Here is a 56,058-nt window from a genome sequence, read left to right as displayed (position 1 = left end):
CGGCACGAACAGCAGGTTGGTCAGCACGTACTCGAACGAGAACGAAATGGCGGTAAGGAACTCGAACGGGCCTGCCGTGCGTGCATCCTCGAAGAACGACTTGGGCACCGACAGGAACCACACCCGGTCGTGCATGTGGGCAAAGTCATGCAGGCCGTTGAAGTGCTTGTTGTAGTGGCTCATGGCGTGCACCTGGGTCTGCACGTGGCGCAGTTCGTCGATGGCCTGCATCTGGCAGGCCACCCGGGCGCCGGCGCCGCCAAAGTGCCGACCGACCCGGGCAAAGCCTTGGTAAGCCTGGTACTCCAACGGCGTGACACCGCTCAGGAACAGCTTCAGGGCATTGACGTAGCGGGCATCGGAGATGTTCTGGTGGCCGTTGTTCTGGGCAAAGGCGTCGAAGATGGCGTACAGCTTCTTTTCTTTCTCGGCCTGGTATTTCCAGTAGGCGTCCATCGTCAGGCGGAACGGGTCTTCCCACTTGTCCCAGTCGGTGATCTTGATACCTTCGAACCGCTCGTAGGGATAGATGTCGTCCTTGAGCTGGTAGCTCGGCTCCCAGCCCAGGTCGCGGGTCAGGCAGCGGTACTTGTCTTTCTGGTTCAGGCGCTTGGCGGCCATGGTGGTCTCCCTTGTTCTTGTCGTTGTGCGGATCAGTTCCAGTGCAGGGCAAAGCAGTCTTCGTCTTCCTCGACGTTGCCGCCGAGGGTGATCACGTCGATCAGCATTTCCTGCACGTCCCATTCACGGCCGATTTTTTCTTCCACCGTGGCGCGGTGGATTTCCAGGCGCCCTTCGGCCTGCACGCGGATCATCGCCGGCTGGTGCTGCACCAGGGCATGCGGGTTGTCCTGGGTGATGGCCTCGACGATGTAGCGGGCGCTGTCGTTGTCCTGGAAGGCGATGTAAACGAGGGAAGTCATGCGGCAGCTCCACTGAGGCCCAGCTTTTTCAGGCGCGCGCCAAAGGCGCTGTCACAGGCATCCAGCGCTTCGCGGCCAGGGCCGGCCTCGGCCAGCGGCAGCAGCGCTTGCACGGCGCGGCCGCGCCACTGGCTTACCCAACCCTCGACCAACTGGCGGTTATGCGGGCTTTCGGCAACGACGGTCTTGACCAGGGCATCGACCCAGCGCTGGCTCTCGGCAAACCACAGGCGCATGAACTCGGTGAGCATGCCCAACTGCCCTGCCCCTTCAGCCACCAACTGCGCATCGAAGTGTTCGAACAGCAGCGGGTACAACAGGCCGTCGCTGACCAGGTTCTGCGCCAGGCTCAACTCGAACCAGTCGCGCACCACCAGGCTGTCCTCGACATAGCGGCGCATGCCTTGCCAGGCAGGCTCGTCCAGCCAGCGCTGCTTGGCCTCGGCCAGCAACGCCAGGCCGTCGTCTTCCAGCAGCAGGCCGATGCGCGACAGGTACTGGGCAATGGCCAGGCGGTCCATGGCGTGGAACATGTGCATCTGGGTGACGCTGGTGCCAAAGGCATCAGCGGCAATGCCGCTGTTGTTCATGTTGGCGCCCAGTTCGGCGTGGCGCAGCGGCAGCAGCAAGCGCGCAACCAGGGCCCGGGTTGGCGCCGGCAGGCTGGCCAGCAGCTCGCGCTTTTCGCAGAAGGCAAAGCTGTGCTCGGCGTTTTCCTGCATGCGTGCCCGGGCCTGTACGTAGGTGCCGTAGTAGTACTGGCGCGGGTCGCTGACGGTGTACCAGTCAGCCATCTGTACGCGGGTGCGGCTGGGGTCGTTGAGCAGCTTGTCGGGCTGCCACAGCGGGCGGTAGTGGAAGTTGCTGGCGGCCTCGATGTCGAAGCTGGCTTCCTGGTAGCGGCTGGCCGGCTTGTCGCCGAAACGCCGGCGGGTGTGGCTGAAGGTCTGGCGGATCGGCTCGACCGTGGCCGTCTTGATCTCGATACTCATGCAAGGCGTCCTGTACTTGTTGTTGTGGGGGTGCAATGCGCCGGCAAGCGGCGCCTCAATCGTCCGCGTCGCGGCTTTCGCCGTAGCGCCACTTCTGCATGTCGGCGTCGACAGCCGCCGCCATTGCGGCATCCATGTGGCGCACCCGGTTGCTGGCGCAGAAGCTGGCGAAGGCCGTTTGCGGCAGGACCAGTTCGACGAACAGGTCGGGGTAGCCGATGGCGAAGTCGAACTCGACAAAGGCCGCGTCCGGCTCACTGCGTACACGGACGTAGCGCGGCATCTGCTCGAAGGAAAGGTTGGCTGGGCTCATCGCTGGGGCTCCGGTTGGACGTGCCAAGGGCTGAGCAACGGCTGTGCCAGGCGCTTTCAATGTGCTGAAAATAGCTATCAAGCCTTTGTTTTTAATTGGTTTTTATTTTTTTCGGGTTACCCAAGGGCAGTGCCAGTGGCGCGTCACAGCCTGCCGGTTTGATCATTTGCTCAATCGCCCAATGGCCTTTCGAGCAAATGGCAAACGTGGCCAGTGATTGACTTTTGCATGGCTTTCAGGCGGTTTAGAAAAAGAACGACCCGGGCCTTGCCTGCACACCGCGGTCGTTTCGGCGTGTCCCATAACCCCGTCTTGCCTGAGCGGATGCGCGCCGATTCCCCATACAACTACAAGCAAGGGGCGCAACGAATGATTACCCAGTACAGGGCGCCGGAACCTGCACCGGCACTGAAGGACCTGACCGAACGGGTCCGCTTCGAAGGCACCGAAGGCAAGATCTGGCTGGACGAGCAGCGCATGCTGCTGGTCCAGGCCGCGACCATGGCCAGCATGCGCCGCGAGCTGATCGAAATGCTCGGCGTGGAACGGGCCAAGGGCTTTTTTCTGCGCCTGGGCTACCAGTCGGGCCTGAAGGACGCAGAGCTGGCGCGCAAGCTGCGGCCCAACGGCAACCCGGTGGAGATGTTCTTCATCGGCCCGCAATTGCACTCGCTCAAGGGCATGGTCAAGGTGCGCCCGCAGCAGCTGGAAATCGACCTGGACAACGGCCATTTTTACGCCGATATCGAATGGCAAGACTCCTTCGAAGTGGAAAACTGCCAGTCCGAAGGCCTGCATTCCGAGCAGCCGGTGTGCTGGATGCTGCTCGGTTACGCGATCAGCTACAGCTCGTTCTTCCTGGGGCGCCAGGTGCTGTACAAGGAGGTCAGTTGCCGCGGCTGCGGCGCCAGCGAATGTCGCATCATCGGCAAGCCGGTGGAGCAATGGGACGACGCCGAGACCTTCCTGCGCTACTTCCAGAGCGACCCGGTGATCGACGAGCTGCAATCGCTGCAGGTGCAGGTAGCCAACCTGCGCCAGCGCCTGCAGTACGAGTCGGGGCAGTTCTACGGCATCGGCCAGTCAGCGGTGTACCGGCGCTGTTGCGCACTCACCGACAAGGTCGCCGCGGGCAAAGCCTCGGTATTGCTGCTGGGGGAAACCGGGGTGGGCAAGGAGGTGATCGCCCGCAGCCTGCACCTGCGCAGCGAGCGAGCCGGGGCAGCGTTCGTGGCGCTGAACTGCGCGACCATCCCGCCGGACCTAATCGAGGCCGAACTGTTCGGCGTCGAGAAAGGTGCCTACACCGGCGCCCAGCAGGCGCGCATGGGCCGTTTCGAACGGGCCAACGGCGGCACACTGTTCCTCGACGAAATCGTCGAGCTGACCCCGCGTGCCCAGGCCAGCCTGCTGCGCGTGCTGCAGGAAGGCGAGCTGGAGCGGGTGGGTGACAGCCGCACGCGGCCGGTGGATGTGCGGGTGATTGCTGCCACCCACGAAAACCTTGAACAGGCCGTCAAGGATGGGCGTTTCCGTGCCGACCTGTTCTACCGGCTGAACGTGTTCCCGGTGCACATCCCGGCGCTGCGCGAACGCCGCGAAGACATCCCGCTGCTGATCGAGCATTTCCTCGGCCGCCTGCACCAGAGCTACGGCAAGAAAACCCGCGGTCTCAGCGACCGGGCCCTGCAGGTGTGCCTGCAGTACGACTGGCCGGGCAATATCCGCGAGCTGGAAAACCTCATGGAACGTGGCGTGATCATCACCGACGAGAACCAGAGCATCGGCCTTGACGCCCTGTTCCCGCATGCCCCGCCGGCCACCGGCAGCATCGGCCTGGGCAGCGATGGACGGCTGGTGGCGGCCAGCGACCAGGCGGCGCCCGGCTGGGTGGCGCAGATCCTCGACAGCGGCACCGGCCTGGATAGCGTCGAAGAAGCGCTGATGCAGGAGGCCATGCAGCGCTGTGGGCAGAACGTTTCAGAAGCTGCGCGCCTGCTCGGCATGACCCGCCCTGCCCTTGCCTACCGGCTGAAGAAGGCACCCGACAAGCCTTGAGCATTTGCGCAATGGCGCTGGCGCGGGTTGATCAAATGATCGAGTGCGCGCCAGCTGCCGATTGCCAAAAAGCAGCAGAACCCTTGCATATCAAGCCGTTGCCAACCTGGCACCGCATTTGCTGAAGGCCTTGCACCGATAACAACAACGACCGGTGAGGCAACCATGACTGTAGCGATATCCCATTCCCCCGAGGTTCAGGCCTTTTTCGCCAAGGCGGCAGGCATTGGCAACGACCAGGGCAATCCACGCCTGAAACAGATTGTGCTGCGCATTCTGCAGGATAGCGCCAGGCTGATCGAAGACCTGGCCATCAGCGACGACGAATTCTGGCAGGCAGTCGACTACCTCAACGGCCTCGGTAGCCGCCACGAAGCCGGCCTGCTGATGGCCGGCCTGGGCCTGGAACACTTCCTCGACCTGCTCAGCGATGCCCGCGACAGCCTGGCCGGGCACGGCGGCGGCACCCCGCGGACCATCGAAGGCCCACTGTACGTAGCCGGCGCGCCGCTGTGTGAAGGCGAGGCAAAACTGGACGATGGCCGCGACCCGGGGCAGCCGATGCAGCTCGAAGGCCAGGTACGGGGCCTGGATGGCCAGCCGCTGGCCGGGGCCATCGTCGACGTGTGGCACGCCAACACCCAGGGGCTGTATTCCTACTTCGACACCAGCCAGTCGGCGTACAACCTGCGCCGACGGATTCGTACCGATGCTCAAGGGCGATATCGCGCCCGCAGCATCGTGCCCAGCGGCTACGGCTGCCCGGCCGACGGCCCGACCCAGGCCTGCCTTGACCAACTGGGCCGGCATGGCCAGCGGCCTGCGCATATCCACTTCTTCATCAGCGCACCGGGGCACCGACACCTGACCACGCAGATCAACCTGGCGGGGGATGAGTACTTGTGGGATGACTTCGCCCATGCCACCCGCGACGGGCTGGTGGGTGAGGTTGAGCAGCTTGACGACGGGGTGGCACGGGTGAGTTTCGATTTTTGCCTGCAACCGGCGGTGCATGCCGATGATGAGCAGCGCAGCCAGCGGCCGCGGGCATTGCAAGCCGGGTAAGCATGTCGGGGGCTGCCTTGCAGCCTATCGCGACACAAGGCCGCTCCTACAGGGGCCAGTGCTGGCCACGAGGGACATGCAAGACAGTTGCTCCCACAGGGATCGCATCCGGGCTGGCAGGTGTTGGCCACAGGCGCTGAAAATGCCCTGGCGAGCACCTGGCAACCCTGATGCCATTGCCAGAAACCATAGAATCTCCCACAGGGCTCCCGGAGTGGCTGCGAACCCGGCTACGCACCACCCGGCTATCGCAAGGCGTTAGCCATCATTGGCGTCATCGCCCTCTCTGCACTAGCGTTGTGCTACCAGCCAGCCCCAACGTTCATGCGGAGCCTTCACCCATCATGCCGGACCTGCGCCCGAACCCGACGCTGTGCCTGGAATACCATGCCGAGCAGCCGATTCATCAGGCCTTTCTGCAACAGGCCCAGCGCTGTCCAGATGCCACTGCAGTCATTACCCCGCACGCCACGTGCAGTTACACCCAACTGGCACTGATCAGCCAGGGTATTGCTGCCCATCTGCTGGAACATACCGGCAGCAGCACTGATCGTGTATTGATCGTCGCCGAGCGCTGCGCCGCGCTGGTCTACGCCATGCTCGGCTGCCTGCGTGCCGGGCGTGCGTTCAGCGTGGCCGACGCCGCCTACCCCGCCGCGCGTATCCAGCAATTGGTCAGCACCCTGGCACCTGCCGTGATCCTGCGCTGTGGCCAGGCAACCGTCGAGGCCGGGCAGACCCGGGTCGTGAGCGTGCCGGAGGCACCCGCCGAGGCACTGCAGGCCTTCCCCTGGCAAGCTGCGACGCTGCCGGCCGTGAGCCCCGAACAACCGGCCTACATCACCTTTACCTCGGGCAGCACCGGCGAGCCCAAGGGCATCGTCACTCACCACGCGCCGCTGGTGCACTTCGTCGACTGGCATGTGAGCCAGCACGGTTTCAGCCAGGCCGACACCTTCTCGTTGCTATCCGGCCTGGGCCATGACCCGGTGTACCGCGATGTGTTCACGCCACTGTCACTGGGTGCGACCATCGCCTGCCCGGCCCAGTCGACCCTGACCGACCCGGCACGGCTGGCCCACTGGATACACCAGCATGACGTGAATGTGATCCACCTGACCCCGCCGCTGGGCAAGCTGATAGAAACCGGTGCGCAGATGACTGGCCAGCGGTTCGAGCAACTGCGCTACCTGTTCTGGGGCGGCGATGCACTCAGCCCGGCGTTGTTCCAGCAGATCCGCGCCATTGCACCAAACGCCGTCAACGTGAACTTCTACGGCACCACCGAAACCCCGCAAGCCATGGCCTTCCACAGGCTCGACCCAGACGCGGACAACACCCGAGTGCCGCTGGGCAAAGGCATCGCTGAAGCGCAGTTGCTGGTGGTCAACCCGGCCAACCAACTGGTCAGCGTGGGTGAAACCGGCGAAATCCTGATCCGCAGCCCCTACCTGTCGCGAGGCTACTGGGGCGACCCGGCGCTGACCGAGGCCAAATTCATCGCCAACCCGTTCACTGCGGACGCAACCGACCGTTGCTACCGTACCGGCGACCTGGGCACCTACCTGGCCGATGGCAGCGCCAGCTTCCTCGGCCGCGCTGACGGCCAGGTGAAGATTCGCGGCCATCGCATCGAACTGGCAGAAATCGAGAACACCATCAGCCGCCACCCGCACATCGGGCAGTGCGTAGTGCTGGCCAACCACGACAGCGCGACGCCCCGGCTGATAGCCTACTGCGTCGCGCGCCAGGCCACCCGCGCGAGTGAATTGCGCCAGGCAATCGCCGGCCAGTTGCCGGACTACATGGTGCCGGCACTGTTCGTGTTCCTTGACGCCATACCGCTCACGCCCAACGGCAAAATCGACAAGCGCGCACTGCCTGCACCGTTTGACGACACCGCAGGCCAACCCTTGTCACCGCTGGCTGAAAAACTGAGTACAGCCTGGGCGCGCATCCTCCAGGTACCGCGCCTGGATGCCAGGTTGAGCTTTGTCGAGCTGGGCGGTGATTCGCTGTCGTTCGTACAGGCCTCACGGGTGCTGGAGGAACTGATCGGTCACTTGCCGGAACGCTGGGAAACCCTGCCGGTGTGTCAGCTGGCCGAATTGAGTGCACCGTCCAACAACGCATGGCGGGTCATGGAGATGCCGGTGTTCGTGCGCATGCTCGCCATCATCCTGATCGTCGTCGGCCACCTGAGCGAGCTCGACCACTGGCTGATCGTCGGTGAAACCTCGGTGCTATTCCTGGTCTCTGGCATCAGCCTGGCACGCTTCCAGCTCAAGGCTATCGAAGCACGGGGTGATGCACGCACGCTGCTGCCGTCACTGGCCGCCATTGCGGTGCCGACCCTGTTGTACACCGCACTGCTGCAACTGGTATTCGACCGGCTGCATTGGCAATCGCTGCTGCTGATGTCCAACTGGTTCCCGGCCAACGAGGTCAGCCTGTTCAATTACTGGTACATCGAAGTGCTGGTGCAGATGATCGTGATCATTGGCCTGGTGCTGTCGATCAGGCGCGTGCGCCAGGCCGTCAACGCCGACCCGTTCCGCTGGCTGATCCTGGCTACCTGCACGCTGGTAGCGCTGGATGTGCTGCTCAACCGCTTCGTGTTTGACGCCAGCCCCCTGCTCCACCGGGTGCCGCAACACTTCCTGGCAGTGATGGTGCTGGGCATGGCCGTTCACCACGCCGATACCACCGCGCGCAAATGGGTCGCCAGTGCAGTGGCCGTGCTGGTGGTTGGCGAACTGGACCTGATGGCGGTTGCCGGCATTGGCTGGGAGGCATTCACGCGCTATGTCGACATTGCCATGCCGGCGATGCTGGCACTTATCTGGTTCCGCTCGGTACCCGTGCCTGCGCTGGTAGCACGGGCCGGTGCGGTGATCGCCTCGTCGACCTTGTATATCTACCTGACGCATTTCCAGTTCCAGTCAGTGGCAGACCATATTTTCCATCACCCGCTGTTCGAAGTGGCCCTGGCCCTGGCCGGTGGGGTGGCGGTGAGCTACTGCTGGAATACCGTGCTGCGTCTGTTGTTTTCCCGCTGGCGCAAGCGCAATCAGGCACCCGATACGGATGCTGACGCGCGCGCCAGCTCCGTTTAAGCCAATTTCCCCAACAGGAGCAGTGATTGCAAACCCTGAAACACTTTGCATAAAATGCGAACCATTAACATTTGCAAGTATTTTCAGGCGGCATGGATGAGCACCCCGGACGCAGCTTTCACCTCACAAGTCGGCCAGCTATACCGGGCGCAGGGCAAATGGCTGCATAACTGGCTGAAACCGCGGGTGAACTGCAGCCACCTGGCGGCCGACCTGGTCCAGGATGTATTCGTGCGCGTGATGTCTGCTGCCGACGCAGCCGTAAAACTCGAAGCCGTGCGCGAACCCAAGGGCTACCTGGCAACCATCGCACGCCGGTTGATGATCGACCACCTGCGCCGTGTGCACCTGGAACGGGCCTGGCTGCAGGTGCTCGCCGAGCAACCCGAAGCGCTGGATATCTCGCCCGAGCAACGCCTGGCCCTGCTGCAAACCCTGTTTGAACTGGACGCCATGCTGGCCTCGCTCGGGCCCAAGGTGCGCGAGGCATTCCTGCTGTCACAGATCGATGGCATGCCGTACAAACACATCGCCAGCCAATTGGGTATTTCCGAAGTCAGCGTGCGCCGCTACGTGGCCAAAGCGGCTGAGCACTGCATGATCTACAGCCTTGAACATGGCTTGTGAGCATGAGCCTGAATGCCGAGCAACTGGCTGCATTGCGCCAGGCCGCACACTGGTTCAGCCAGCTCAACAGCGGTGAACAGCTGGCCAGTGACCATGGCGCCTGGCAGCTGTGGCTGAACGCAACCCCGGTCAATGCCTGGGCCTGGCAACAGGCCGAGCGCCTGCAAACACGGATGGCCGCAAGCGAAAGCCCGGCTTCGGCACGCGTACTGGCGTTGGCAGCGCAGGGTCGGCACGCCAGCCGTCGGCGGGTGGTCAAGGCGGGTTTGCTGCTGCTGGGTGGCAGCGCCGTGGGCCTGGGCGGCTACCGGGAAGTCCGGCAATCGCCGTGGCTGGCAGATGTGCGTACCCGCGTGGGTGAACAGCGCTCGCTGTCGCTGAACAACGGCACAGCGCTGGTACTCAATACAGCATCCGCAGCCGACGTGGGCGACCTGCCAGGCGCACCGTGGCTACGCCTGCGCCAAGGTGAACTGATGGTCACCGTACCGCCACGCCAGAGTTGCAGGGTGGTTACCCGTGACGGTGCCATCGAGGCAGGCGAAAGCCGCTTTGCCGTGCGCTTGTTCGACGACAGCAGCAGCCTTGAGGTGTTCGGCCAGCAGGCACAGGTGACGCTGGCTTCGGGCCAGACGCTGCGGGTAAGCCAAGGCCAGCGCTGCCAGTTCAATGCGCAAGGCTTCGCCCCGCTGGAAACCGTCGCACTGGCCGCCGACGCCTGGAGCCAGGGCCTGCTGATTGCCAATGACCAGCGCCTTGATGCATTCGTCAGCAACCTCTCCCGCTACCGGCCAGGCTGGCTGCGTTGCGCACCTGGCGTGGCCGGGCTGCGCATCAGCGGCACCTTCAGGCTCGCTGATACCGAGCAGATACTGCGGGCCCTGACCACGTCACTGCCGGTTCAGGTACACAGCCGTACCCGCTACTGGGTAACGATCAGCGCTGCGTAAACCGCTGTGTAAATAAATGAGCGACACCTGATCACTTTGGCGCGGCTTATCCGACTCATAGGTAACCCGACACTTACCTACAAGAGAAACCGCAAACATGACCCGCCGCCTCAACCCCAGGCCTTTCACCGCGCCAGGCCTGCGCACCTGCCTGATGCTGGCTGCCTTGCTCGGTGGGCCTGGCGCTGCCTGCGCCAGCCAGGCCCATGATTACCACCTGCCACAGGGCGACCTGGGCGAAGTGCTGACCCGGTTCGCTGCAGAGTCTGGCATCGTGGTGTCCTTCGACACCCAGCTCACGCGCGGTAAACGCTCGCCGGCACTCGACGGCCGCTACGAGGTGGAGCAAGCGTTGCAGCTACTGCTGGGCGGTACCGGGTTGCAGGCCGTACGGGAGCATGACGGGCGCTATTCGTTGCTGCAGACCACCCGCGAGGGCAACGCACTGGAGTTGGCCCCCAGCCGCATCGACGCATTGGGGCCGGGCAATGTCACCGAGGGCAGCGGCGCCTACACCACCGGCGGTTCGACCAGCGCAACCAAGTTGCCACTGACCCTGCGCGAGACCCCGCAGTCGGTCAGCATCATTACCCGCCAGGTAATCGACGACCACGGTTCACAAGACATCGGCGACGTGTTGCGCAACACGCCCGGGGTTTCGGTACAGGCCTACGACAGCGAGCGCATGGAGTACTCCGCACGCGGTTTTGCCATCACCAACTATCAGTACGACGGCATCAACACCATCTATGACGGGGTTTACGATGAGGGCGTGACCCACGTCGACATGGCCGCTTACGACCGCATCGAAGTCATCAAGGGCGCCACCGGCCTGATGACCGGCTCTGGCGACCCTTCGGCCACGGTCAACCTGGTGCGCAAGAAGCCCACCCACGACTTCAAGGCTTCGATCACCGCCAGCGCCGGGTCGTGGGACAACTACCGCACCGAAGGTGACCTGTCGGGTTCGCTCAACGACAGCGGCAGCGTGCGTGGCCGGGTGGTGGCGGCCTACCAGGACCGCAAGTCTTACCTGGACCACTACAAGCAGAAAAAGGACGTTTACTACGGCATTGTCGAAGCCGACCTGACGCCCGAGACCCTGCTGACCTTCGGCATCGACAACCAGGCCACCACCCCGCGCGGTTCGTCCTGGACCGGTAACCCGACGTACTTCTCCGACGGCAGCCGCACCGATTTCTCGCGCTCGCACAACCCGGCGGCAGACTGGAGCCGTCGCGACTTCCAGTCCACCACCTACTTCACCTCGCTGGAGCAAGCCCTGGCCAATAGCTGGAAGGTCAAGCTCAGCCTCAACCACATGATCAGCGACCACGACACGCGCCTGGCCTCTGCCAGCGGCGGCAACCCGGACCCGGTCACTGGCGAGGGCATGTTCCTGTACTGGGGGCGCTGGGAAGGCCACCGCGTGCAAAACACTGCAGACCTGAATGTCTCCGGCCCGTTCACCCTGCTTGGCCGCGAGCATGACCTGGTGGCCGGCTTCATGACCGCGCACTCACGACAAACTGGCGATACCTACGACGGCAGCGCGTTCGCCATGGTGCCCGGCTCCATCTTCGACTGGAACGGCAAGCTCCCGGAGCAGGACTTCCCGAAGAACGGCCACTACACCACCACGCAAAGCCAGAACGGCGCCTACCTGGCCACCCGCCTGCGGCCGACCGACAAGCTGTCGGTGATCCTCGGCACCCGGGTCAGCACCTTCAAGTACAACGATGATGAAGACTACTACCCAACGTCGTCACTGAGCGACACGCATGCCAGCTACAAGGAACATGGCGTGGTAACCCCCTATGCGGGTGTGGTCTACGACCTGGACGATACCTACTCGGTGTACGCCAGCTACACCTCGATCTACCAGCCGCAAGTGTACAAGGACATCAACGGCGCAACCCTTGCACCGGTTGAAGGTGACGGCTATGAAGCGGGCTTCAAGGCGGCCTGGTTCGATGGCCGGCTGAACGGCACCCTGGCGTTCTTCCGCATCGAGCAAGACAACGTCGCCTCCAACATCGGCACCAACCCGGTGACCAACGAAGGCATTTACAAAGCCATCGACGGCGCGACGACCAAAGGCGTCGAGCTGGAGCTGGCCGGCGAACTGTCGCCCGGCTGGAACGTCACGGCCGGCTACACCTACGCCCGTACCCGCGACGCCGACGACCAGCGGATTTTCGGTTTCCCGCTGGCAACCACCAAGCCTGAACACGTGGTGCGGCTATTCAATACCTATCGCCTGCATGGCGCACTCGACCCGGTGACCGTGGGCGGCGGGCTGCGCTGGCAAAGCGGCTTCTACGGCAACATCTACAGCCCGATCGCCAATGACTACACGCGCATCAAGCAAGGCGGCTACACCCTGGTCGACCTCATGGCCCGCTACCAGTACAGCGAGCACTTGAGCTTTACGGCCAATGCCAACAACGTGTTCGACAAGGTCTACCTGACCGGGCTGGGCAACTTCGACACCACCTACTACGGCGAACCACGCAACCTGATGGTCACTACCCGCTGGGACTTCTGACGGGGCAGTGAGTCAGCGCCCGGCCTGCCGTGCAGCTACCAGTCCTGCCTCAGCGGCTGCGGCCCCGGCAGGCTGGGGAACAGTGGCAGCACGTCTTCGGCCAGTTCCTGAATGATGTCTGCCGCAGGCCGCTGCGCCTTGTGAATGCCCAGCGCGGCATGGTTGACCCCGGCTGCCTGCCACTCGCCGAGCAGGTCGATCAGCCCGTTGCGCCCGGTCCTGAGCACATAGCCGCCCTGCATTGGAGTGCGCGGGAAGTGCGGGTCATCGACCAGGTCGATCCACTCGTTGGTCATGTGCGGGCGAAAACCACCGCCCGGGATGGCGGCACGCCAGGCGCGGATCTTCTCGGCCAGGCGCACGCGCCCCAAGGCATCGTGGGTGGCGTCCGGGTAGCTCAGCCAGCCGTCGGCGTGTTCCCCCAACCATTCCAGGCTCTGTTGCGAACGGCCGGTGACCACCAACGGAATACGCCCACTCGACGGCCTGGGCAACAACTGGGCATCGCGCACCTGCCCCAGCGGCGAATCGATCGAGGTATGCCCCGCCAGCAACCGGCGCACGTAATCCACTGCCAGGGCAAAACGCTCGCCGCGCGCTGCGTGGGCCAAGCCGTAGGCCGGGAACTCCACGGCGCGATCACCCGAGGCGATACCCAGCAGCAGCCGCCCGCCCGACAGGCAGTCCAGGGTTGCCGCGGCCTTGGCCAGGTCGATCGGGTGGCGCAGGGTAAAAATCGCACTGCCGGTGGCCAGTGCCACGTGCCGGGTCTGGGCCGCCAGGTAGGCCAGGTAGGCGAACGGGTCGAACACCTGGCCGGCATCGCCGAACGCGGGGTCGAACAATGGCACGTCGCGCACCCACACGGCAGCGAAGCCCTGCCGGTCAATGGCGCGCACCAGTTCGGCCTGGCCCTGTAACACGCGCATGTCGCCCTGGTAGAAGCGTAGCGGCAGGAACACCCCCAACGTCAGCCGCTGGGGGGCGAACATACGGCAGTAGCCGGGGTGGTGGGCAAAGGCGCTGGCGTCGGCGCCGCGAGTAACAGCAGACAGCGTCGGATCGAAAACGGACATGCAATGGCTCCTTCAGAAAATCTAATGTTTGGTAGCTGATCCGAGCGTTATGCTAGTCACCACGGGCGGAATTCAGAAACGATACGTTCTGCCCTTTGACTTTAGATTTTCTAAACACAGGAGCAGCCCATGGGAGCCGTCTTGCCTTTGCTTGCCTTGCGCGCGTTCAGCGAAACGGCACGCCTGGGTACCTTGAAAGCCGCCGCCGAGCACATGGGCGTGACACCGGGGGCGATCAGCCAGCAGATTCGCCTGCTCGAAGAGCGCCTGGGCGTTACCCTGCTGGTACGCGGGCGCTATGGCGTGCAACTGACCGACGCCGGCACGCGGCTATACCCGGGCTTGTCGCGCGGCTTCGGGCAGATCGAAAGCGCCCTGGCCGAGTTGCAGACGGCGGCCCGCACACCCAGCCTGACGGTGAGCACCGTGCCCGCCTTTGCCGCGACCTGGCTGGTGCCGCGCCTGGGGGATTTTGCTGCACGCCACCCGGACATCGAGGTGCGGGTGGAGGCATCGGCAAAGCTGGTGGATTTGCAACGCGACCGCGTTGACGTGGCGCTGCGCCATGGCCTGGGGCATTACCCGGGGTTGCACAGCATCGCGCTGATGGCGCCGGTGCTGTTGCCAGTAGCGAGCCCTGCGCTGCTGGCCGACGGGCCGGCCATTGCCGAGCCGGCAGGCTGCCTGCACTACCCGCTGCTGCATGATGGCGAGCGGGCTGACTGGCCGTTATGGTTGCAGGCCCACGGCTGCGCAGTGGACGGCCGTTGCAGCCGAGGGCCGAGCTTCGATGAAGACCTGCTGCTGTTGCGCGCGGCGGTGGCTGGGCAAGGCATTGCGCTGGTGCAGGATTACCATGCACAAGAAGACCTGCGCAGCGGCAGGCTGGTGGTCGCGGTGGACCGGCCATGGCCGGCGCGGTTCGCCTATTACGCCGTGGCCCATGAGGACGCGTTGAAACGCCCGCAGGTGCGGGCGTTCGTCGACTGGGTCACAGAGCAGGCGTTGAACAACTGATGCTGTGCACGATCCCTGTGGGAGCGGGCAAGCCCGCGAAGCAGGCGACGCGGTGGGTGGCACGGGCTGCGCCCGTGTTCGCGGGCAAGCCCGCTCCCACAGGGATCGCGCCAGCTTTTAGAAATTGAGCAAGACATTTGCTCCCACAGTGTTGCTGCTAATTCAATGAAATATGTGCAGATCTATGGGAGCGGGCAGTCTGCGATCAACCCGCCTGCACAATAATCTGGCTTTGCAGGTCGCGGATCATTGCCTCCAGCGCCGGCTTCATGGCACTGAAGTCGTCAGGCGAGCACACCGCGCCCGCCGGGCTGAACTTGAAGTGCCGCTCGACTACCACGGCATTGCCGTCCTGGGTATAACGCGCACTGTAGTCGACATCACCGTCATGCAAGTTCACGGGCTTGGGGATGGCCAGCACGTTGACCTGGGCAGGGAACTCGAAGCGCGAGGTTTCCACCGTATCGTTGCCAATGCACACGAAACTCTGGCTGCGTTGCTTCTCCAGGGTGAAGCTGTACACGTTCTGCGAGATACCACCGGCGAGGCTGGTAAGCGTCGCCACGCCAACCGGCCCGGGCAGGTTGACCAGGTTTTCCGTGCGCCCATCCACAGTGCTGACAAAGTCGCCATTGGCAGCCGGCGGCGCAATCTTGAACGAACCGCTGCCACGCTGACCGTAAGCAGCCAGCACTTTTTCCACCAGCATGTCGCGGTCTGCCGGCTTCATCAGTTTCAGGCTGAAACGGCTGATCTCGCTGGCCCAGCCTTTCACTGTGGAAACATTGGTGAAGTCAGCGCCACCATCGGCCTTCACCTTGAACAGCAAGTCACTGGACACCTGGTTCAACTGCATGGCCGGGGTCTTGCCGAACTCGCCAGTGGCGGTCAGCAGTACCCGCTTGTTCAGAACGGTCAACGGCAGGTACCCCGCGGCAATCGACGGGTCAGTCGAGTCCAGGTACAAGTCCAGGCTCGGCACGTAAGTGATCACATGGTTCAGCACACCCAGGGCCGGCACCTTGGGGAACACATAGGCATTGCCCTGGTTGACCATCGCCGGCGTGCTCTTGATGCCTGCCGCATCCAGCAGTGCCTCCAGCAACGCAACGTGGTCCTTGCAGTCGCCGTAACGGTTGTCCAGCACGGTTTGCGCGGCATGCGGCACTACCCCGCCAGCGCCGACATACACCGCCACATAGCGGATGTTCTGGCGTACCCAGTCGCTCAGGGTCAGGGCCTTCTCCCGCGCCGTGGGCAAACCGGCCGTCAGGCGCTGTGCCAGCTCGCGAATCTGCGGGGTGACCTCGACCGTGGCCCTGGCCTGGTAGGCCTGGGCGAAGTCCTTGAAGCCTGAGAACGTCGACACCGCCAGGTAGTGGCCATAATCCAGGTACGACACCGCCCCGGTCTCGATCCGCGCCCGCGCCGCGGGTCGGTAGTCCCAGCGATACACCGTACGGCCATCAACCGTGGCAGGCGGCGAAGCCTTGAAGCTGCGGGCATCGGCCTGCAGCGGCATGCCCTGCGGCAGGTCGTAGGTCAGCGAGAACTGCCCGACCGGGTGAAACCTCGGTACGGTGATGTCTTCGAACTGCCCGGGGAACAATGGCGTGAAGCGGTTGCGCTGGTAACGCAGCACCAACCGGTCGCCCACCGCCACCTCGGGGAAGATGACCACCTTGTTCAGCGAGTCCTGGAACATCGGCGCCTGGGCCGACGCGTGCTCCTGCTGCTCTTTGATGTGCGCGGCATCGACCGGCACCTTGCGGCCATCGGGCTTCTGCGTGTACGCCTCGAGCACGTCCAGCGTTTCCAGCGAACGGTTGTAGCCAAGCGGCTGCTCGGCATTGGCCTTGATGGCGCGTTCTTCGTTGATCAGCAGCACGCTGTCGACGTCGACGCGATAGCTGCCATCTTTCTGCACCACAAAAGCCTGTTCGATCTTTTCCAGGGTGACGGAACGGTCGGTGCCGTCGGTGAAGGCGTGGGCAAGGCCACACCAGGTGATTGTGACCGGCAGCAGAACAGCTGCCAGGCGAGGCATTTTCAGCATGGAGATCCTTCTCGATCAGCGGACTACAATCGACAATGATACGCATTGGCGCCGCTTGATGGCAAAGTGATTACATGCGCTATCGATTCTCGGCCAGTTCCGCCAGCACCTCGGCCGAGGTAGTGACCTGGCGGAAGTGGTGCTGCCACAGCTGGATGCCCAGCTTGCCCGAGCGGTCCAGCGAGGAGCCAACCGTCATGTCGGTGACCAGGGTCGGCGTCAGCCCGGCATCGAACAGGGCAAAGCCGGCAGCCAGCACGCAGGTTTCGGTCTGCAGCCCACACACCAGCACCCGCTCCACGCCCAGCTGGCGGATGTATGCGATTGCCTCGGCGCTCTGCCCGTAGCCATGCTTGACGAATACCTGGTCGGCCTCGACCAGGCTCTCGTCTTCGGCCGCCGGGTGCCAGCCCAGCTGGCGCTCGAAGGGCGTGACCTGTTCGTCATGCAACTCGACCGAGGCAACGGTGGGGATGTTCGCCGACAACCGGCGCAGGCCATCGACCAGCCACTCGGGTGGGCTGAAGGTGGACTGGACATCGACGATGAGCAAAGCCTGGCGCATGAGCGGATTCCGGCATGGGCAAAAGGCGCGGAGTATAACGCGGGTCCGGGCCGTGGTCGCCCGGCACGCTACGGTACGATACTTCTGGCCAGCCCCACAGCCCATGCAGCGGCCATTTTCGCGCCCACTTCATCAAACGCTGGATGGCTGCGTCGGTAGTCCGACATTTCTGCCATTGCCAGCGTCATGCCAGCCTGCACCCTGTCCAGCAACTCATTACAGCGGGCTTCAGTCAGGTTGCAGGCAGTACGCCCGAATTGCACCAGCAGCTTACGCTTGGGCCAGGCTTTCGAGCCCCCAAGCAGCAGCCCCATGATGTCGTGGCTGCTGTACACCGTGGTGGTCACCAGGTCATAGGCAGGTGCGAGCCAGATGTCTGCGTCTTCGGCGCAATGCTCATAGAGCAGGCCGAAGTTCTTCAAATGCGCATCACCGTTCTGGATGCCCGCGCACAACGCTACCAGAGTGAAAAAGTCTTCCAGTGCCCGTGGTACTCGGCTGGGCGTGACATACAGCTTGATCAATTGCGCACAGCCTTGGTAGCTACCGTCGTACTTCTTGCCTGTGCCCCACCCCGACAACACGCACATGTCCTCAAACCCGAGGTAGGCGTTATCGCCGACGTCAAAGCGCTGAACCACCAGAAACCTGCCCTGCTGGCTGAGCTGGAATTCGGGCACTTCAAGGCCACAATGCAACGCCGCCCGCATGCAGAAAAATTCGTTGGCCGCCAACTGCGGGAAGTCTGCTTCGTTGAATGCCTTCACCAGGTGTGTGGCGCCACGGTGGGTAAGCCGGTCGACAGCATGGGCCCTAGCGTCGACATCCCGCACCAGCACTTTGGGCTGAACGCCCGACACGCCGGAGTATGCCGCATAGGTGCCCAACAACTCGGCGAACAGGCCTTCGGCACCGTCGTGAACCAACAAGTTTGACAGCGTTATCCCCGGCATCGGGTCGTCGCCGGCCTGCTGGGCGATGCTGATCCGACCCAGTTGGTGGGGGCCGACAATGCCCAGCAGCGCGAAATCGTCAAACCCGCGCACCGACTTGCTGAAGCGCCGCATGAGTTCTTGTTTCAGGTGCCCTTCAGGCAGGTTCATCTCGAACACGGGGTGTATCCCATACTCCCACTTGTAGCTCGCCAGTCGCGTTGGCATGGTCAACGAGACGGCTTGCGCCTCGTCAGCTGCAGGGTCGTAGGTAAAGACTGTGTCACGCGGGTTCTCTTCACTGCGCCCCAACGTGCCGACCGTGCTGCCGCCTGCACCGATGTACAGGCGGTCATTCTTCCTGGTCATGGATACCCCCGGCCTTCAGTTCATCCAGTGTCCTGCGACGGCGCCTGGGCGTAGCGGTCAGTTCATAGCCCAGGCCCTCCAGGATCGCGGCAACCTTGCGAATGCCGACTTCGGCGATCGAATTGTTTTCGATCCCCGAAATGGTTGCTCGGCTCATGCCGTGACGCTGCGCGAGCTGGGCCTGAGAAAGCCCGGCGTCTTTACGCAGTTTTTTGATCAAAGCGCCCAGATCGTTCATACAACATGCACCATATACAATGCATTTATTGGAAAAATACATTTATGCATCGTATTTGATTCAAAAAAAGCTGTACAGGTGTTTCTCGTTGGGTTGCGCAATGACAATAAGATGCCTCAGACGACTACCAGTCGTACGTCATCTCCACCGCCGCCACCCGCTCCTGCCCGTAGTAGCAGCCAAACGCGTAGTTACAGTCCGACACATACTCGCGGTCAAAGATGTTCTGCACGTTCAGGCTGGCCTGCAGGCCGCGCAGGCCGGGGTCGAGCTTGCCGAGGTCGTAGCTGACGGTGGCGTCGTACACGGCGTAGGCCGGTACATCGAAGGTATTGGCCGAGTTGCCCGGTTTGCGGCCGGTGTAGCGGGCGCCGGCGCCAAAGGTCAGGCCATTGAGCGCGGCCTGGGTGAAGTGATAATCCACCCACAGCGAGGCGGATACAGGTGCCTGCGATTCGTTGCGGTTGCCCTGGTCGCCGTAGGTGCTCTTGGTGTAGAACGAATCGATGTAGGTGGCTGCGGCCAGCACATCGACATTGTCGACGCTGGATTTCAGTTCCAGCTCAACCCCGCGTGAGCGCACCTCGCCGTTTTGCGACTGGTATTGCGGGTACTCGGTATCGCCGGTCAGCACATTCTTCTGCTTGACCTGAAACACCGAAGCGGTGAACAAGGTGCCCTCGACCGGCTGGTACTTCAGCCCCACTTCATACTGCTCGCCCTCGGTAGGCTCGAATGCCTTGCCGCCACGCTCTGGCGCGGCCGTGCCCAGCGTCGGCAGGAACGACTGGGAATAGCTGACATACGGCGCCAGGCCAAACTCGGTGACATAGGTAAGGCCGATGCGCCCGGTGAACTTGTTGTCACGCTGGGAGGCAATGCTGTGCGCCAGCAGGTCCTTGTTGTCGATTTCCGCCCAGTCCTGGCGCCCGCCCACGGTGAGGATCCAGTTGTCCAGCTTGATCTGGTCCTGCAGGTACACCCCGGTCTGGCGCACGGTGTTGTCCCAGCGGGTGTCCAGTACCGGCTTCACGCTGCTGGTGTCGTAGTTGTTCTTGCCGTACAGGTCGACCGGCAACACGTTGTAGGCATTGTAGCCATCGTACTTGCGGCTGAAATGACGGTAATCGGCGCCGGCCAGCAGGGTGTGCCGCAGGGCACCGGTATCGAAGGTGTACTCCAGGTTGTTATCGACGGTGTAGGCGATGTTGTGCTGACGCCAGTCCAGCTTGACCCGGTTGGCGCGGGTGTAGTCGACCACGTCCCCATCGGTGACGAAGCTGCGCAGGTAGAAGCCTTTGTAACGGTCGCGCACATCGGTGTAGCGCGCGGTTGAACGCCAGGCCAAGTCATCGTTGAAGCGGTGGCTGAAGTCGTAGCCCAGTATGAACTGGTCACGCTTGTAGTCGTTGTAGCGTGAGTCGCCCGAGAGGAAGTCGCGGTCAATCTTCTGGCCGGTCGGGCCACGCTTGAGCGAGCCGACCATTGGCAGCGACTGATAGTCGGCCAGGCCATCGTCGCGCTGTACTTGCGCGAGCAACGTCAGGGATGTGTCCTCGTTCGGCGCCCAGGTCAGGCTGGGCGCCAGCAACAAACGCTCGCTGTGGGTGTGCGCGACCATCTCGTTGCCTTTGTCGGCAACGCCGACCAGGCGATAGGTGAACACCTTCTGCTCGTCCAGCGGGCCGCTGGTATCGAAGGCGCCGTTGACCCGGTTGTAGCTGCCGGCCCCCAGCTTCACCTGGCTTTGCTGCTCGCGGGTCGGGCGCTTGGAGACCATGTTGATCAGCCCACCCGGCTGGTTCTGCCCGTACAGTACCGACGAAGGGCCTTTGAGCACCTCGATGCGCTCCAGCGTGTAGGGGTCGATCTGCGGTGCGCCCCCCAGGCTACCGGCATACGGGATGTAGGCGCCATCCAGGTACAACGGGGTCGGGGCAAAGCCGCGGCTGGTGATTTCGTCGGCAATGCTGTTGCGGTCGGTAAAGCCACCCGTGGCCAGGCCCGGGGTGTAGCGCAGCGCCTGGGTCAGGTTGCGCGCGCCCTGGGCTTGCACCTGGTCGGCGGTGACCACGTTGATGGCCTGGGGGATTTCCAGCAGCGGCGTGTCGGTCTTGGTCCCGGTAGCGCTGCGGCTGGCGACGTAACCCTTTACCGGCCCATAGGCGGACTCTGTGGCGGTGCCGGTGATGCTGGTGGTATCAAGCTGCAGGGTCGAAGCATCGCCCACCATGGGCAACAACGAATAGCTGCCATTGGCCTGCTTCAACACCTGCAACCTGCTGCCCGCCAGCAATTGGCGCAGGCCGGCATCGGTACTGAAACGGCCGTGTAGCCCGGGCGATCTCAGTGCCTGCACCGAGGACGGTTCGAACGACACCGTTACCCCGGCCGCCGAGGCAAATTGCGTAAGTGCGGTGCCCAGTGCGCCAGCGGGGATATCGAAGGTCGCTTCAGCCTGGTTCTGAGCCATGGTGGGCTGGGCAATTACCGCTGCGGCCAGCGGCGTGGACAGCGCCACACTGAACAGCGCGCAGTGCACTGCCCGCGCCAGCCTGGCTGAGGGGGTGTTAAGAGGGAGGGTGCGGTTGCAATCGTTGACAGCGAGCATGCGGTTTCCTTTCGCCCTGCGGCAGTTTTTTCATTGCGCTTGTTGCGCGTCTACCTACAAGTCGAACGAGACCGGCAATCGATAACCCCTCGGTAAAAAAATGTTCGCCGATTTTCAGGCAGCTTCCACGCGCGTCCAGTAGCGGCTGAAACGGCGGATGCGCACAGGCAAGGTGGTGGTGAGGTTTTCCAGGACAATGTCGATATCGGCCAGATGAAACGCACCGGACAAGCGCAATTCGCCCACGGCATCGTCGCAGCCCAGGTAGCCAGGGCGGTATCGCTGCAATTCACCGACAACCTCGGCGAGGCGCCAGTTATCCACGATCAGCATCTGCCGGCTCCAGGCATCTGCCATCGTCGCCGCCGGCATCACGGCGCCAGGCCGGTCGGCATGAAAGGCCAACTGCTGCCCGGCGTCTACCCGTACCGTTATCGCGGCCTGTGCCGGGCGCACCTCCACGGCATGTTCAAGCACGCAAACCCGCGTGGTATCACTGTCGCAACGCACAGTGAAGCGTGTGCCCAGCGCGCGAATACTGCCTTGCCCGGTGTGCACGATGAAGGGGCGGGACAAGGCATCCGCTGCGGTCTGCACCAGGATTTCGCCCCTCAGCAGTTCCAGCGAGCGCCACTGGCCGCTGTAGCGAACATCAACCGCCGTGCCGGTGTTCAACTGCAGCTGGCTACCATCGTCCAGCCGCAACGAACGGCGCTCGCCTACCCCTGTGCGCAGGTCGGCCATCAGCCGTGCAGCGCCGCCATCGCGTAGCACCATGCCGCCTGCAGCGCCCGCCATCAGCAGTACCGACAGCACCTTGAGCACCTCACGCCGCTTGGCGCGGGCGCTGCTCAAGGTCGGCCTTGCGATACCCGGTGCAACCTGCGCCAGCTTGCCCTGCAAGCGCGCCAGGCGCTCCCAGGCTTGCACATGGCGCGGGTCACTGAGCAACCAGCGCTGATGCGCCGCTCGCGTGGCCTCATCGGCATCGCAGCGCAATTCCACGTACCAGCTGGCGGCAGCTTCCAGCGTCTTGCGGTTCAACGCCTCAGCACCTGCCTCGCTACCCGCCATGGCTCACGCCTCGTCCAGCATCAGGCAATGGGTCAGCGCCCGCACGGCATGCTTCTTGACGGTGGTCAGCGACACCTCCAGCCGCCGGGCGATTTCCACATAACTCAAGCCGTCCAGCTGGGCCATCAGGAATATCTCGCGGGTACGCGAACCCAGGCCATCGAGCAGGCGGTCGATCTCCATCAAGGTCTCGATGATCAGCAAACGTGCCTCGGGGGAAACCTCCACAAGCTCGGGCCGCGACGCCAGGGTTTCCAGGTAGGCCTGCTCCAGCGCGCGCCGGCGGAACATGTCGATCATCAGGCTGCGCGCCACGCTGCTCAGGTAGGCCCGAGGCTGGCGCAGCTCTGCTGCCTTGCGCAAGGTCAGCACCCGTATGAACGTGTCCTGGGCCAGGTCAGCCGCATGCTCCACGCAGCCGAGCTTGCTGCGCAGCCAGCCGCACAACCAGGTGTGGTGGTCCTCGTAAAGGGTATGTACGGCCTTTTGCAGGGAAGGGTCAGCACAGGACATGGGATGAACCGATAGCAGCGTCTTTAATAATGACTCTCATTTAACCTGAGTAGCCTTCGCCTGCGCAACTGGCCGAGTTGCGCGCTCACCTCAGGCGCCCCGCCTGCACCCGATGAAGGCCCGCCAATCACGCTGACACAATAATTTTCACAAAAATTGATTTATGAAATTAATAGTGTCATTTTCTTCTTGCCGCGCTGCTTCGCACACAAGGCATCAGCCGGCACCCGCCCTATCCACCGGAGTCAACAATATGAACAAGACCGGACTTCTAGGCGCATTGGCACTGTGTGCCTGCAGCGCATTGGCCCAGGCCGACGAAGGCAGCCTGCGCATCGGCATCGAGGCGGCTTACCCGCCCTTCTCCTATCGCACCCCCGAAGGCGAAATTGCCGGCTTTGACTACGACATCGGCAATGCCCTGTGCGCGCAGATGCAGGTCAAGTGCCAGTGGGTAGTCCAGGAATTCGACGGGATGATTCCGTCGTTGAAAGTGCGCAAGATCGACGCGGTGCTGTCGTCAATGTCGATCACGCAAGACCGGCTGAAATCGGTCGACTTCACCGACAAGTACTACCACACCCCCGGCAAGTTCACGATGAAGGCCGGCAGCCAGGTCAACGACCCGGCACAAGACCTCAAAGGCAAGAAGCTCGGCGTGCAACGTGCCTCCACCTACGACCGCTTCGCTACCGAGCAACTCGAAAGTGCGGGGGTCGAGGTGGTGCGCTACGCCGCACAGAGCGAAGCCTTCCTCGACCTGGTGGCCGGCCGGCTGGACGCCACCCTTGCCGACATCGTCAATACCGAAGAGAGCTTTATCAAGACGCCCGCCGGCCAAGGCTTTGCCCTGGTCGGGCCGGACATCAACGACCCGCGCTACTTCGGCCGCGGCGCAGGGATTGCCGTGCGCAAGGGTGATACCGCCAACCTCACGCGCCTGAATGCCGCCATTGCCGCCATCCGCGCCAACGGCACCTACCAGCAGGTACAGGCCAAGTATTTCCCGTTCGATATCTACGGCCAATAAACCCCGGCTGACGAGGACCTTCATCATGCTTCACGGCTACGGTTCGAGCATTCTCGAGGGCGCGTGGTTGAGCATCAGCCTGGCCCTGATGGCGATGGCGCTGGCCATCAGCCTCGGCCTGATCGGCGCCGCTTGCCGGCTGTCACCGCTGCGCTGGCTGGCCGCCCTGGGCGAGATCTACACCACCCTGGTGCGCGGCATCCCCGACCTGGTGCTGATCCTGCTGGTGTTCTACGGCGGTCAGGACCTGGTCAACCGCCTGGCGTTGGCACTGGGCTACGAGCAATACATCGACATCAACCCGTTCATTGCCGGGGTCTGCACCATGGGTTTCATCTTTGGCGCCTATCTGTCGGAGAGCTTTCGCGGGGCATTCCTCGCCATACCCAAAGGCCAGGCCGAAGCAGGTGCGGCGTACGGCATGGGCAGCCTGCAGGTGTTCTGGCGCATCAGCGTGCCGCAACTGGTGCGCCTGGCGCTGCCGGGTTTTACCAACAACTGGCTGGTCCTGACCAAGTCCACGGCACTGATCTCGGTGATCGGCCTGCAGGACATGATGTTCAAGGCCAAGAACGCGGCCGATGCCACCCATGAACCGTTCACGTTCTTCCTCACCGTGGCAGGCCTTTACCTGCTGCTGACCAGCCTGTCGCTGTTGCTACTGCGCGGTGTGGAAAAGCGTTATTCGTTCGGCATCAAAGCCGCCGAACTGTGAGTGAGGGTTTGCAAAATGCTCGACTACCAACTGATCTGGCAGAGCCTGCCGCTGTACCTCAATGGCATTGCGCTGACCCTGAAAGTGCTGCTGATTTCCCTGGCCTGCGGCCTGGCCCTGGCGGTCCCGCTGGCCTTGATGCGCGTGTCACGTACTTGCCTGCTGCGCTACCCGGCCTGGCTTTACACCTATGTCATCCGCGGCACACCGATGCTGGTGCAGCTGTTTCTGGTGTATTACGGCCTGGCGCAGTTCGAGCTGGTGCGCCAGGGGCCGCTCTGGCCGTACCTGTCCAGCGCCACGTTCTGCACGTGCCTGGCGTTCGCCATCAACACCAGCGCCTACAGCGCCGAGTTGCTGGCCGGCAGCCTGCGTGCCACACCACGGGGCGAAGTCGAAGCGGCACGCGCCATGGGCATGTCACGCCTGGCCCTGTACCGGCGCATTCTGCTGCCGTCGGCCCTGCGCCGGTCGCTGCCGCAATACAGCAACGAAGTGCTGATGATGCTGCAGACCACCAGCCTGGCGTCGATCGTCACCCTGGTCGACATCACCGGCGCGGCGAAAACCTTCAACGCCCGGTACTACCTGCCCTTTGAAGCATTCATTACCGCAGGGCTGATCTACTTGGCCCTGACGTTCCTGCTGGTACGCCTGTTCAAAGTGGCCGAGCGCCACTGGCTGGCCTACCTCGCCCCACGCAAGCACTGAGGAGCTTCCATGCAGCAAATCGACCATACCCTGCCGTGGAGCGCCTGCGGTACACAACGGACGCTGAGTGTGTTTCGCTTCGGCAGCGGCCCGCGCAAAGCCTATATCCAGGCCTCGCTGCACGCCGACGAGTTGCCAGGCATGCGCGTGGCAGTGGCATTGAAGGCCCGCCTGGCCGAACTGGAAGCACAAGGCCGGCTGACGGGCGTAATTGAACTGGTGCCGCTGGCCAACCCGATTGGCATCGGCCAGATGTTCCAGGCCACCCACCAGGGCCGTTTCGAGTTCAACAGCGGCAAGAACTTCAACCGCGACTTTCCGGCGTTGACCGAAGCACTGGTCCAGCGCCTGGAAGGCCAGTTGGGCGAAAACGGTGAAGACAACGTCGCCACCATTCGCCGCGCCATGCGTGACACCCTCGGCGAACTGCCTGCGGCGCAATCAGAGCTCGATGGCCTGCGCCGGTTACTGCTGCAGCATGCGTGTGATGCGGACGTGGTGCTCGACCTGCACTGTGATTTCGAATCGGTGATGCTGCTGTATGCGCTGCCACAAAACTGGCCCCGCTTGCGTTCACTGGCGGCACGCCTGGGTGCTGAAGCGGCGCTGCTTGCCGAGGACGCCGGTGGCAATGCATTCGACGAAGCCTGCGCGGTACCGTGGATAAAGCTGCCTGAACACTTCCCCAGGGCGAACATCCCGCTGGCCTGCATTGCCACTACCGTTGAGCTGCGCGGCATGGCCGATACCGGGCGCGAACAGTGCCAGGCCGATGCTGAACACTTGCTTGCCTACCTGGCCGATCAGGGCCTGATCAGCGGCACGTGGCCGCCCGCACCGGCGCGCTGCTGTCACGCAACGCCGTTTGCCGGTGCCCAGTATGCCTATGCCGAACACCCTGGCGTGGTCAGTTACCTGCAACCGCTGGGGGCATACGTCAAAGCCGGCGACCCGCTGTTCGAAGTCATCGACCCGCTCAGTGACCGGCACAGCGTCGTCTGCGCCAGCACCGACGGGGTGCTGTATGCCCGCGAACGCCTGCGCTTCGCCCAACCAGGCCTGTGGCTGGCGAAAGTCGCCGGCAGCCTGCCCATTCGCCACGGTCGCTTGTTCAGCGACTGACACCAACGGGTATCCTTTGATGAACAAACTGGAAATTCACGAACTGCACAAAAGCTACGGCAACCATCAGGTACTCAAGGGCGTTTCGCTGCAGGCCAAGGCCGGTGATGTGATCAGCATCATCGGCTCCAGCGGCTCAGGCAAAAGCACGTTCCTGCGCTGCATCAACCTGCTTGAGCAACCCAACGCCGGGCAGATCATGGTCAATGGCGAAGACCTGAAGCTGCGCCCCTGCCCACGTGGCGGGCTGCGCGCCGCAGACCCTGGCCAGCTGCAACGCCTGCGCTCACGGCTGAGCATGGTCTTCCAGCATTTCAACCTGTGGTCGCACATGAGCGCCCTGGAAAACGTGATGGAGGCCCCGGTGCATGTACTGGGCATGGCCCGCAAGGAAGCCCGTGAAAAAGCCGAGCACTACCTGCACAAGGTCGGTGTGAGCCACCGCCGTGGCGCCTATCCGGCGCACATGTCCGGCGGCGAGCAGCAACGCGTGGCCATTGCCCGGGCGCTGGCCATGGAACCCGAAGTGATGCTGTTCGACGAGCCGACCTCGGCGCTCGACCCCGAGCTGGTTGGCGAGGTATTGAAGGTGATGCAGGCGCTGGCACAGGAAGGCCGCACCATGGTGGTGGTGACCCATGAGATGGGCTTTGCCCGGGAGGTTTCCAACCAGGTCATGTTCCTGCACCAGGGGCTGGCCCTGGAACGCGGCAACCCGCGCGAGGTGCTGGCCCGGCCGCAGTCCGAGCGCCTGCAGCAGTTTCTTGCCGGCAGCCTCAAGTAAGCATGCCCATGGCCCCCGGCTGCTGCCGGGGAAGCCATGGGATACACTACGGCCACTCATTCAGGGAGCCTTGAGCCGGATGCCGAGCAATTCGAAAGACACCACCGTGTACGCCTCCCCCGTCATGCGCAAGCTGTCGCAGAGTCTGACCGACCTGCCGCCTTCGCTGCGCAAGGTCGCCGACTACATCCTGCGTCACCCGTTGAAGGCAGCAACCCTGACCATCGAAGACATGGCCCAGGCCACCGGTACCTCGCCGGCGGCAGTCAATCGCCTGGCCAAAGCCCTGGACCTGGGCGGCTACAGCGGCATGAAGGCCGAACTGGTGACGACCTTGCAGCAGATGGTCTCGCCGGTAGACAAGCTGCGCAATGAACTGGCCCAGCGGCCGGGTGGCGATTTCGGCCTGCACGAGCAGATCCAGAGCGCCAGCAGCAACCTTGCCAGTGCTGCCAGCATCAACCCGGCCAATGCCTTCGAAGCCTTCGTCAGTACGCTGATCGCGGCGCGTAAAGTCTATGTGCTGGGGTTCGGCAACAGTGTCTACCTGGCCGGCCTTGCAGCCTCGACCCTGGTGCCATTCTGCAAGGACACCTGCGCCATCAGCATGGAGGGCGGCAACGAAAATGCCGCCTACCGGCTGGCCGCCATCACCGAACAGGACGCGCTGCTGGCTATTGCCCTGCCCCGCTATTCCCAGGACACCCTGCAACTGTCACGCTTTGCCCGCGAGCGTAACGCTACAGTGCTGGCGATTACCGATTCGCCCGCCTCCCCCCTCACGGCCATCGCTGAGCATGTACTGTTTGCGCCGGCCGACCATCCGGTGCTTACCAGTTCCAACATTGCCGTGCTGGCACTGATCGAGGGGCTGGTTGCCGGGGCCATGGCGCGCAACAAGGAAGCGGTCAGGCTGGCGACAGAGCTGACCGAAAGCGTGATGTCCTACTTGCATGTGCCCAGCGGCAAGGTCGGTAAGAAGTAAGCCAGCCCAGTAAAGCACGTGTCGGTGACCTTTACTCCCACAACCCTGTAGGAGCGGCTTTAGCCGCGAACACCGGCGCAGCCGGTGCCATGCAGCGCGCTGGATCCTGTGCGGCTAAAGCCGCACAGGAATGGCGCGATCCAAGGGCATGCGCAGTACCTGTGGGAGCGGGCTCACCCGCGATGCGCAGTACCTGTGGAAGCGGGTTCACCCGCGATGCGCAGTACCTGTGGGAGCGGGTTCACCCGCGAATAGGCCGGACCTGCCGGCCAATATCCACCGGCCGTTCACCGTTGCTGCCACCCCCGTATTCGCGGCTAAAGCCGCTCCTACAAAGTGATTACTTTGCCCCCGCCTTGCGGCTACCATGCACCGCTTTCAATCAGGGAGGATTTGAACACATGGCACGCGTAGCACTGCTCCTTACTCCGGGTTTTGCCGACTGGGAATATGCACTTATCGCCGGAACCGGCGCGCCGTTCTATGGTCTGGAACTGGACTTCTTTGCGCCCTCGCCCGGGCAGTTTCGCTCCCAGGGCGGGCTGGCAGTCACGGTGGACCACGACCTGCTGCAGTGCCTGGCCTGGCAACCCGACGTCGTCGCGGTGATCGGTGGCCTGCTCTGGGAAGGTGAGCAGGCCCCTGACCTGGGCAGTTTCCTGCAAGCCTGCCATACCCGCGGCGCGACCCTGGCCGGTATCTGTGGCGGCACCCTGGCGCTGGCGCGCGCCGGGCTTCTCGACACGGTGGCGCACACTTCCAACAATCCCCAGTACCTGCAACAGCATGCCGCCAACTATGCCGGGCAGGCGCGCTATCAGAGCACCCCCGCTGCGGTGGTAGCCGAACGCATCATCACCGCCCCTGGCCCAGCCCCGGTCAGTTTCACCTGTGCCGTGTTGCAGGCTGCTGGCGTAGCCCAGGAAGCTGTCGGGCAGTTCAGGTCAATGCTGGCCGCCGAACACGCCTGAGCCTGGGACAGGGCCGCCGTCTCGCAAGAGGAGCCAAGGTGTTCGGCGTGATTCTCGCAGCGCCTATGCAATCGAGCGCCGCCCGCGCGGCGCTTCGCGGCACAAGGCCGCTCCCACATCTGTTTCGGGCCAATTAAACCTGTGCCTCTAGCGCGCGCACCTTGGGTGCATGACTGGAGATTGATGAAGAGCGGCGATGCCCCCTTCAATATCGAAGGGAACAAACAAGGCGGACAGAGGTGATCCCACAGGAGTGACTGGCCCGAAGCAGATGGGAGCAACTGTCTTACATCTCTCTCCTGGCCAGCACTGGCCCTTGTAGGAGCGGCCTTGTGTCGCGATGGGCTGCGCAGCAGCCCCAGGGTTTGCGCACAGATGCACAAATTGCCGGGGCTGCTTCGCAGCCCTTTCCGACCGGTCCGGCGCCCCGGCAAGGCCGCTCCTACAGTTGACCGCGTTAGCCGATCAGGTGCGGCCTTGTGCCGCGAAGCGCCGCGCGGGCGGCGCTCGATTGAATAGGCACCCAACATCCCAAGGCAAGCATGCAGGCGGCAGGCAGCAGGTAACGCAGGTAACGGTTCATGAGCCCTCCTGGCCCGCGCACAGCAGGCATACACCCAGCCACTGGTAAACCTTCAGCAGCAGAAAATCCCAGGCGCGGCTGAACCAGCCGCCCTCGGCGACCGCCTCCATCACCACCAGGGGTTTTTCCGCTATGTGGCGGTCGCCGACCTGGAAACTCACCACGCCCACTACCTGCCCAGCCTGCAAGGGTGCATGCAGTTCGGGGCTGTCGAGGATGGTACTGATCTGCACCGCGTCAGCCTGCCCGTAAGGCACGCTGATGGCCGGGTGCGCACCCGCGTTGAGCTTTACCTGGCGTGCATCGCCAAACCACACGCGCTTGCTCATGAACACGTCGTCGGCCTTGATCGGCGTGATCGTCTCGAACGTGCGAAAGCCCCACTTCAGCAGCTTTACACTTTCCTGAAAGCGCAACGGGCTCGACTCGGCGCCCAGCACCACGGCGATCAACCGGCGGCCGTAGAGCTGCGCCGACGTCACCAGGCTATATCCCCCGGCACTGGAATTGCCGGTTTTCAAACCGTCCACTGCCAGGCTGGTGCTCCACAGCAGGCGGTTGCGGTTGTATTGCTGAACCTGATTGAAGGAAAAGCCCCTTTCCCGGTAGAGCGCATATTCGGCAGGTAGTTGTTCGATCAACGCCCGGCTCAATAACGCCATGTCCCGCGCGCTGCTGTATTGCCCTTCGGCGGCAAGCCCATGCACGGTCTTGAACCGGGTGTTGAACATACCCAGTTGCCGCGCCTGCTCGTTCATGGCATCAACAAATGCCTGTTCACTGCCGGCCAAGTAGTTAGCCAAGGCGATGCAGGCATCGTTGCCGGATTGAATGACCATACCCTTGTTCAAATCATCAATCGTCACCCGGTCACCGGGTTTCAGAAACATCAGTGACGAACCCTGCAACTGTGCGTTGCCGGCGGCGGACGCTGCGTTGTCGATCGTTACCCGGTCGCGGCCGCGCAAGGCGCCGCTGCTCAGGGCCTGGCCGACTACATAGCTGGTCATGATCTTGACCAGACTGGCCGGTTCCAGACGGGCATCGGCATTGCCCTGGGCCAGTACCTCGCCACTTTCGTGGTCCATCAGCAACCACGCCTGCGCAGCTATCCCAGGTGCAGCCAGGTACTCCTGTGCATTAACCGCATTTGTATATTGCACCAGCAAACCTGCAACTAGCGCCCGCACCAAACCGCCAACAACTTGTAGACCTTTCATACACTCCAGAACCTGAAACCTTCCCAACTTATAAAGCCGACACCTACAGCAAGTGCAGGCCTGAATCATTTGTCGGGGCATTCTGCGAGTGCGTATACTATAAATCAATCAACTATCAGGATATCTGATATGCATACAATTGATATCGATAGCGTCGACCTGAACTTGCTGCGGGTATTTGTCGCGTTGATCGAAGAAGGCGGCGCCAGCCGCGCTGCCTTGCGCCTGGGCGTCACCCAGCCCGCCGTCAGTGCCGCCCTCGCCCGCCTGCGTGATATCTACGCCGACCCGCTGTTCGAACGCACCGGCCGCGGCCTGCGCCCAACCGTACGCGCCAATGAACTGGCCCCGTTGATTGGCGAGGCGCTCAACCGCTGCCGGCAAGCCTTGGCGCTGTCGGTGGCCGGCAAGGACATCAAGGGCCGAACCCTCACCGTCGGGCTTTCGGACGACGCCGAAATCGCCTTGGGGCAAGGCCTGCTGGCGCTGGTCGACAAACACCTGAGCGGGCTGCGCATCCTGTTCAGGCAAACCCACAGCGGCCTGGTGCAGGACATGCTGATGCGTCACCAGGTAGACATCGCCGTATCGGCGGGCGGGCTGTCGTCACCCTTGATCGCCAGGCACCGCCTGGGCCGGGGCAACTACCTGGGCATTGCCGATGCGCAGAACACCCCGCCCACCAGCGCCGAAGACTATGCGCAGCGCCCGCACCTGCTGGTGTCTTCGGGCGGTTTTGTCGGCATCGTCGACGAAGGTCTGAATGCCGCCGGCTACAAGCGCAGCATTCGTGCCTCCACCTCGCACTTTGCCGCAGTGCCGTTTCTGCTGGTGGGTTCGCAGCTGATTACCACGGTACCCACCCACGCCGCCCGCGCCATGCAGCGGGTGTCGACACTGCAGACATTCCCGTGCCCGGTCGAACTGCCGTCCTACGACCTGGAAATCGGCACCCGGGTCGGCAGCAAGCACGACAACACGCTGCAAACGGTCAAGGCACTGATCATCGAGCTGGTTGAGCAGTCGTTCTGCCTGTCGTGACAGCAGCCGCGTCGAGCAGCCTGGCCGGCATGGCCACCAGCAGTACCGTTGCGCCCAAGGCAAGCACGGCGGCAAACACATAAAGGCCCAGGTCGAGGCTGCCAGTACTGGCCTTCACCGCCCCCAGCACCGTCGGGCTGGTGAAGCCGCCGAACAAGGCCAGCGAGTTGATCAGGGCAATGCCCCCGGCTGCCGCCTGGCTACTCAGGTAGCGGGTGGGGATGGTCCAGAACAACGGCATCGACGCATACAACCCTATTGCCGCCACGCTCAAGGTCAGCAGGCCTGGCAGCAACTGGCCCGGCACCCAGGTGCACGCCACCAGGGCAGCGGCGGCAACCAGCATGCAACAGGCCAGGTGCCAACGCCGCTCACCCACCCTGTCGGAATGCCTGCCGATCACGATCATGCCCACACCACCGGCCAGGTAAGGCACCGCCGTGATCAGGCCGATGTGCAACGGGTCGGCCACACCATAGCCCTTGATCATGCCCGGCAACCAGAAGCCGAAGATGTACAGCCCGGCCATCACCGCAAAATACACCAGCGCCAGGGCATAGACCCGCGGGTCGCGCACAACGGCGGCGAATGTGTGGCCGCCGCCCGCCGTGGGGGCGGCAACCTCCTGGGCAATGCGCGCACGCTCATCGGCACTCAGCCATCGGGCATCTTCGGGCCGGTCGATCAGCAGGAAGGCGGCCAAGATGCCGAGGATAATGGCCGGCGAACCTTCCAGCACGAACATCCACTGCCAGCCATGCAAGCCGTGCACGCCATCCATTGCGCTGATGATCCAGCCGGAAACCGGCCCGCCCAGTACACCGGCAATGGCAATGGCCGACATGAATACCGCAATCACACTGCCGCGCAGGCGCGCCGGGAACCAATGGGTCAGGTAGAGGATGATGCCGGGGAAGAACCCGGCTTCGAACACCCCCAGCAGAAAGCGGGCGATATAGAAATGCTGCGGGGTCTGCACCAGCATCATGCTGGACGACACCCCCCCCAGGCAATCATGATACGCATGATGGTCCTGCGCGCTCCGATGCGCGTCAGCAACAGGTTGCTGGGCACTTCGAACAGCACATAGCCGATGAAGAAAATACCGGCACCCAGGCCATACACGGCGTCGCTGAAGCCCAGGTCCTGCTGCATGCGCAAAGCCGCGAAACCGATGTTTACCCGGTCCAGGTAGGAAACGATGTAACTGACAAACAGCAACGGCAAGATCTTCCAGGCGACCTTGCGGTACAACACGCGCGAATCAGTGTTCATTTCTGAAAAGCCTCGAATGTTTTTCTTGTTGGGCAGGGCTGCGTAATGCACAGAAACGTGAAGCGGCCCAGGCCTGGCGGCAGTGTGTTGCCAGGCCTGGGCCGCTCAGCGGTGTTGCGGGTTCAGGTCATTGCTGGAACTTGACGGACGCCTTGGCACGCTCGTCGACGATCAGGGTGAACACGTCAGGCCGCGAATAGTGGCCGACCACATCGAAGTCATAACGCGCCTTGACCAGCTCAGCCGAATCGATCCTGGCCACCAGCAGGCCCGGGCCGTTTTTCAGCGGGCCGGCAATCACCTCGCCCATGGGGCCGATGATCACGCTGTTGCCCTGCATCAGCACGCGGTCATCGTCCCAGTGCGGCAGGCTTACCCCCAAGTCGCGCGGCGATGGCTGATACTGGCAGGCACTGACCAGGAAGCAACGCCCCTCGTGGGCGATATGACGCATGGAAACCTGCCAGTTGTCGCGCTCGTCGACTGTCGGCGCGCACCACACCTCGATACCCTTGGCGTACATCGCCGTGCGCAGCAGGGGCATGTGGTTTTCCCAGCAGATGGCCGCACCGATCTTGCCCACCGGCGTGTCGATCACCGGCAGTGTAGAGCCATCGCCCTGCCCCCATATCAGCCGCTCACTGCCGGTTGGCATGAGCTTGCGGTGGTTGCCGACCAGCCCCTGCTCCGGCGAGAAGAACAACGCCGAGCAGAACAACGAACTGCCCGCGCGTTCAATGACACCGACCACCAGGTGCGCACCGGTACGTTGCGCCAACGCAGCCAGCTCGGCTGTTTCGGCGCCCGGCACATCAATGGCATTGTCGAAGTAGCGCTGGAAGGCTTCGCGGCCCTCCGGCAGGCGATAGCCCATGTAGGTGCCGAAGATTTCACCTTTCGGGTAGCCGCCCAACAGGGCCTCCGGCATGACTACCAATTGCGCGCCGGCGCGGGTGATTTCCGCTTCGTAGGAAAGAATCGTCTCCAGCGTTTGTTGTTTGCCCTCTGGGTGAGAGCCAATTTGCAGTGCAGCAACGGTCGAGATCGTCATGAGATTTTATTGTCATGTGGTGGAAGGTAGGCATAGGTTCCACCTGACGACGATATCGAGCAATTCACCTTGCTTTAGATCTGTTATCAGACCTGCTTATATCGATGCGTGATGATTCACTACCTGAGCCGTTGCCGTGGCAGCCATCCCTCGCCTACTATTGCGAAAAATTCTCATATGAGACCTTGTCGCACAGCGAAAGGATGCCCTGATGTCGCGTCTCGACCCCACTTTCAGCCAGCAGGTTCACCACTACTACAACGCCCACCACGGCTGGATTCGCGGTTGGCTGCACAAGCGCCTGGGCAATGCCAGCGATGCCGCCGACCTGGCCCATGACGTTTTCGTGCGATTGCTGAGCAAGCCCCAGCAGTTCCAGACCGAGCAGCACGCACGCGCCTACCTGAGTACCGTCACCCGCCACCTGTGCATCGATTTCTGGCGCCGCCAGCACCTGCAACAGGCCTGGCTCGAAGCCCTGGCCGCCCTGCCTGAACCGCTGGCGCCAAGCGAAGAAGAGCGCGCACTGGTGTTCGAAGCCCTGGAGCAGGTACAGCGGATGCTGGCGCGGTTGCCGGAGAAGGTCTGCCAGGCCTTTCTGCTGTCTCAGGTCCAGGGGTTGGGCTATCGGGAAATTGCCCATCAGTTGCAGGTGTCCGAACGCAGCGTGACCAAGTACATGGCCCAGGCGATGTACCAATGCCTGCTGCTGGAACTGGACCTGCCATGAACGCCTGCGAACGCCCGGACCACGCCACCCTGCAGGCTGCCGCAAACTGGTATGCGCAGTTGCTCGCCGCCCCGCAAGACCGGCAGTTGCAACTGCGCTGGCAACAATGGCTGGGCGCGGCTGGCGCGAATCAGGTGGCATGGGCCCATGTGGAGCGCATCAGCCAGCGCTTTACCCCGCTGAAGCTGCAGGCCGATGCCTCGCTGCAGGCGTTGGGCAGCGTGCGCCGCAGCGACCTCGACCGGCGCCGGGCGGTCGGCCTGCTCGGCTTGTTGTGCGGCGGCGGCCTGCTGGCCCTGGCCGGCTGGCGCGTACCCGCCGCCCGCCAACAGTTGCAGGCGCTAAGTGCCGACCAGCGCAGCGCAACCGGCGAAGTGCGCAGCCTGCGCCTGCCTGACGGGGGCCAGCTGTGGCTGAACAGCGCCACCGCGTTGAACATCGATTACCGCGCCGACCTGCGCCGCCTGGAGTTGTTGGCCGGCGAAGTGCTGGTGGAAACCGCCCATGATAGCCGGCCATTCGTGATCGACACCCGCCAGGGCCGCCTGCAAGCCCTGGGCACCCGCTTCAGTGTGTGGCAGCGCGACCATGTCGCGCGCTTGAGTGTGTTCGACGGTGCGGTACGGCTGCAGCCCGCAGAGGGCGCCACCCACCTGGTGGTTGCCGCTGGCTGGCAAACCGACTTTGACCGCCAGGGCGCGCAAGCGCCGCGGCAGGTGGATGAGTCGCGTCAGGCCTGGCGCGATGGCCGGCTGCTGGCCAATGACATCAGCCTTGGCGAGTTTATTGAACAGTTGCGGGCCTATATGCCCGGCCATCTGGGTATCGACCCGCAAGTACAAGGGCTGCGGGTGATGGGCAGCTTCCCGGCCGAAGACCCCGAGCGCACCTTGGCCATGCTTGAGAGCGCCTTGCCCATCAAGGTGCGTAAGACCTTGCCGTGGTGGTACAGCATCGAAGCGCGTTGACTGGCACCGGCATTGCCGGTGTTCGCGGCTAAAGCCGCTCCCACAGGGTCAGCATATCTTCGAAACCTGCGCGGTAACCTGTGGGAGCGGCTTTAGCCGCGAAGAATCCAGCGCGGTGCCTGATTTTTTTAACAAGGGTGTTCCGGTTTTACCCCGCTCGTTCGGATTAGCAGATGAACACCCCGCTTCATCTGCCCCCACAAGGAACACCCATGCCCCTGCTCCCGATCACCTTGCGCCCTCTGCTGCTGGCCTTGCCCTTGCTGGCGGCCACTCCCGCCATGGCAGACGAAAGTCCGCGCCGCTACGACCTGCCCTCCGGCCCGCTGACCCAGCAGCTCAACCGCCTGGCCAGTGCCGCCGGTATCTACATTGTCGGCGATGGCGCACTCAGCCAAGGCAAGGCCAGTGCGCCACTGCAAGGTGACTTCACCCCCGAACAGGCGCTGGAGCGCATGCTGCTGGGCAGTGGCCTGGTGGCCGTACCCAGCGGCGACCGCCAATATCGCCTGCAACCTGCCGCGCAGGGCGCAGGCCTGCAGCTGGCGCCCACCAGTGTCGATGCCCACCGCGACAGCGCCTATGGCGCCGTGGACGGCTACCTGGCCACCCGTGCCAGCAGCGCCAGCAAGACCGACAGCGCATTGCTGGAAACCCCGGCCTCGGTGTCAGTGGTCACCCGTGACCGGATCAAGGCCCAAGGTGCACAAACCATCACCGAGGCCCTGAGCTACACCGCTGGCGTGCACACCAATGTCTCTGGCAACAACCCCACCGACAATACCCTGATGGTGCGCGGCTTCCAGCAGATCAACAGTGATGCCTACACCGATGGCCTGCGCAACAACAACACCGGCTACTATGCCCCCGAGCCGTTCGGCCTCGAACGCATCGAGGTACTCAAAGGGCCCGCATCGGTCATCTACGGCCAGGGTGAACCTGGCGGCATGCTCAACCTGGTGTCGAAAAAGCCCCTGTTTACTGCCCACCGTGAGGTCGGCCTGTCGCTCGGCAACCACGACCGCCAGCAACTGAGCCTGGATGTCGGTGACCTGCTCGACAGCCAGGGCACTCTGGCCTACCGCCTGGTAATGCTTGGCCGTGACGCCGACAATGAAATCGACGGGATCAGGGATGACCGCCAGTACGTCGCGCCCAGCCTGACCTGGGCGCCGAACGAAGACACCAGCCTGACCCTGCTGGCGTCGTACCAGAAGAACACCAACCTGTTCACCTCGAACATGGCCTATTCGCTGTTCGACGGCTCCAACCCCAACGGCCGCGTACCGCGTCATCGCTCGCTGAACGAGCCGGGCTTCGACCGCGAACAGTCGGAAATGAACAACCTGGGTTATGAGCTGAGCCACCGCTTGAACGACACTTTCAGCTTTCGCCAGAACTTCCGTTACAGCCACATGCACGGCTACCAGGACCAGCTGTTTCGCAACAGCGGCGTAATCAATGACAACACCATCGCCCGCTACTACGAACTGCGTGACTATGACAGCGACAACTACGCCCTCGACAACCAGCTGCTCGCCAGTTTCAACAGCGGCCCCGTGCGCCATGACCTGCTGCTGGGCGCCGACTTTCTGCGCGGCCACCGCAGCCAGGACGTGCAACACGGCGATGCACCGTCGATCAACATCTACAACCCGGCACGTGGCGTGGTAATCGACACCTCACGCTACACCTCGCTGTCGTCCACCGCCCGCGACGACCGGCAGACCGGCCTGTACCTGCAAGACCAGCTGCACTTCGACAACTGGGTCGCCACCCTGGGCGTACGCCACGACTGGGCGCGCCAGGACAGCACCAACCGCAACAATGGCAGCCACCAGGTGATTACCGACGAAGCCACCACCGCCCGCGCCTCGTTCGGCTACAGCTTCGACATGGGCCTGTTCCCCTATGTGAGCTACAGCGAGTCGTTCAAGCTGGCCAGTGGCAACAGTTTCGACGGTTCGCCTTTCGAGCCGGAAACCGCCAAACAGTATGAAGTGGGCATCAAGTATCAGCCGCCAGGTAGCGAGAGTTTCATCACCGTGGCCGCCTTCGACCTGCGCCGGCAGAACGTGGCAACCACTGATGTCGACCATCCGGGCTTCAGCGTCCAGCAAGGCGAAGTCACCTCGCGCGGGGTCGAGGTGGAAGGCGTGGCCAGGCCGCTGCCGGGGCTGAACCTGATCACCGCGTATACCTACAACGATGTCGAGGTCACCCAGGACAACCCGAATGCGCTGGGCGTCAGCAACAAGGGCAATGCGCCGGTGCGGGTACCTCGTCACCTGGCGTCGCTGTGGGTCGACTACACCCTTCAGGGTGGGCCGCTGGCCGGGCTGGGCGGCGGCATCGGCGTGCGCTACACCGGCGCCACCTATGGCGATGCGCAGAACACCTTCGAAGTGCCCGGCTACACCCTGGTCGACGCCATGCTGTCGTATGACTTCGGCAAGGCCGGCAACGGCCTGCAGGGTTTGTCGGGGCAGCTCAATGTGAAGAACCTGAGTGACAAGTACTATGTGGCCGGCTGTTTCGCCACCGTGGGTTGCCTGCTGGGTACAGGGCGTACAGTCACCGCTGACCTGACCTATCGCTGGTAGGAATGCTGGAGGGATACCTGTGGGAGCGGCTTTAGCCGCGAAGAATCCAACGCGGTGCATGGCACCGGCTGCGCCGGTGTTCGCGGCTAAAGCCGCTCCCACAGTGTCCCTGCTAATTCAATGAGTTATGTGCCCGCTTCCACCGGTGCCGCATGAAACTGGAGTTGCGCTTTATCAGTAAAGCTGAAAAGCCTTACTGCCACGCCGCCAGCTGATCACCTTCGCGGAAAAACGCGCGCAAGTGCTCGACAAAACACGACACCTTGGCCGACAGATTCAAACGCTCCAGGTACACCGCATAGATATCTGCCGGCGGCGTCTGGTAGTCGCCCAGCACCTCCACCAGGCGCCCGCTGCGCAAATGGTCGGCCAGGTTCCACTCGGCGCGCAGCAGAATCCCCTGCCCGTCCAGCGCCCAGTTCAGGGCCACCTCGCCATCGTTGGTACTGAGGCTGCCATGCACCTTCACCGACTCACTCTGTTTGCCGCGGCTGAGCCGCCAGATGCCGAACGCCGCATCGTTCTGGCGCAGCACGATGCAGTTGTGGCTGGCCAGGTCTTTCGGCGCTTCGGGGGTGCCGTGCGCCTCCAGGTAGCTGGGCGCTGCACATAACCGCCGGCGGTTGGCCGCTATCTTGCGGGCGATGAGCCGTGAATCCGGCAACTCGCCAAAGCGAATGGCCACGTCGATGGCATCGTTCGGCAGGGCAATCGGCCGGTCGCTCAGGTGCAGTTGCACTTCCACCTCAGGGTAGCGACGGGCAAACGATGACACCGCCGGCCCCACATGGGTACGGCCAAAACCCAGCGGTGCGTTGACCCGCAACAACCCCTTCGGCTCGGCACGGCTGCTGGACACCTGCCGCTCCATTTCCTCGATCTCGCCCAATATCCGCCGGGCATTCACCAGGTAGGTCTCGCCCTCGGCCGTCAGGCTGATGCTGCGCGTGGTGCGGTTGAGCAGGCGCACACCCAGGCGCTGCTCCAGCTGCGCCAGGCGCTTGGAGACCGCCGGTGGGGTCAGGTTCAGCTCGCGGGCAGTACCCGCCAGGCTGCCGACCCTGATTAGCTGGGTGAAGAAGGCCAGCTCCGATACCGGATTCATAATTAACCTGAGGGAAACAATGAGTTGAATTTCATTGTATTACAGCATTTTTGAAAAACCATTACCTTTTGCCCTGCGTGATTAACCACAAAAAAGCTGGGCTCTTCGGCCGCCAAGGCCAGGTGTGACCTGCACCCCACAAGCAGCCCGGCCGCCAGATAAATCCGACTCACAACAATAATTCGGAGACGGCAATGGCCAAGCGATTGTTCGGCAAGCTTTACGTACAGGTGTTGATCGGCGTTACCCTCGGGGTGCTGATCGGGGTGTTCTGGCCACAGGTGGGTGCTGACCTGAAGCCCATCGGTGACGCCTTCATCAAACTGATCAAGATGGTCTTCGCCCCGATCATCTTCGCCACGGTGGTGCTGGGCATCGCCAAGATGGAAAACATGAAGGAACTCGGCCGCGTCGGCGTGCGCGCGCTGATCTACTTTGAAGTGCTGTCCACCTTTGCCCTGGTGCTGGGCCTGGTGGTGGTCAATATCGTGCAGCCCGGCCAGGGCATGAACGTCGACCCGGCCACCCTCGATGCCAAGAGCATCTCCACCTACACCGCCGCGGCAGCCAGCAACAGCGGTGGCTTCATCGACTTCATGCTGCATGTGATACCCGGCAGCGTCACCGATGCCTTCGCCAAGAACGAGATCCTGCCAATCCTGCTGTTCAGCACGTTGTTCGGCATCGCCCTGTCGCACCTCGGGCCTCGCGGCAAGCCCATGGTCGATGTGCTGGAGGCGTTCTCCCACGGCATGTTCTTCATCGTCGGCATGATCATGCGCGTGGCCCCGCTGGCCGCCTGCGGCGCCATGGCCTTCACCGTCGGCAAGTACGGCCTGGGCTCGATCGTGTCGCTGGGCAAGCTGATGGCGACCATGTACCTGACCTGCTTCCTGTTCGTGGTGATCGTGCTGGGTGCCATTGCACGGCTGTCCGGTTTCAACCTGTGGAAGTTTCTCAAGTACCTCAAGGAAGAGCTGTTCACCGTGCTGGGCACCAGCTCGTCCGAGTCGGTGGTGCCGCAGCTGATGAACAAGCTGGAAAAAGTGGGTGTGTCCAAGCCGGTGGTCGGGCTGGTGATTCCTTCGGGCCTTACCTTCAACCCGGACGGCCAGTGCATCTACTACACCATGGCCGCCATTTTCATCGCCCAGGCCACCAACACGCCGTTGACCCTGATGGACCAGCTGATCGTGCTCGGCGTGCTGCTGCTCACCTCCAAAGGCTCCGCAGGTGTGACCGGCTCGGGTTTCATCACCCTGGCCGCGACCCTGGCGACCATGGACAACATCCCGGTGGCCGGCATGGTCCTGCTGCTGGGCGTGGACCGCTTCATGTCCGAAGCCCGCGCCATCACCAATACCATCGGCAACGCCGTCGGCACCGTGGCCATCGCCAACTGGGTCGGTGCACTGGACAAGCAGCACATGACCAAGGTGCTCGACGGCCAGGTACCGCAAGAACAACCCGAACCGGTGGCGGCGCGCCCTGCCCTGGCACGCATGGAGGCCGGCACACCGACACCCTGACCTTTCGATAACAGCAAGCACTACCCGCCTTGTGATGCAGTGAGGAAATAATCATGGACAAAGAAACCGCCGTGTCATCGCTTACCGACGTGATGGCCAAGTTCACCGCCTATATCGGCAAACGCCTGCCCCGCGACGTGAAGGCCAAGACCGCCAAGTTGCGCGCAGCAGAAACCAACCCGCTGGCCATCGCCGTGTACGACTCGATGGCCGACAACCAGGCATATGCCGACAAGCTCAACCGCCCCAGTTGCCAGGACACCGGGGTGATCCAGTACTTCGTCTCGGCCGGCGCACGCTTCCCGCTGCTGGGTGAGATGGAAAGCATCCTCGAGAACGCCACCAAGGAAGCCACCATTCAGGGGCCGCTGCGCCACAACGCGGTGGAAACCTTCATCGAGAAGAACACCGGCACCAACACCGGCTCCAGGATCCCGTGGCTGGACTGGGAAATCATCCCCGATGCCGACTACGCCATCGTCGATGTGTACATGGCCGGTGGCGGCTGCACCTTGCCGGGTTCGGCCAAGGTGCTGATGCCGGGCCAAGGTTATGAAGGGGTGACCGAGTTCGTCTTCGATGTCATCACCTCGCGCGGTGTCAACGCCTGCCCGCCGCTGCTGGTGGGGGTGGGGGTTTCGACGTCGGTGGAGACTGCGGCGCGCCTGTCGAAAAAGGCCATCCTGCGCGAAGTGGACTCCAGCCACCCGAACGAAAGCGCGGCGATGATGGAAAAGCTGCTGGAAGACGGCCTCAACGAAATCGGCATCGGCCCGCAGGGCCTGACCGGCAACAGCAGCGTGATGGGCGTGAACATCGAGTCTTCGGCGCGTCACCCCTCGACCATTGGCGTTGCCGTTTCCACCGGCTGCTGGGCACACCGCCGCGGCAAGATCCGCATCAACGCCGACCTGACCTATGACATCCTCTCCCACGAAGGGGTGATCCTGTGAAGAGCCCTGTGAGCAGTCCTGTGAAAAAGATCATCAGTACCCCCATCAGCGACGAAGACCTGGCCAGCCTCAACGTGGGCGATGTGGTCTACCTGACCGGCCAGTTGGTCACCTGCCGCGACGTTGCCCACCGCCGGCTCATCGAGCTGGGCCGCGAATTGCCGGTGGACCTGCGTGGCGGCGCCATCTTCCATGCCGGCCCCATCGTCAAGAAGAAAGAGGATGGCAGCTTCGAGATGGTCTCCATCGGCCCGACCACCAGCATGCGCATGGAAAAGTTCGAGAAGCAGTTCATTGAACAGACCGGTGTGAAGCTGATTGTCGGCAAGGGCGGCATGGGCCCGGAAACCACCACCGGCTGCCTGGAGAACAAGGCCGTGCATGCGGTATTCCCTGGCGGCTGCGCGGTGCTGGCGGCGACCCAGGTGGAAGAGATCGAACGCGCCGAATGGCAGGACCTGGGCATGCCGGAAACCCTGTGGGTGAACCGCGTGCGCGAATTCGGGCCGCTGATCATCTCCATCGATACCAAGGGCAACAACCTGTTCGAGCAGAACAAGGCCCGCTTCAATGAGCGCAAAGGGGCTGTGATCGAGAAGATCAACAGCCAGGTGCGGTTTATCAAGTAAGCGAACCCTACGCGGTCATTTGTAGGAGCGGCCTTGCGTCGCGACAGGGCCGCAAAGCGGCCCCGGAATTTCAGCGTTGACACATGGATTGCTGGGGCCGCTGCGCGGCCCTATCGCGACGCAAGGCCGCTCCTACAAAGACCGCGTATCAGCTTATGCCTTCGTCAGCTCGCCAATCTTCTCCAGCCGCGCTCGCACGATGTTGCGGCTGATGTTCAGCAACCGCCCGGTCTGCAGCTGGTTGCCATGGCAGTACCGATACGCCGCCCTGAACACCGTCTCTTCGATGTGCTCATACAGGTTCGGCACATTCTGTTCGAACAACGCCAGCAACGCGCTTTCCAGATCCGGCGCTGCCGCGCCGGGTGCCGGCAGGTGCGGGTGCGCAACCTGCGCGGCTACGGCAGGCCGCATATCCACCAGGTGCAAGTCCGCCGGCGCCACCACCTGGTACCGGCACACCAGCAACGCATGGTGAATGGCATTCTCCAGTTCGCGGATGTTGCCCGGCCAGCTGTGCGCCAGCAACTTGCGCTCGGCATCCGGGCTCAGTGACGCACGTTCGTAACCCAGGCGCCGGCAATGCTCCTCGATAAAGAATTCCGCCAACGGCAAAATGTCCCCCGGCCGCTCGCGCAGCGGCGGCAAGCGGATGGTCGCAACGTGCAGGCGGTAGAACAGGTCTTCACGAAAATGCCCCGCCACCACCGCATCGGCCAGGTTGACGTTGGTCGCCGCCACCAGCCGCACATTGATCGGGATCGGTGTACGTGAGCCCAGGCGCACCACTTCACGCTCCTGCAGCACCCGCAGCAATTTCACCTGCATGTTCAGCGGCAAATCGCCGATCTCGTCGAGGAACAGCGTGCCGCCATTGGCCGCCTCGAACCAGCCGGCCTTGTTGGCGGTGGCACCGGTGAACGCGCCTTTCTCATGGCCGAACAGCTCGCTCTCCACCAGGGTTTCGGCAAAGGCCCCGCAGTTGACTGCCACGAAAGGCTCACGCCCTCGGCGGCTGAGGTGATGGATATGCCGGGCGACCAGTTCCTTGCCGGTGCCGGTTTCGCCAATGATCAGGGTGTTCGCCTCGCTGGGCGCCAGGCGCTCGATGCGGCTGAGCAATTCTTGGGAGCGCGGGTCCTTGAACACGAGCACGGTGGCACGCACCGACTTGGTCAGCTCGCGGGCATTGGGGTGGGTGATCAGCGACATAGGGGCATTCCTGGCAGTTGACGCGCTGGCCCATAGTGCACGAAACAAATTAGATCAAAAAATTATTAATTAATATTTATATATTCGAATTGGAAATATTAGATTTTCCAGCAACCGCCTGCTGCTCCAGCAGCACCCCGCCAGCACCCACCTGCACGCCGATCAGCAGGCCGGCCTTGTCCCAGCCCCGCTGCGGCTGACTGAAAGCCACGCCATTCAAGGCCTGCAGCCCGTTTTCAATGGGCTGGCATGCATTTCGCTCCTGGCCAGTAGAACCTTTGCCTGGAGCTGCACATGAACAAACCCTGGCGTCATGCCCTCGCCCTGCTGGGCGGCCTGTTCCTCAGCCTGGCTGCGCTGGCAGCCGAGCCACCGGCGGCGGTGCGCATCGCCATCGTCGCCTTCACCCAGGGTGGTACGCCAGTGTTCGGCGGCATCCCCGGGCGGGTGATTGAAGAAGGCTGGCTGGAACAGCAACTCGCCGCCCGCGGCGTGAAACTGCAATGGACCGCCCTGCCGCATGCCGGCGCCGGGCCGCAGATCAACGAAGGCTTCAGCAACGACAGCCTGGACTTTGCCGTGCGCGGCGACCTGCCCTCGGTGATCGCAGGCGCCGGCCAGGTGCCGGGCAAGCTGGTGGTGCCAGGCGGCAGCGGCAACAACATCTACCTGGTAGTGCCCAGTGGCTCCACCGTGCGCAGTATCCACGACCTCAAGGGCAAGCGCCTGGCTATCCACCGCGGCCGGCCATGGGAGTTCGCCTTCAGCAACTTCCTGCACAGCCAGGGCCTGCAGCTAAGCGATTTCAAGATCGCCAACCTCAACCCGCAAGTGGGTGCCGCCGCAGTATCCGCCGGCAAGGTCGATGCTGCCGTGCTGCTCAACGAAGCCTACTCCCTGGAAGACAAAGGCGTGGCGCGCATCCTCTGGTCGACCAAGCAGGGCGCCAATGACTGGCGGCTGGTCTCGGACCTGTGGGGCACCGACCGCTTCGTGCAGCAGCATGCCGACCTCACGCAACTGGTTGCCACCGCCTGGGTGCGTGCGGCCTGGTGGATCTCCCAGGAACAGCACCGCGACGCCTACTACGCGCTGTCATCGCGTGCCGGCGTCAGCGAAAGCGTGCTGCGCCGCGACGACCAGGACGACCCGGTGGCGTGGCAGGCGCGCTGGGCGCCGAAAAACGATGCCCAGCTCAAGGCCCACTACGACGCCCTCGGCCAGTACGCCTTGGCCAACCGGCTGATCCGCACGCCCTACGACATCACCCACGACCTGGCCACCGGCTTTACCCGCCAGGCGCTGATCGACCTGCAACTGACCCACTACTGGCCGTCCCTCGACGCCCAGATCAGCCAACAACCTTGAGAGCCTTTCCCATGAAACTGCCTGCTTCGCTCGCCTTCGGCCTCAGCGCCCTGGCCCTGTCCATCGGCGCCATGGCCGCCGAAACCTTTGCCCCCAAACCCGACCCGCAACAAGGCGATGGCCGCGTCTCGGCGTTCTACACCTGGAGCAAGGCCATCCCCGCCACGCCCGGCAAGCTGCTGCGCAGCGAACCGCTGGAGCAGGCACTGAGCCTGCCCCACGCGGCCAGTGCGCAACGCATCCTCTACACATCGCTCGATGGCATCGACGGCAAGACGCCGATCGTGGTCTCCGGCGCGCTGTTCATTCCCAAAGGCAAGGCGCCGGCAGGCGGCTGGCCGGTCGCCAGCTGGGGCCATGGCACTGTCGGCGTGGCGGACATCTGCGCACCGTCGTGGGCCGGCCGCAGCTACCGCGACGTGCAGTACCTCAACCGCTGGCTGGACGAGGGCTATGCAATCGTCGCCACCGACTACCAGGGCCTGGGCGTGCCCGGTGGCCACCCGCTGCTGAACAACCGCATGGCCGCCTACGGCATTCTTGATGCCGCCAAAGCCGTGGTCGCCGGTGTGCCGGGGCTGGCCGACAAGGTGCTGATTATCGGCCAGTCCCAGGGCGGTGCCGGCGCCTTCGCCGCCGGGGCCTATGCGGCCACTTATGCACCAAAACTCGGGGTCAAGGGCAGTATCGGTACCGGGGTGATCTACACCGTGGGTTCGAAGAACGTCGGCGAGCAGGACCAGAACAAGGTCGACCCGGCCCTCGCCTATGGCTTCTATACCCTGCTAGCCGCCCAGCAGTACGACCCGAGCATCGACCCACGCGACTTCTACACCGACAAGGCCCTGCCGCTGTTCGAACAGGCGCGCAGCAGCTGCCTGTCGTCGCTGGTCAGCGATGTGGTCGGCACCGGCCTGACCCCGGCCAACGCCAAGAAGGACTACCAGGGCGACCAGCTCAAGCCATGGCTGGCACAGGTGTCTTACCCGACCCTGAAGCTGGCCCAGCCGATCTTCATCGGCACCGGCGCCGAGGACAAGACCCCTGCCGCCGCCACCCAGGTGGCACTGATGCAGGACGCCTGCAAGGCCGGCTCGGTGGTGCAGGGCCACTTGTACAAGGGCCTGGGCCACAGCGAAACGGTGAATGCTTCGCTCAAGGACTCGATCCCCTTTGCCCGCCAGGTCATCAGCGGCCAGCCGGTCACCGCCAATTGCAGCCCTAGCGTTCAGTAAGGAGTACACGCCATGAGCATCGAATTCTTCACCCGCTTGCCCCTGCACGGCGAAACCCAGTTCCTTCCCGGCGACCCGCGCAACCGTGGCGACTGGCACGCCGGCGGCCCCAGCACCGGCGCCGTATCCGGCTTTGCCGTCGGCGATCATTTCACCTACATCGACTACCTCGGGCAGATCGCCCGTGCTGCTGAAATCAACGGCTTCGGCGGCGCACTGATGGTCAACGCGCCCAGCGGCGAAGAGCCCTGGACAGTGTGCTCGCTGCTGGCCCGGGAAACCCGTGCGCTGAAGTTCGTCACCGCCTTCCAGCCCTACCACTACACGCCCTGGGTGGCCGTGCAACAGGCCGCCACCTACCAGCGCGCCACCGGCAACCGCCTGGTGTGGAACATCATCAATGGCGGCTCGGACGCCATCCAGCGCCAGGTCGGCGACTTCGAGGACCACGACCAGCGCTACGCCCGCGCCACCGAGTTCATGGACGTGGTGCGCGGCTATTGGCACAACGAGCAGTTCCATTATGAGGGTGCCTATTACCGGGCCGAAGGCGGCGGCCTGCGCGGCCCGCTGAAAAAGGCTGAACTGCCGCTGATCTGCACGGCCGGCTCGTCGGTGGCGGCGCGCGAGTTCGCCGCCAAGCATGCCGACTTCTACCTGATGCGCTCCGAGCACCCGGACGAGATCGCCGCGCTGATCGCCGACATCCGCGCCCGGGCGCTGAAGTGGGGGCGCAACGACATCCGCTTTGGCCTGTCCATCGACGTGATCGCCCGCGACAGCGAAGAAGCCGCGCTGGCCGAGGCCAAGCGTTTCTTCGACGAAGGCGTGGCCAAGGGCACTGTCAAGGCCCGCGCCGCCCACGCCGGCCTGCGCACCGCGCGCAAGCTGAGCTACGAGCATGGCTACGGCGACCAGGACGAGGCAACGGCCTTCGACGACTTCTTCATCCACCCCAATGTGTGGACCGGCTTCGGCTACATCGGCATCCCACCGGGCTGCGCGCTGGTGGGCAGCTACGCCAACGTGGTGGCGCGCATCCGCGAGTACCACGGCATTGGTGTCGACGTGTTCTTCCTGGCAGGCTACCCGCACCTGGAAGAAGCCTACCGGATTGGCGAACACATCCTGCCGCACTTCCGCGAGCAGCGTGCGCCCTTGGCCCGCCAGCCCGTGGCCCCCGTGCAACTGCACGCCAGCAACGGGGCCTGACGCCATGGCCTGGGATGGAGCCCAATGCCGATGCCAGCAGCTAGACCCTGCGGCTGCAGCCCGGGCTGGAGTTCCACCACGGCATGGCGGTTCGAGAATTTGTGGCTGAAAAGCTGATACACCTTTAGACCGTTGGGGCCGCTCTGCGGCCCTTTCGCGACGCAAGGCCGCTCCCACATTGATCGGCGTACGCAGGCCCCTGTGGGAGCGGCCTTGTGCCGCGAAGCGCCGCGCGGGCGGCGCTCGATCACACGGCCAATGCAGATATCACGGCAGGCGACGACGCTCACGCCGTGCCAGGCAGGCATAACCCAGGCCCAGCACGCCAAGCGCCAGTACACCCAGCACCACCATCAGCTCGCGGCTGTAGCGGGCCACTGTTGCCGGGAAACCGATGACCTCGCGGTACACCTGCATATTGGCCGCACCGTCGGCATGCCTGATGCTGACCCCGCCCTGACGGATCTGCGAAAAGTCAGCGTCGAAATACACCCACACCTTGCACGCGCCACCTGGCTCGATGGCCGGGATCTCCACTTGCGCAGTGGCATGCTCCAGGAGCGTGTCATTGCCAGCAGCGTCGCGTACCTGCACCAGGCCCTTGGCTGGGAGGCGGATCTTCACCTGGCGTACCTGCGCGTCACCGCTGTTGCGCAACTCGATAAGCAAGCCGGTACGGTGGTCGACCAACCCGGCCTCGAACGGCTTGGCGAACAGCTGGGCATAGGGTGCCTGGGCCATTTCGATCAGGCGCTCGACCTGGTCGTGACCCAGCTCACCCTGGCTGATACTGTTAATGCGCCCCTGCAGCTGCTCGTACTTGAGCTGCTCGCTGGCCTTGCTGATGCGCTCGCTGAACTGGCTGGGGTAAGTGAGGTAGGCATAGGTCAAGGACGCTTCCAGGCGCGGGTTGCCCCTGAACAACGCGTAAGCAGCCAACAGGACCATCAGGCCAATCAGCACGGTGACCAGAAGCTTCCCCACCTTGTCCCAGCTCAATGCGTACTTCCTTCTGACGTGATACAGACGATTAAAACCGCTCAAGGGTGCCAAGTTCGCGCCCCCCAGGCAACCCTGTCTAGGCTTCGCCCTCACCTTCGCGCGCCTGGCGCATCTGCTGCAACTGGCCATCGATCAGTGCCTTGGCCATGCCGGCCAGGTAGAACGTGGCCTTCATCATCACCTTGCGGTCGCCGGGCCTGTCGATGGCCTTGCGGGTGATTTCGGTGATGCAACCCATGATGCCCGATGCTTCCATCAGCGCTGTACGCATCGGCAACTGCGGCCGCATTTGCACCAGTTCGGCATCGGGGTTGCCAAACCGGCTGGCGGCACGCACGACATTGAGTTTGCTGTTGTCTTTCGGGGTGTCGTTTTCCATGTCCATTCCTCAGGGGTTGAGCGTGCCGAGACTAGGCGCCAACCTGCCTCACCACAATGACCTATGGGGTGGAGGGGGTTACTTTCGGAAATGGACTACAAGATTCCTACAAAGCGCACGCTGATCCAATGAACCGCCCCTTGACCGGCACCCAGCAGTGGCGGACGATCAACCACCCCCACATCAGGACGAACACCATGCTACGGATACTCGGCAGAGCCTCATCCATCAATGTGCGAAAAGTCCTGTGGGCCTGCGCTGAATTCGAGGTAGCGTTCGAGCGCGAAGACTGGGGCTCGGGCTTCCAGCCCACCGACAGCGCCGAATTCATGGCGCTGAACCCCAACGCCATGGTCCCGGTGATCCAGGATGGCGACTTCACTTTGTGGGAGTCCAACAGCATCATCCGCTACCTGGCCAACCGCTACGGCGCCACCGCGTTCTACCCGGGCGAGGCGCAGGCGCGGGCCAAGATCGACCAGTGGATCGACTGGCAGGCTTCGGACCTCAACCGCTCGTGGAGCTACGCCTTCATGTCACTGGTCAGGCACTCGCCCGCCCACCAGGACCCGCAGGCGCTCGCCGCCGGTTGTGCAGACTGGTCGCATTACATGCGCATCCTGGACCGCCAACTGGCCAGCACCGGTGCCTATGTGGCGGGCAGCCAGTTCACCCTGGCCGACATCCCGATCGGCCTGTCGGTCAACCGCTGGTTCGAAACACCGTTCGAGCACCCGCACTTGCCAGCCGTGCGCGATTACTACGAACGCCTGAGCGAGCGCCCGGCCTATCACCTGCATGGCCGTAACGGTACGCCGTAACCTAAAGAGGGGGCGATAAGCGCCCCCGCATACCCCAACCTGCTACACCGCAAGCTGACCCGCCACCGCCCGCCCCCGCCAGGCAAACAGCAGCACCATCACCAGCCCCAGCGCCGCCATCGCCGCTCCCGCCTGGGAAATTGCCGGGTAGCCCATGCCTGCATTGATCACCGCGCCACCCAGCGCCGCGCCTATCGCATTCCCCAGGTTGAACGCGCCAATGTTCACGGTCGACGCCAGGTTGGGCGCATCCTTGGCCGCCTCCATCACGCGCATCTGCAGCGGCGGCACCAGCGCAAAGCTGGCCGCGCCCCAGACCAGAATCGCCAGCGCGGTCGGCAGTGGCCAGTCCAGCACCAATGGGAACACCAGCAACACGGCAATCAGCACCGCCAACGACAGGATCAAGGTGCGATCGATCGAGCGATCCGCGGCCTTGCCGCCCCACACGTTGCCCAAGGTCAGACCGACACCGAACAACACCAGCATGACCGTGACGAAGGTCGTGGACGCCGCCGCTTCGCTCTGCAGGATCGGCGCGATGTAGGTGAATACCGTGAACATCGCACTGGAGCCCACCACGGTCAGCAGCAATGCTGCCAGCACCGGCCCGCGGCCAAGCACGCGGATTTCGGCCATGGCGCCATCGCCTTTGGGCGTCGGCACATTGGGCAGTGCGTACCAGAGCGTGGTCATTGCAACCAGACCAAGCCCGGCAATGCCCCAGAACGCCGTGCGCCAGCCGAGCATTTCACCAAACCAGGTCGCCAGCGGCACCCCGCCGATGGTCGCCAGGGTCAGGCCCATGAACATCGCCGCCACGGCCCCGGCGCGCTTCTCGGGCGGTACCACACTGGCCGCGACAATCGCGCCGATACCAAAGAACGCACCGTGGTTGAGCGAGGTGACCACGCGCGCCACCAACAGGCTGGTGTAGTCGCTGGCCAGGGCCGACATCAGGTTGCCCAGGGTGAAGATGGCCATCAGCCCGATCAACAGGTAACGGCGCGGTATCTTCACCGTGGCCAGGGTCATCAGCGGTGCGCCGATCAGCACACCGATGGCATAGGCACTGACCAGCAGCCCGGCAGTGGGAATGGAAACGCCAAGGTCAGTGGCGATACTGGGCAACATGCCCATGGGGGCGAACTCGGTGACACCAATGCCGAAGGCACCGATAGCGAGTGCGACCAGAGGTGGATTGATACGCATGGCAAGCTCCTTATCTATGCCGCAAATGCTACGATCCGTTTAAAACTTGCACTAGACTGCATTTTTGCGAACCACCTTTGCTTACGAGGCACAAATGGACTTCAGTGGAAGATCCGGCGAGATGGAGATATTTGCCAGGGTGGCGCAGGAGGGCAGCTTGTCTGCCGCCGCGCGGGCGCTGGGCCTGACGCCCTCGGCAGTCAGCCGCATTCTCGCCCGCACCGAACAGCGCCTGGGCACACGCCTGCTGCTGCGCACCACCCGGGCGCTTACGCTTACCCCCGAAGGCGACGCCTACCTGCGCGGTGCGCGGCGGGTGCTGGCCGACATGCAGGAGGTGGAAGAAGCGATCACCGACCAAGGGGTGCCACGCGGGCGCTTGCGAGTCAGCGCGGCACTGGGCCATGCCCGGCTGACCGTGGTACCGCTGCTGGCAGCCTTCAGTGCGCGCTACCCGCAGGTGCTGGTAGACCTGACCCTCAGCGACGAAGTGGCCGACATTCTCGGCGGCCAGGCCGACGTCGCGCTGCGCTTCGGTCACCTGCCGGACAGTTCGCTCAGCGCCCGCGCCATTGGCGAGACCGGCCAGGTGGTGGTGGCCTCACCAGAATACCTGGCGCGCTGTGGTACGCCGCAGGTACCGGAAGACCTGGCCAGGCACAACTGCCTGCGCTTCAACTTCCGCCGTGCAGCGCCGGACTGGCCGTTCCGCCGTGACGGGCAAGTGTTTTCGTTGAAAGTGACAGGGAACATCGAATGCAGCAGCGGCGAAGCGCTGGCGCAATTGGCCAGGCTTGGCGCGGGCGTCGCGCGTATCGGCACCTTCACCGTGGCCGATGACCTGGCCAGCGGGCGGTTGCTGCCGTTACTGGAGGCGTACAACCCTGACGACCGCGAGCCGATCCATGCGGTATTCGTCGGTGGCCCGGCGATGCCGGCGCGGGTGCGAGTGTTTGTGGATTTTCTGGTGGAGCATTTGTCACGCAATGCGTAGGTGGCACTGGGCCGGCGGATGGCCGTTTCGCCATGCCTTTTGCATCGCCTATGCGATCGAGCGCTGCCAGCTGGGTTATCTTTGGTGCTTCACCGTAAAACCAGGGCCAGGCCACCATGCACATTGTCATTCCAGACGACTACCAAGATGTGATCCGCACGCTCGACTGCTTCAACCGCCTGAACGCACATACTGTCAGCGTACTGCACGAACGCCAGCCGGCAACGCGGGAGCAATTGGCAGCACGCTTCGCCGATGCCGATGCGCTGGTACTCACCCGTGAACGCACGCGCATCGACGCCGCCTTGCTCGACCGTCTACCCAAACTCAAACTGATCAGCCAGACCGGCAAGGTGTCCAGCCACCTCGACCTGGCTGCCTGCACCGCGCGTGGCATTGTCGTGACCGAAGGCCGCGGCTCTCCGGTAGCCCCTGCGGAGCTGGCCTGGGCGCTGATTATCAATGCCCGCCGGCAACTGGTGCCGGCCATCGATGCCTTTCGCCAAGGCCACTGGCAAGTCAACCTGGGCCGGGCGCTGGCCGGCCAGGTGCTGGGCATCTGGGGCTACGGCAAGATCGGCCAACGCCTGGCGCGTTATGCGCAGGCCTTCGATATGCCGGTACTGGTGTGGGGCAGCGACAGCAGCCGCGCCGCCGCCGAGGCAGACGGCCACCGGGCGGCTACCTCGCGTGAGGCTTTTTTTGCCGAAGCGGATATTGTCAGCCTGAACTTGCGCTTGTCAGAACAGACGCGCCATAGGGTTACCTTCGATGACCTGTCGCGCATGAAGGCTGACGCTTTGCTGGTCAATGTCAGCCGCGCAGAACTGATTGCCCCGGGGGCTTTGCTGCAGGCGCTGGATGCCGGGCGGCCGGGTTACGCGGCCGTGGATGTGTATGAGGATGAGCCGGTGCTAGACCCTGGCCATCCACTGCTACGCCACCCACGTGTGCTCAGTACACCGCACCTGGGCTATGTGGAGAAAAACGGTTACGAACTGTACTTTGGTGACGCCTTTGACAATGTGATGGCGTTTTTCGAAGGCGTGCCGCAAAACGTTGCCAACCCGCAAGCGCTGCCTGACCGTAGCTGAGCTGGCGGGCGTTTTACCTACCCTATGGGTGCGCTCAATCGAGCAGGTGCAGCCCCAGGGTAAAGACTGCCACGGCCAGGGCCAGCAACGACACGGCATTACGCTCCAGATACGCTGCCCATCCGGGCTCTGGCTGCAACTGGCTTTCACCCTGGCGCGCGGTCAACGCGGCCAGGCGCTGCTGGAGTTGCTCAAGGCTCTTGCGGAGTGCCCCTTCCTTCTGCACCCGGGCCAGGGTACTCGCTACCAGCTTCTGGTTAAGCACCTCGATGCGGGCCTGCAACGCCTCTTGCTGGCTGGCCTGCAAAGGCGAGTCGTCTGCCTGAATGGCCTCCTCGGCCCGCCCGCCCACCAGCGGCGGCTTTACCCGTGCAGTGAGGCTGCTGTGTTCGTGTGGCTGGTTCATCATCCCTATCCAGATACAGCGTAAAGTACGCAAAGCTATCAAAACGACATCAATGGATCCACCATCAATGTGCGCGCGTACAATGAACGACAAGCCACTTGCAGGAGCAGCTTCATGCCCTACCCCATTGAAGAAAAGCTGGTGATCGGTGTCGCGTCCAGTGCCTTGTTCGACCTCAGCATCTCTGACGACATCTACCAGACCGAGGGCGTCGAGGCTTACCGTCAGCATCAGCAGCAGAACCTGGACGAACCCTTCCCCAAAGGCGTGGCGTTCCCGTTCATTCGCCGTTTCCTGAGCATCAACCAGGCCTTCCCCGCTCAATTGCCGGTAGAAGTGGTACTGCTCTCGCGCAACTCGCCAGAAACCGGCCTGCGCGTGTTTCGCTCGATCAGCCACTACCAGCTGGACATAACCCGCGCAGCGTTCATGTCGGGCCGCTCGCCCTATGAGTACATCCCGGCGTTCAATGCCTCGCTGTTTCTCAGTGCCAACGAAGAAGATGTGCAAAAGGCGATCGACGCCGACTACCCGGCCGGGCGGGTACTGCCAACGCGCATCTACGACGATGAAATCGATACCGAGTTGCGGGTGGCCTTCGACTTCGATGGCGTGATTGCCGACGACGAGGCAGAGAGCGTGTTCAAGCGCGACAACAACCTGGACGACTTCCAGGAGCACGAGCGTGTGCACATGGGTACCCCGCATTCGCCGGGGCCGTTGGCAGACCTGTACCGCAAGCTTTCGCTGATTCGCATGCTTGAAGACCGCAGGTTGGCCGAAGACCCGACGTACAAGCGGATCCTGCGCATTGCCATTGTGACCGCGCGTAATGCGCCCTCGCATGAACGGGTGGTGACGACCTTGAAGGACTGGGGGGTGTCGCCGGACGAGTGTTTCTTTCTTGGCGGGATGGAAAAGCCCAGGGTGTTGTCGATCCTAAAGCCACACGTGTTCTTTGACGACCAACGCAGCCACCTGCAGTCGCCGGCAGGGGATTTGCCGATGGTGCATGTGCCGTTCGGCGTAGCGAACCGGGGGCCGTTGGTGTAGGAGCGGCTTCAGCCGCGAACACCGGCGCAGCCGGTGCCATGCAGCGCATTACCCGCTTCGCGGATGAACCCCTCAAACCGCCCCAAACAAGCCACCTGCAAAAAGGCGCCTCATGAACCTGATCCCTGGATTGTCTGGCAACGCCAACGTACTGATATGCGGTGCAAGCCAAGGCATCGGCCTGGCATCGTGCCGCGCGTTGCTGGCGCGTGATGACGTAAGCCGCGTCTGGGCCGTGTCGAGACGGGCCAGTGCCAATGAGGCTCTGCAGGCACTTACCCGGCAACATGGCGAACGCCTGCGGCTGGCAGACTGCGATGCGCGCGACGAAACCGCACTCGCTGCGCTGGCGAGCCAGGTAGGAGGTGCCTGCGACCACCTGCATCTAGTCATCTGCACCTTGGGCATCCTCCACCAGCAAGGCGCCAAAGCCGAGAAGTCGCTGGCCCAACTGGACCTCGCCGGCTTACAGGCCAGCTTCGCCACCAATGCATTTGCCCCCATCCTGCTGCTCAAACACCTGCTACCGCTGCTGCGCAAACAGCCTGCAACATTCGCAGCCCTGTCGGCCCGGGTCGGTTCGATCAGCGACAATCACCTGGGCGGCTGGTACAGCTATCGGGCGAGCAAGGCGGCGCTGAACCAGCTGTTGCGTACCGCAAGCATCGAACTGAAACGCCTGAACCCGGCCGCTACAGTGTTGGCGTTACACCCGGGGACCACTGACACCGAACTGTCACGCCCCTTTCAAGGCAATGTGCCAGAAGGCAAGCTCTTCGAGCCGGCGTTTGCCGCGCAGTGTTTGATCGAACAGATCGGCCGGTCAGCAGCAGCGGAAAGTGGCAGCTTCTGGGGATGGGATGGCCAACGTATAGCGTGGTGACAGTGTGGCCTCGTGCCGGGTGCGCTGTTGCAGCCCGGCCGAGGCAATGCGCTCCATCGCGGGGGGCAGCTTAGCGCGGGCCGCCGCCCTGATGGCCACCAAAGCCACCACCACCGCCATGGCCCCCCCCCCCATGACC

At 63.4% G+C, this 56,058-nt stretch carries 53 protein-coding genes (1 of these 53 only partly in view); 29 read left to right on the top strand and 24 right to left on the bottom strand.

Going from position 1 to position 56,058, the window contains the following annotated elements:
- The 4 genes in view from IAE39_RS08140 to IAE39_RS08125 are tightly spaced (at most 55 nt apart) and all read right to left on the bottom strand, a layout consistent with a single transcriptional unit that may run on beyond the window.
- Positions 1–621, bottom strand: partial view of an aromatic/alkene/methane monooxygenase hydroxylase/oxygenase subunit alpha gene (locus tag IAE39_RS08140; RefSeq protein ID WP_201201084.1) — the 5' end (the start) only. It extends 894 nt beyond the left edge of the window; the window shows 621 of its 1,515 coding nt (coding positions 1–621); its start codon is at positions 619–621; the stop codon falls past the left edge of the window.
- A gap of 32 nt (positions 622–653) precedes the next feature.
- Positions 654–923 (bottom strand): MmoB/DmpM family protein, encoded by a 270-nt coding sequence (locus IAE39_RS08135; RefSeq protein WP_201201082.1) that lies wholly within the window; start codon positions 921–923, stop codon positions 654–656.
- On the bottom strand, positions 920–1,915 hold the full coding sequence (locus IAE39_RS08130; RefSeq protein ID WP_201201080.1) for an aromatic/alkene monooxygenase hydroxylase subunit beta: 996 nt from the start codon (positions 1,913–1,915) through the stop codon (positions 920–922). Before IAE39_RS08130 ends, IAE39_RS08135 begins: the two co-directional genes overlap by 4 nt.
- A 55-nt stretch (positions 1,916–1,970) precedes the next feature.
- The gene (locus IAE39_RS08125) at positions 1,971–2,228 is read right to left on the bottom strand and encodes a phenol hydroxylase subunit (protein WP_201201078.1); all 258 of its coding nucleotides are present in this window, start codon (positions 2,226–2,228) and stop codon (positions 1,971–1,973) included.
- A gap of 369 nt (positions 2,229–2,597) precedes the next feature.
- On the opposite strand from IAE39_RS08125, the gene IAE39_RS08120 reads away from it, so the two are divergent.
- The 6 genes from IAE39_RS08120 to IAE39_RS08095 all read left to right on the top strand — a co-directional run bounded on the left by IAE39_RS08120 (position 2,598) and on the right by IAE39_RS08095 (position 12,592).
- Positions 2,598–4,286, top strand: coding sequence for a sigma-54-dependent Fis family transcriptional regulator (locus IAE39_RS08120; protein WP_201201076.1), 1,689 nt, complete (start codon positions 2,598–2,600; stop codon positions 4,284–4,286).
- 165 nt (positions 4,287–4,451) lie between these two features.
- Positions 4,452–5,351, top strand: coding sequence for a catechol 1,2-dioxygenase (gene catA / locus IAE39_RS08115; RefSeq protein WP_201201073.1), 900 nt, complete (start codon positions 4,452–4,454; stop codon positions 5,349–5,351).
- 344 nt (positions 5,352–5,695) lie between these two features.
- Positions 5,696–8,467 (top strand): amino acid adenylation domain-containing protein, encoded by a 2,772-nt coding sequence (locus IAE39_RS08110; protein WP_201201071.1) that lies wholly within the window; start codon positions 5,696–5,698, stop codon positions 8,465–8,467.
- Positions 8,468–8,563: 96 nt separating this feature from the next.
- Entirely contained in the window at positions 8,564–9,094 is a 531-nt protein-coding gene (locus tag IAE39_RS08105) for a sigma-70 family RNA polymerase sigma factor (protein ID WP_201201069.1), read from the top strand.
- Positions 9,095–9,096: 2 nt separating this feature from the next.
- Positions 9,097–10,044, top strand: coding sequence for a FecR domain-containing protein (locus IAE39_RS08100; RefSeq protein WP_201201067.1), 948 nt, complete (start codon positions 9,097–9,099; stop codon positions 10,042–10,044).
- Positions 10,045–10,141: 97 nt separating this feature from the next.
- The gene (locus tag IAE39_RS08095; protein ID WP_201201066.1) at positions 10,142–12,592 is read left to right on the top strand and encodes a TonB-dependent siderophore receptor; all 2,451 of its coding nucleotides are present in this window, start codon (positions 10,142–10,144) and stop codon (positions 12,590–12,592) included.
- A gap of 35 nt (positions 12,593–12,627) precedes the next feature.
- Here the strand turns inward: IAE39_RS08095 and IAE39_RS08090 are convergent, their stop codons facing one another.
- Positions 12,628–13,647, bottom strand: a complete 1,020-nt coding sequence (locus IAE39_RS08090) for an LLM class oxidoreductase (protein WP_236548468.1) — start codon at positions 13,645–13,647, stop codon at positions 12,628–12,630.
- Positions 13,648–13,797: 150 nt separating this feature from the next.
- On the opposite strand from IAE39_RS08090, the gene IAE39_RS08085 reads away from it, so the two are divergent.
- A complete protein-coding gene (locus IAE39_RS08085) occupies positions 13,798–14,685 on the top strand; it encodes a LysR substrate-binding domain-containing protein (protein WP_201201064.1) in 888 nt (295 codons plus the stop codon).
- A gap of 205 nt (positions 14,686–14,890) precedes the next feature.
- Here the strand turns inward: IAE39_RS08085 and IAE39_RS08080 are convergent, their stop codons facing one another.
- From IAE39_RS08080 to IAE39_RS08050, 7 genes are all read right to left on the bottom strand, one after another.
- Complete coding sequence (locus tag IAE39_RS08080; RefSeq protein ID WP_201201063.1) at positions 14,891–16,741, bottom strand: DUF3857 domain-containing transglutaminase family protein; 1,851 nt, start codon at positions 16,739–16,741, stop codon at positions 14,891–14,893.
- 79 nt (positions 16,742–16,820) lie between these two features.
- A complete protein-coding gene (locus IAE39_RS08075) occupies positions 16,821–17,306 on the bottom strand; it encodes an isochorismatase family cysteine hydrolase (protein ID WP_201201062.1) in 486 nt (161 codons plus the stop codon).
- 68 nt (positions 17,307–17,374) lie between these two features.
- The gene (locus IAE39_RS08070) at positions 17,375–18,607 is read right to left on the bottom strand and encodes a type II toxin-antitoxin system HipA family toxin (RefSeq protein WP_201201061.1); all 1,233 of its coding nucleotides are present in this window, start codon (positions 18,605–18,607) and stop codon (positions 17,375–17,377) included.
- The gene (locus tag IAE39_RS08065) at positions 18,591–18,845 is read right to left on the bottom strand and encodes a helix-turn-helix domain-containing protein (RefSeq protein ID WP_201201060.1); all 255 of its coding nucleotides are present in this window, start codon (positions 18,843–18,845) and stop codon (positions 18,591–18,593) included. Before IAE39_RS08065 ends, IAE39_RS08070 begins: the two co-directional genes overlap by 17 nt.
- 124 nt (positions 18,846–18,969) lie before the next feature.
- Entirely contained in the window at positions 18,970–21,456 is a 2,487-nt protein-coding gene (locus IAE39_RS08060; protein ID WP_201201058.1) for a TonB-dependent siderophore receptor, read from the bottom strand.
- 114 nt (positions 21,457–21,570) lie between these two features.
- Positions 21,571–22,530: a FecR domain-containing protein gene (locus IAE39_RS08055; RefSeq protein WP_201201056.1), complete on the bottom strand. Its 960-nt coding sequence runs from the start codon at positions 22,528–22,530 to the stop codon at positions 21,571–21,573.
- A gap of 3 nt (positions 22,531–22,533) precedes the next feature.
- Positions 22,534–23,043, bottom strand: a complete 510-nt coding sequence (locus IAE39_RS08050) for a sigma-70 family RNA polymerase sigma factor (protein WP_201201054.1) — start codon at positions 23,041–23,043, stop codon at positions 22,534–22,536.
- 253 nt (positions 23,044–23,296) lie between these two features.
- On the opposite strand from IAE39_RS08050, the gene IAE39_RS08045 reads away from it, so the two are divergent.
- The 7 genes from IAE39_RS08045 to IAE39_RS08015 all read left to right on the top strand — a co-directional run bounded on the left by IAE39_RS08045 (position 23,297) and on the right by IAE39_RS08015 (position 29,361).
- Positions 23,297–24,073 (top strand): ABC transporter substrate-binding protein, encoded by a 777-nt coding sequence (locus tag IAE39_RS08045; RefSeq protein ID WP_201201052.1) that lies wholly within the window; start codon positions 23,297–23,299, stop codon positions 24,071–24,073.
- Between the two features lie 25 nt (positions 24,074–24,098).
- The gene (locus tag IAE39_RS08040) at positions 24,099–24,788 is read left to right on the top strand and encodes an ABC transporter permease (protein WP_201201050.1); all 690 of its coding nucleotides are present in this window, start codon (positions 24,099–24,101) and stop codon (positions 24,786–24,788) included.
- 15 nt (positions 24,789–24,803) lie between these two features.
- The gene (locus IAE39_RS08035) at positions 24,804–25,499 is read left to right on the top strand and encodes an ABC transporter permease (protein WP_201201049.1); all 696 of its coding nucleotides are present in this window, start codon (positions 24,804–24,806) and stop codon (positions 25,497–25,499) included.
- A 9-nt stretch (positions 25,500–25,508) separates the two neighbouring features.
- The gene (locus tag IAE39_RS08030; RefSeq protein WP_201201048.1) at positions 25,509–26,621 is read left to right on the top strand and encodes a succinylglutamate desuccinylase/aspartoacylase family protein; all 1,113 of its coding nucleotides are present in this window, start codon (positions 25,509–25,511) and stop codon (positions 26,619–26,621) included.
- Between the two features lie 19 nt (positions 26,622–26,640).
- Positions 26,641–27,405, top strand: a complete 765-nt coding sequence (locus IAE39_RS08025; protein ID WP_201201047.1) for an ABC transporter ATP-binding protein — start codon at positions 26,641–26,643, stop codon at positions 27,403–27,405.
- 79 nt (positions 27,406–27,484) lie between these two features.
- Complete coding sequence (locus tag IAE39_RS08020) at positions 27,485–28,390, top strand: MurR/RpiR family transcriptional regulator (protein ID WP_201201044.1); 906 nt, start codon at positions 27,485–27,487, stop codon at positions 28,388–28,390.
- Positions 28,391–28,791: 401 nt separating this feature from the next.
- On the top strand, positions 28,792–29,361 hold the full coding sequence (locus IAE39_RS08015; RefSeq protein WP_201201036.1) for a DJ-1/PfpI family protein: 570 nt from the start codon (positions 28,792–28,794) through the stop codon (positions 29,359–29,361).
- Positions 29,362–29,818: 457 nt separating this feature from the next.
- On the opposite strand, the gene IAE39_RS29905 is transcribed toward IAE39_RS08015, so the two are convergent.
- The gene (locus IAE39_RS29905; protein WP_268934122.1) at positions 29,819–29,944 is read right to left on the bottom strand and encodes a hypothetical protein; all 126 of its coding nucleotides are present in this window, start codon (positions 29,942–29,944) and stop codon (positions 29,819–29,821) included.
- Positions 29,941–31,164, bottom strand: coding sequence for a serine hydrolase (locus tag IAE39_RS08010; RefSeq protein ID WP_201201116.1), 1,224 nt, complete (start codon positions 31,162–31,164; stop codon positions 29,941–29,943). The genes IAE39_RS29905 and IAE39_RS08010 overlap by 4 nt, the downstream gene beginning before the upstream one ends.
- A 129-nt stretch (positions 31,165–31,293) precedes the next feature.
- Between IAE39_RS08010 and IAE39_RS08005 the strand changes: the two genes are divergently transcribed.
- On the top strand, positions 31,294–32,205 hold the full coding sequence (locus tag IAE39_RS08005) for a LysR family transcriptional regulator (protein ID WP_201201035.1): 912 nt from the start codon (positions 31,294–31,296) through the stop codon (positions 32,203–32,205).
- Here IAE39_RS08005 and IAE39_RS08000 read toward each other — a convergent pair.
- The 3 genes from IAE39_RS08000 to IAE39_RS07995 form a co-directional block, all read right to left on the bottom strand.
- On the bottom strand, positions 32,168–33,193 hold the full coding sequence (locus IAE39_RS08000) for an MFS transporter (RefSeq protein WP_268934121.1): 1,026 nt from the start codon (positions 33,191–33,193) through the stop codon (positions 32,168–32,170). The genes IAE39_RS08005 and IAE39_RS08000 overlap by 38 nt on opposite strands.
- Positions 33,190–33,480 (bottom strand): MFS transporter, encoded by a 291-nt coding sequence (locus IAE39_RS29900; protein ID WP_268934120.1) that lies wholly within the window; start codon positions 33,478–33,480, stop codon positions 33,190–33,192. The genes IAE39_RS08000 and IAE39_RS29900 overlap by 4 nt, the downstream gene beginning before the upstream one ends.
- A gap of 127 nt (positions 33,481–33,607) precedes the next feature.
- A complete protein-coding gene (locus IAE39_RS07995; RefSeq protein WP_201201034.1) occupies positions 33,608–34,531 on the bottom strand; it encodes a carbon-nitrogen hydrolase family protein in 924 nt (307 codons plus the stop codon).
- A 211-nt stretch (positions 34,532–34,742) separates the two neighbouring features.
- Between IAE39_RS07995 and IAE39_RS07990 the strand changes: the two genes are divergently transcribed.
- The 3 genes from IAE39_RS07990 (at position 34,743) to IAE39_RS07980 (ending at position 38,832) form a co-directional block, all read left to right on the top strand.
- Positions 34,743–35,261 (top strand): sigma-70 family RNA polymerase sigma factor, encoded by a 519-nt coding sequence (locus IAE39_RS07990; protein ID WP_201201033.1) that lies wholly within the window; start codon positions 34,743–34,745, stop codon positions 35,259–35,261.
- Positions 35,258–36,229 carry a FecR family protein gene (locus tag IAE39_RS07985; protein ID WP_236548464.1) on the top strand — a complete coding sequence of 324 codons (972 nt, stop codon included), beginning with the start codon at positions 35,258–35,260 and terminating at the stop codon, positions 36,227–36,229. The genes IAE39_RS07990 and IAE39_RS07985 overlap by 4 nt, the downstream gene beginning before the upstream one ends.
- A 212-nt stretch (positions 36,230–36,441) precedes the next feature.
- Positions 36,442–38,832, top strand: a complete 2,391-nt coding sequence (locus tag IAE39_RS07980) for a TonB-dependent siderophore receptor (RefSeq protein WP_201201032.1) — start codon at positions 36,442–36,444, stop codon at positions 38,830–38,832.
- Between the two features lie 193 nt (positions 38,833–39,025).
- On the opposite strand, the gene IAE39_RS07975 is transcribed toward IAE39_RS07980, so the two are convergent.
- Positions 39,026–39,937, bottom strand: coding sequence for a LysR substrate-binding domain-containing protein (locus tag IAE39_RS07975; protein WP_201201031.1), 912 nt, complete (start codon positions 39,935–39,937; stop codon positions 39,026–39,028).
- Between the two features lie 194 nt (positions 39,938–40,131).
- On the opposite strand from IAE39_RS07975, the gene IAE39_RS07970 reads away from it, so the two are divergent.
- The 3 genes from IAE39_RS07970 to ttdB are packed head-to-tail and all read left to right on the top strand — an operon-like array spanning position 40,132 to position 43,048.
- Positions 40,132–41,466 carry a dicarboxylate/amino acid:cation symporter gene (locus tag IAE39_RS07970; RefSeq protein WP_201201030.1) on the top strand — a complete coding sequence of 445 codons (1,335 nt, stop codon included), beginning with the start codon at positions 40,132–40,134 and terminating at the stop codon, positions 41,464–41,466.
- A 53-nt stretch (positions 41,467–41,519) separates the two neighbouring features.
- Positions 41,520–42,419 carry a L(+)-tartrate dehydratase subunit alpha gene (gene ttdA, locus IAE39_RS07965; RefSeq protein ID WP_201201029.1) on the top strand — a complete coding sequence of 300 codons (900 nt, stop codon included), beginning with the start codon at positions 41,520–41,522 and terminating at the stop codon, positions 42,417–42,419.
- A 20-nt stretch (positions 42,420–42,439) separates the two neighbouring features.
- Entirely contained in the window at positions 42,440–43,048 is a 609-nt protein-coding gene (gene ttdB / locus IAE39_RS07960; RefSeq protein WP_085678993.1) for a L(+)-tartrate dehydratase subunit beta, read from the top strand.
- Between the two features lie 153 nt (positions 43,049–43,201).
- On the opposite strand, the gene IAE39_RS07955 is transcribed toward ttdB, so the two are convergent.
- Both IAE39_RS07955 and IAE39_RS29895 read right to left on the bottom strand, forming a co-directional pair.
- Positions 43,202–44,260: a sigma-54 interaction domain-containing protein gene (locus tag IAE39_RS07955; RefSeq protein WP_201201028.1), complete on the bottom strand. Its 1,059-nt coding sequence runs from the start codon at positions 44,258–44,260 to the stop codon at positions 43,202–43,204.
- A gap of 76 nt (positions 44,261–44,336) precedes the next feature.
- Entirely contained in the window at positions 44,337–44,471 is a 135-nt protein-coding gene (locus IAE39_RS29895; RefSeq protein ID WP_268934119.1) for a hypothetical protein, read from the bottom strand.
- 83 nt (positions 44,472–44,554) lie between these two features.
- Here IAE39_RS29895 and IAE39_RS07950 point away from each other — a divergent pair, with 83 nt between their 5' ends.
- From IAE39_RS07950 to IAE39_RS07940, 3 genes are read left to right on the top strand one after another with little or no spacing between them, the layout of a single operon-like run.
- Entirely contained in the window at positions 44,555–45,628 is a 1,074-nt protein-coding gene (locus IAE39_RS07950) for an ABC transporter substrate-binding protein (RefSeq protein ID WP_201201026.1), read from the top strand.
- Positions 45,629–45,639: 11 nt separating this feature from the next.
- Entirely contained in the window at positions 45,640–46,863 is a 1,224-nt protein-coding gene (locus IAE39_RS07945; protein WP_201201023.1) for a lipase family protein, read from the top strand.
- A gap of 12 nt (positions 46,864–46,875) precedes the next feature.
- Positions 46,876–48,075, top strand: a complete 1,200-nt coding sequence (locus IAE39_RS07940) for an LLM class flavin-dependent oxidoreductase (RefSeq protein WP_201201021.1) — start codon at positions 46,876–46,878, stop codon at positions 48,073–48,075.
- Between the two features lie 267 nt (positions 48,076–48,342).
- Here IAE39_RS07940 and IAE39_RS07935 read toward each other — a convergent pair whose 3' ends face one another.
- Both IAE39_RS07935 and IAE39_RS07930 read right to left on the bottom strand, forming a co-directional pair.
- On the bottom strand, positions 48,343–49,074 hold the full coding sequence (locus IAE39_RS07935; RefSeq protein WP_201201020.1) for a hypothetical protein: 732 nt from the start codon (positions 49,072–49,074) through the stop codon (positions 48,343–48,345).
- Between the two features lie 79 nt (positions 49,075–49,153).
- Positions 49,154–49,456: a DUF3077 domain-containing protein gene (locus IAE39_RS07930; protein ID WP_201201019.1), complete on the bottom strand. Its 303-nt coding sequence runs from the start codon at positions 49,454–49,456 to the stop codon at positions 49,154–49,156.
- A gap of 197 nt (positions 49,457–49,653) precedes the next feature.
- Between IAE39_RS07930 and IAE39_RS07925 the strand changes: the two genes are divergently transcribed.
- Positions 49,654–50,277 carry a glutathione S-transferase family protein gene (locus IAE39_RS07925; RefSeq protein ID WP_201201018.1) on the top strand — a complete coding sequence of 208 codons (624 nt, stop codon included), beginning with the start codon at positions 49,654–49,656 and terminating at the stop codon, positions 50,275–50,277.
- 42 nt (positions 50,278–50,319) lie between these two features.
- Here IAE39_RS07925 and IAE39_RS07920 read toward each other — a convergent pair whose 3' ends face one another.
- Positions 50,320–51,489 carry an MFS transporter gene (locus IAE39_RS07920; RefSeq protein ID WP_201201017.1) on the bottom strand — a complete coding sequence of 390 codons (1,170 nt, stop codon included), beginning with the start codon at positions 51,487–51,489 and terminating at the stop codon, positions 50,320–50,322.
- 94 nt (positions 51,490–51,583) lie between these two features.
- Here IAE39_RS07920 and IAE39_RS07915 point away from each other — a divergent pair, with 94 nt between their 5' ends.
- Together IAE39_RS07915 and IAE39_RS07910 are read left to right on the top strand one after the other, a co-directional pair.
- On the top strand, positions 51,584–52,483 hold the full coding sequence (locus tag IAE39_RS07915) for a LysR family transcriptional regulator (protein ID WP_201201016.1): 900 nt from the start codon (positions 51,584–51,586) through the stop codon (positions 52,481–52,483).
- Positions 52,484–52,599: 116 nt separating this feature from the next.
- Positions 52,600–53,577 (top strand): D-2-hydroxyacid dehydrogenase family protein, encoded by a 978-nt coding sequence (locus IAE39_RS07910; RefSeq protein ID WP_201201015.1) that lies wholly within the window; start codon positions 52,600–52,602, stop codon positions 53,575–53,577.
- Between the two features lie 34 nt (positions 53,578–53,611).
- Here IAE39_RS07910 and IAE39_RS07905 read toward each other — a convergent pair whose 3' ends face one another.
- The gene (locus IAE39_RS07905) at positions 53,612–53,983 is read right to left on the bottom strand and encodes a hypothetical protein (RefSeq protein WP_201201014.1); all 372 of its coding nucleotides are present in this window, start codon (positions 53,981–53,983) and stop codon (positions 53,612–53,614) included.
- Positions 53,984–54,097: 114 nt separating this feature from the next.
- On the opposite strand from IAE39_RS07905, the gene IAE39_RS07900 reads away from it, so the two are divergent.
- Together IAE39_RS07900 and IAE39_RS07895 are read left to right on the top strand one after the other, a co-directional pair.
- Positions 54,098–55,036 (top strand): 5'-nucleotidase, encoded by a 939-nt coding sequence (locus IAE39_RS07900; RefSeq protein WP_201201012.1) that lies wholly within the window; start codon positions 54,098–54,100, stop codon positions 55,034–55,036.
- A gap of 112 nt (positions 55,037–55,148) precedes the next feature.
- Complete coding sequence (locus IAE39_RS07895; RefSeq protein ID WP_201201010.1) at positions 55,149–55,919, top strand: SDR family NAD(P)-dependent oxidoreductase; 771 nt, start codon at positions 55,149–55,151, stop codon at positions 55,917–55,919.
- The last annotated feature ends 139 nt before the right edge of the window (positions 55,920–56,058 follow it).

This window comes from Pseudomonas sp. S37 (assembly GCF_016658545.1).
Taxonomy (GTDB): domain Bacteria; phylum Pseudomonadota; class Gammaproteobacteria; order Pseudomonadales; family Pseudomonadaceae; genus Aquipseudomonas.
This window is presented reverse-complemented; position numbering and strand designations above follow the sequence as displayed.

Bases quoted from the DNA above. Each gene is read 5' to 3' on its own strand.
- IAE39_RS08135 (WP_201201082.1), bottom strand. From the start codon at position 923: ATGACTTCCCTCGTTTACATCGCCTTCCAGGACAACGACAGCGCCCGC.
- IAE39_RS08130 (WP_201201080.1), bottom strand. From the start codon at position 1,915: ATGAGTATCGAGATCAAGACGGCCACGGTCGAGCCGATCCGCCAGACC.
- IAE39_RS08125 (WP_201201078.1), bottom strand. From the start codon at position 2,228: ATGAGCCCAGCCAACCTTTCCTTCGAGCAGATGCCGCGCTACGTCCGT.
- IAE39_RS08120 (WP_201201076.1), top strand. From the start codon at position 2,598: ATGATTACCCAGTACAGGGCGCCGGAACCTGCACCGGCACTGAAGGAC.
- catA (WP_201201073.1), top strand. From the start codon at position 4,452: ATGACTGTAGCGATATCCCATTCCCCCGAGGTTCAGGCCTTTTTCGCC.
- IAE39_RS08110 (WP_201201071.1), top strand. From the start codon at position 5,696: ATGCCGGACCTGCGCCCGAACCCGACGCTGTGCCTGGAATACCATGCC.
- IAE39_RS08105 (WP_201201069.1), top strand. From the start codon at position 8,564: ATGAGCACCCCGGACGCAGCTTTCACCTCACAAGTCGGCCAGCTATAC.
- IAE39_RS08100 (WP_201201067.1), top strand. From the start codon at position 9,097: ATGAGCCTGAATGCCGAGCAACTGGCTGCATTGCGCCAGGCCGCACAC.
- IAE39_RS08095 (WP_201201066.1), top strand. From the start codon at position 10,142: ATGACCCGCCGCCTCAACCCCAGGCCTTTCACCGCGCCAGGCCTGCGC.
- IAE39_RS08085 (WP_201201064.1), top strand. From the start codon at position 13,798: ATGGGAGCCGTCTTGCCTTTGCTTGCCTTGCGCGCGTTCAGCGAAACG.
- IAE39_RS08080 (WP_201201063.1), bottom strand. From the start codon at position 16,741: ATGCTGAAAATGCCTCGCCTGGCAGCTGTTCTGCTGCCGGTCACAATC.
- IAE39_RS08075 (WP_201201062.1), bottom strand. From the start codon at position 17,306: ATGCGCCAGGCTTTGCTCATCGTCGATGTCCAGTCCACCTTCAGCCCA.
- IAE39_RS08070 (WP_201201061.1), bottom strand. From the start codon at position 18,607: ATGACCAGGAAGAATGACCGCCTGTACATCGGTGCAGGCGGCAGCACG.
- IAE39_RS08065 (WP_201201060.1), bottom strand. From the start codon at position 18,845: ATGAACGATCTGGGCGCTTTGATCAAAAAACTGCGTAAAGACGCCGGG.
- IAE39_RS08060 (WP_201201058.1), bottom strand. From the start codon at position 21,456: ATGCTCGCTGTCAACGATTGCAACCGCACCCTCCCTCTTAACACCCCC.
- IAE39_RS08055 (WP_201201056.1), bottom strand. From the start codon at position 22,530: ATGGCGGGTAGCGAGGCAGGTGCTGAGGCGTTGAACCGCAAGACGCTG.
- IAE39_RS08050 (WP_201201054.1), bottom strand. From the start codon at position 23,043: ATGTCCTGTGCTGACCCTTCCCTGCAAAAGGCCGTACATACCCTTTAC.
- IAE39_RS08045 (WP_201201052.1), top strand. From the start codon at position 23,297: ATGAACAAGACCGGACTTCTAGGCGCATTGGCACTGTGTGCCTGCAGC.
- IAE39_RS08040 (WP_201201050.1), top strand. From the start codon at position 24,099: ATGCTTCACGGCTACGGTTCGAGCATTCTCGAGGGCGCGTGGTTGAGC.
- IAE39_RS08035 (WP_201201049.1), top strand. From the start codon at position 24,804: ATGCTCGACTACCAACTGATCTGGCAGAGCCTGCCGCTGTACCTCAAT.
- IAE39_RS08030 (WP_201201048.1), top strand. From the start codon at position 25,509: ATGCAGCAAATCGACCATACCCTGCCGTGGAGCGCCTGCGGTACACAA.
- IAE39_RS08025 (WP_201201047.1), top strand. From the start codon at position 26,641: ATGAACAAACTGGAAATTCACGAACTGCACAAAAGCTACGGCAACCAT.
- IAE39_RS08020 (WP_201201044.1), top strand. From the start codon at position 27,485: ATGCCGAGCAATTCGAAAGACACCACCGTGTACGCCTCCCCCGTCATG.
- IAE39_RS08015 (WP_201201036.1), top strand. From the start codon at position 28,792: ATGGCACGCGTAGCACTGCTCCTTACTCCGGGTTTTGCCGACTGGGAA.
- IAE39_RS29905 (WP_268934122.1), bottom strand. From the start codon at position 29,944: ATGAACCGTTACCTGCGTTACCTGCTGCCTGCCGCCTGCATGCTTGCC.
- IAE39_RS08010 (WP_201201116.1), bottom strand. From the start codon at position 31,164: ATGAAAGGTCTACAAGTTGTTGGCGGTTTGGTGCGGGCGCTAGTTGCA.
- IAE39_RS08005 (WP_201201035.1), top strand. From the start codon at position 31,294: ATGCATACAATTGATATCGATAGCGTCGACCTGAACTTGCTGCGGGTA.
- IAE39_RS08000 (WP_268934121.1), bottom strand. From the start codon at position 33,193: ATGATGCTGGTGCAGACCCCGCAGCATTTCTATATCGCCCGCTTTCTG.
- IAE39_RS29900 (WP_268934120.1), bottom strand. From the start codon at position 33,480: ATGAACACTGATTCGCGCGTGTTGTACCGCAAGGTCGCCTGGAAGATC.
- IAE39_RS07995 (WP_201201034.1), bottom strand. From the start codon at position 34,531: ATGACGATCTCGACCGTTGCTGCACTGCAAATTGGCTCTCACCCAGAG.
- IAE39_RS07990 (WP_201201033.1), top strand. From the start codon at position 34,743: ATGTCGCGTCTCGACCCCACTTTCAGCCAGCAGGTTCACCACTACTAC.
- IAE39_RS07985 (WP_236548464.1), top strand. From the start codon at position 35,258: ATGAACGCCTGCGAACGCCCGGACCACGCCACCCTGCAGGCTGCCGCA.
- IAE39_RS07980 (WP_201201032.1), top strand. From the start codon at position 36,442: ATGCCCCTGCTCCCGATCACCTTGCGCCCTCTGCTGCTGGCCTTGCCC.
- IAE39_RS07975 (WP_201201031.1), bottom strand. From the start codon at position 39,937: ATGAATCCGGTATCGGAGCTGGCCTTCTTCACCCAGCTAATCAGGGTC.
- IAE39_RS07970 (WP_201201030.1), top strand. From the start codon at position 40,132: ATGGCCAAGCGATTGTTCGGCAAGCTTTACGTACAGGTGTTGATCGGC.
- ttdA (WP_201201029.1), top strand. From the start codon at position 41,520: ATGGACAAAGAAACCGCCGTGTCATCGCTTACCGACGTGATGGCCAAG.
- IAE39_RS07955 (WP_201201028.1), bottom strand. From the start codon at position 44,260: ATGTCGCTGATCACCCACCCCAATGCCCGCGAGCTGACCAAGTCGGTG.
- IAE39_RS07950 (WP_201201026.1), top strand. From the start codon at position 44,555: ATGAACAAACCCTGGCGTCATGCCCTCGCCCTGCTGGGCGGCCTGTTC.
- IAE39_RS07945 (WP_201201023.1), top strand. From the start codon at position 45,640: ATGAAACTGCCTGCTTCGCTCGCCTTCGGCCTCAGCGCCCTGGCCCTG.
- IAE39_RS07940 (WP_201201021.1), top strand. From the start codon at position 46,876: ATGAGCATCGAATTCTTCACCCGCTTGCCCCTGCACGGCGAAACCCAG.
- IAE39_RS07930 (WP_201201019.1), bottom strand. From the start codon at position 49,456: ATGGAAAACGACACCCCGAAAGACAACAGCAAACTCAATGTCGTGCGT.
- IAE39_RS07925 (WP_201201018.1), top strand. From the start codon at position 49,654: ATGCTACGGATACTCGGCAGAGCCTCATCCATCAATGTGCGAAAAGTC.
- IAE39_RS07920 (WP_201201017.1), bottom strand. From the start codon at position 51,489: ATGCGTATCAATCCACCTCTGGTCGCACTCGCTATCGGTGCCTTCGGC.
- IAE39_RS07915 (WP_201201016.1), top strand. From the start codon at position 51,584: ATGGACTTCAGTGGAAGATCCGGCGAGATGGAGATATTTGCCAGGGTG.
- IAE39_RS07910 (WP_201201015.1), top strand. From the start codon at position 52,600: ATGCACATTGTCATTCCAGACGACTACCAAGATGTGATCCGCACGCTC.
- IAE39_RS07905 (WP_201201014.1), bottom strand. From the start codon at position 53,983: ATGAACCAGCCACACGAACACAGCAGCCTCACTGCACGGGTAAAGCCG.
- IAE39_RS07900 (WP_201201012.1), top strand. From the start codon at position 54,098: ATGCCCTACCCCATTGAAGAAAAGCTGGTGATCGGTGTCGCGTCCAGT.
- IAE39_RS07895 (WP_201201010.1), top strand. From the start codon at position 55,149: ATGAACCTGATCCCTGGATTGTCTGGCAACGCCAACGTACTGATATGC.